Here is a 56,323-nt window from a genome sequence, read left to right on the forward strand (position 1 = left end):
TGCGAACGCCATGCGCCGCGCAGTCTTGCCGACATAGGAGTGCACCGCATCGCCGTGCACCGCGGCCCACGCTGCCTCCGCTACCGCCTCCGCCGGGGTCAGCTCCATCCCCGCGGCCGTCACCGTTTCGCGAATGGTGCGGTTGCTGCCGCTCGCCACGCCGTCCAGCAACGGCGTTTCGATGAAGCTCGGTACGATGCTGCGCACGCGGATGCCGTCCCTCGCCCATTCGCCGTCGAGCGCCTCGGTCAGCGCGCGCACCCCGAACTTGGTCGCGGAATAGGTCGCCAGACCCGCGGAACCGTAGATCGCGGACGCCGAGGCGGTGTTCAGCAGGCACGATCCCGGCGTCCGCGCGAGATAGGCATGGCCGATCTTCGCGCCGTTCAGCACACCGACGAGGTTGATCGCCACCACCCGGTCGAGATCGTCGAAGCTGGTCGTGGCGATCGGGCCACCGGTACCGATCCCGGCATTGTTGTGCAGCACGTCGAGCCCGCCGCCGGCCGTGAAATCATCCAGCGTGGCGACCCACGCCTCGCGGTCACGCACGTCCATGACATAGCTTGCGCTTTCCGCCGGCAGCGTCGCGGCCGCCGCCGCGAGGGCCACCTCGTTCACGTCGGCGATGCCGACCCGCCAGCCCCGGCTCGCGAACAGTTGCGCGGTCGCCAGGCCGATGCCCGACGCCCCGCCGGTGATGAAGATCGCGGGCATGGCCCCTCCTGTACGCACACCGGTTCGCAGGGTGTTTGACGCTGGCGGCATCCTCCCCCATCGTCCGGTGCGATGCCAGCCCCCTCGGTCACTTTCGACGGCGTGTCCAAGCGTTACGGGTCCACCGCAGCGGTCGACGCGGTGTCGCTGACGATCGAGGCGGGTAGCTTCGTGGCGTTGGTCGGACGGTCCGGGTCGGGCAAGTCGACGCTGCTGAAGACGATCAACCGACTGGTCGAACCCAGCGCGGGCCGCGTCCTGATCGACGGTGCGGATGTCGCCGCCGGCCCCGCCGCCGCGTTGCGCCGCCGCATCGGTTACGTGTTCCAGCATATCGGCCTGTTCCCGCACATGAGCGTCGCGGAGAACATCGCGATCGGTCCGCGCATCGCCGGCGACGCTGCGCCCGACGTGGCGCGCCTGCTCGATCTGGTCGAACTGCCACGTGAGGTCGCCTCGCGCGATCCGGCGGCGCTGTCGGGCGGGCAGCGCCAGCGCGTCGGCATCGCCCGCGCACTCGCCCCGGGCGCGAAGCTGTTGCTGATGGACGAGGCGTTCGGAGCGCTCGACCCGCTGACCCGCGATGCGCTGGGGCGGCGGTTGCGCGACTTGCACGACGAACTCGGTTTGACGACGATCCTCGTCACGCACGATATGGCGGAGGCGCTGCTGCTCGCGACGCGCGTCGTGGTGATGGATTCCGGCCGCGTCGTCGCCGACGAAACGCCGCACGCGTTGCTGGCGGGGTCCGGGGGCGAACAGGCGCAGGCGCTGGTCGCGGTGCCGCGCGAACAGGCGCAGCGGATCGCCGCCCTGTGAACGCCTTTCTCGATGCGCTGGGCCGAGTGCCGCCGCTGCTCGCCAGCCACGTGCTGCTGTCCGCCGCCGCATTGCTGCTGGCGCTGGTCATCGCCGCGCCGCTCGCCGTCGTCGCCAGCCGCCGCCCCAATGTGGCGCGGGTGGCGCTAGGGTTCGCCAGCCTGATCCAGACGATCCCGTCGCTGGCGTTGCTGGCGCTGTTCTTTCCCCTGCTGCTCAGCCTGTCGGCGCTGGTTGGGGGCGGCATTCCGGCGCTGGGCTTCCTGCCGTCGCTGCTCGCGCTGACGCTGTACGCGCTGCTGCCGCTGCTGCGGAACGGCGTCGCCGGGCTGGCCGGGATCGATCCCGCGGTGACCGAGGCGGCGGATGCGGTGGGGATGACGCCGGCGCAGAAGCTGCGGCTGGTGGAGGCGCCGCTCGCCGCGCCGGTGGCGATTGCGGGGCTCCGGACCGCCGCCGTATGGACGATCGGTGCGGCGACGCTGTCGACCACGGTCGGGCAACCGAGCCTGGGCGACCTGATCTTCGCCGGGTTGCAGACGCAAAGCTGGGCGCTGGTGCTGGCCGGCTGCTTCGCGTCCGCTGGGCTGGCGCTGGCGGTTGACGCCGCGATCGGGTTGGTCGAGCGCGGCATCGCTCGCCGGCGGCGCGGGCTGTGGATCGCCGGGCTGGCGCTGCTCGCGGTCGGCACGGCGGCGGCGACCGCGCCGTTGTGGCCGCGGGGCGAGGGCAAGGTCGTCACCGTCGGCGCGAAGAACTTCGCCGAGCAATATATCCTCGCCCGATTGATCGGATTGCGACTAGAAAAGGCGGGATACACGGTCCGGTACCGCGACGGGCTGGGGTCGGCGGTGATCTTCGGTGCGGTCGCGAGCGGGGATGTCGATGTCTATGTCGATTATGCCGGCACGATCTGGACCAATGCAATGAAACGCACCGACGTGCCCGCGCGCGGGCCGATGCTGGCGGCGATGACGCAGTGGACGAAGGGGCGCGACGTGACGCTGCTGGGCGCGCTGGGGTTCGAGAACGCCTATGCCTTCGCGATGAAGGCGCCGGGCGCGATCCGCACGCTCGACGATCTCGCCGCCGCCTCGCCCCGGCTGCGGCTGGGCAGCGATCTGGAGTTTCTGGAGCGTCCGGAATGGGCGGCAGTGAAGGCGGCCTATCCGATGCGCTTCGCCGGCGCGACGCCGTACAGCCCGACCTTCATGTATCAGGCGCTGGCGAGCGGGCGGGTCGACGTGATCTCCGCCTTTTCGTCGGACGGGCGCATCGCTGCGGACGGGCTGACGGTGCTGACCGATCCACGCCGCGCCATTCCCGGTTACGACGCGATCCTGCTGTTGTCGCCGAAACGCGCCGGGGACGCGCGGTTCGCGGCGGCGCTCAAGCCGCTGGTCGGCCGGATCGATGTGGAGGCGATGCGCGCCGCAAACTATCAGGTCGATCGCGAGACGGACAAGCGCACGCCGGAACAGGCGGCGAAATGGCTGTCGGCGAAGGTCGGGCTGTAGGGGCGGCCGATCAGAAGAACAGCTTCCGGATCGACACGCGCACCGACCGACCGAGCGGATCGAGATAGTCCGGCTGGTACGTGATCGGCGTCGCCCCCGTCGCGTCCGACACCCGCTGGCGCGTGTTGAACAGGTTGCTGATCCCCGCCGTCACGCGCACGCCGCGCAGCCACGGATGCGCCCGCACCCAGTCCAGCCGCCCGCCGAAGTCGGCGAACACCCGCAGATCGGCGGTCGCGAGCCCTCCGAAGTTCAGGTCCTGTGCGGAGGTCAGGCCGTTGACGGTCGTGCCGGTGCGGTAATTCACCGACAGCCGTGCGCCCAGCCCGTTGTTGCTATATCCCGCCTGCCCCTCCAGCTGGTGCCGCGACTGGCCTCCGCTGGAGCCGATCGCGTCGCCGTTCAGCAGGTCGAGCGACGGTCCGCCCTCCGCCACCAGTACGCGATCGGTGAAGCGCCACGTGTGATAGACGGCGAAGTTCAGACGACCGCCGCCCCCACCACGTCCGCCGAAGCGGCCCCCGCCAGGCCCACCGCCGAAGCCACCCGGCCCGCGCTGACCACCCGCGCCCGGTCCACCCGCACCCGGTCCACCCGCGCCGGGTCCTTCCCCACCGGGGGTCCTGCCGCCGCCGGGCGGACGCAGCCCTTCGAACGGGTTGGGGCCGGTGCCGGCGCGGAACGCCTCCAACTGTTTCTGGATCTTCGACTTCAGCGGCATCGAGAAATTGACGCCCCAGCGGAGCTGCGACTGTTCCGTCCGCGCGAAGTTCACCGGCCGCGTGTCGATGCCGATCAGTTCCCCGTCCGCATCGCGCACGAAGCGATCGGGGAACGCCGCCTCGATCGCCGCCGTCGCCGCCGGGAAGCTGGCGACCGGGTTGTCGACACGCGTGTCGACGTAGTTGGCGGTCAGCGACAGGTCGCGCGCACTCCACGGCTTCAGCGTCAGCCCAACCTTCTTCACGTGCCGCTCGAACCCGTCGAGCAGCGGGTTGCCGCCGCTGATCGTCGTCACCGTCGCCGTCGTGCCGCGCACATAGTCGAACACGCGCACATTGGGCGTAGTGATCGTCGGGTTGCCCAGTTGCTGAGCGGACGGCGCGGACTCCTCGTCGGTCGCCGACGCGATCAGTCGCACGCCGTCGATCGGCGACCAGTTCGCGCCGTAACCGGTCGTCAGCAGCGTGCCGAAATCCGACAGGTGATCGACGCCGACGTTCAAATTCGCGGACAATTGCCCCAGCGGCGACAGGATGTCGCGCGATCGGCTGGCGATCGGCAGGTCGATGTTGACCTGCCCGTTGACGATATCGCGCGACACGTCGCCGAGCGAGTTGGTGGCATTGCGGAACGACCGCGACGAGAAGTCGCTGGTGCTCGCGCCGACGCGCACGCTGGTCGTCACCTCGCCCGCCGGCAGATCGAACAGGCTGCCGGTCAGCAACAGGTCGCCACCGCCGGTCGAACTGGTCGAGCGCGCGCGGTTCGCCGGCAGCACGCCGAACTGGCTGGCCACCAGCGTCCCGTTCGGATCGCCCGCGAAGCCGCTGGCATCGACGCCCGTCTCGGTACGCGTATCGCTTTCGACCCGGTCGTAATTGCCCGTGAACGACCATTGCCACTGGCCGAGAGCACCGTTCATCGTCGTGCCGAGATGCCCGGTCAACGTGCTGCCCCGCTGCGTCAGCGGCGAGAACCCGTCCTCCAGCCGGCGGACGACATCGCCCGGCAACGTCACCACCGGCAGGCCGAACTGCCCGGTCGTGTCCGCCAGTTCCAGCGTCCCGTTAAACGTCGCCGACGTACCCAGCAGCGGCGTCGCATAGACGGCGTTCGCCTCGAAATTGCGGGTCTGCGGCAACAGCGTGCGATAGGCGCGCTGGTCGAAATTGGCCGTGCCCTCGTCGTTGCTGGCGGCGGAGATATTACGCTGCGATTCGAGCAGTGCGCTCGCCTCGCTATATTCCAGATGCAGGTTGGCGCGGCCGTCGCGCTGAATCGACAGCAGGTCCAGTTCGCCCTCCGGCGCGGTACGGCCACCCTCGGTGGAGAGGCGTGCGTCCGCTTCGACCGTGGCGGCGCGGAAACGGCGGCGCAGGACGATGTTCACGACGCGGCTGTCGGCACGGTAACCGTATTTCAGCGCGACCTCCTCGGGCAGGATCTCGACGCGCTCGATCGCCTCGGTCGGGATGTCGCGGATTTCCTGGAAACCGGAAATGCGCTTGCCGTTCAACAACGTGACCGGTGCGCCGCCACGCCCGCTGGTCGTCTGCGGCGCGAGTTCCGTCAGCAGGTCGGAGATCGAGCTGACCCCGTAGGAGCGGACATCCGCCGCACCCAGCGTCTGGTCGGGCGGGATATCACCGACCACCGATCCGCGCGGGCGGGACCCGGTGACGACGATGTCCTCCCCCGCGCCCTCTTCTTCCGCCGCACCGCCGGCCCCGCCAGACGGCTCGCGTTCACGCTCCGGCTGCGTGCCCGGTTGCTGGGCACCCGATTGCTGAGGCGTCGTTTGCGGTTGCTGCCCGGTCTGCAACCCGGTCGGGACCGTCGTCGCTTGCGCGGCGGCGGCAACCGGAGCGGTCTGGGGCGTGGGCAGCGCGGCCGCCATCATCAGGATCATGGTCATCGGGATCAGCGCCTAGAGGGCAATTGTCGCACAAATGTGCCGGTCAGCGCGATGTTCGTCGCAACCATGCGACCGCGCCCGCCGCCGCCAGCAGGCCCGCACCCCAGCCGCGCCCCCGCTTCAGCGCCGCCAGCCCGCCCGTCGCCATCAGCGTCGGCAGCATTCCCGCCCCCACCGGCGGCACCGTCACCGGCTGCTTCGGCTCGGCATCATCCTTGGGCAGGGTCGTCGCCAACCCCACGGCCGGCTGGTCGGCGACCGATGCACCGCGGTGCCCCATCGGCCGCACCGGGCCGTCGGTCGTGTCGCGATCCGTCTGCCGCTCCAGTTCCGAATTCAGTTCCGCGCCGAGCAGGAACACATAGGCCGACAGCGACAGCCATGTCAGCATCACGACGATCGCGCCCAGCGACCCGTAGGTGGCATCGTAGCTGCCGAAATTGGCGACGTAGAAGCCGAACCCGGTGGTCATCGCCAGCCAGATCACCGTCGCCGCCACCGATCCCGGCGTCAGCCATGTCCATTGCGCATGCCGCCGGTCCGGTCCGTAGCGATAGAGCGTCGCCGCCCCCGCCGCCGCCAGCCCGGCGAGCAGTACATAGGACGACAGGCGGATGCCCACGACCAGCCAGGTCGGCGACCACGGCATCAGGTCGCCGAGCAGCGCGACCGCCGCGACCGTGCCCATCGCCCCCAACACCAGCACGACCGCGCCCGCGGTGACGCCCAGCGCCAGCAGCTTCTGCTTAACGAAGCTGCGATCCTCATGCTCCTCATACGCCACGTTCAGCGCCGTCACGATCGCCCCCGCACCGCTCATCGCCCCGTACAGCGCCAGCGCCAGGGCGATGATGAGGCCGAAGCCCTTTTTCCCCTCCGACGTGGTCACGACCTGCAACAACTGGTCGCCGATCAGCTTCGCGACATCGCGTGGCATCACCGACGTCAGCGACGCGACATGCTCGCCCACCGTGTGCGGATCGGCGGCAAGGCCGTAGACCAGCACCGTCGCCCCCAGCAGCGGCACGATCGACAGGAACGCATAGAACGCGACGCCCGCCGCGATCAGGCCGATATTGTCCTCCCCCGCCTCGTTCCAGGCGCGCAGCAGCACCGCTTTCCACCCACGCGCGGGGATCGCCCACGGGCTCGCCGCGTGCGCCCCGGCTATCTCGTTGATCCTGCTATCCATTACCGCCCTGCTCTGATCCTTCGGACACAAACGCGGCGACGGCACGTTGGCCGCATATAACAGGGGGAAAAAGCCGGGTGGCCATCGATCGCAAGCTCGTCGACAGCGGCCGCCGCCCGCTGCCGGCCCAGACCGTCGGTGCGGCCGCAGGCAACCCGGCGCAGGTGGTCGCGGCCAACGTGCCGGGGATCAGCGGCCTTTTGGGATTGGCGGTCGGCGTCGTGGTCATCGCCGGGCTGTTCTTCGCCAAGGACGTGCTGATCCCGATCACGCTGGCGATCCTGTTGTCGTTCGTGCTGTCGCCGATCGTCGGGTTCCTGCGCCGGCTGAAACTGCCGCGCGGGCTGGCGGTGATGGTCGCGGTGCTGGTCGCTCTCGGGCTCGTCGGCGGGATCGGGACGCTGGTCGGGATGCAGGCGGCGTCGCTGTCAGACGACGCGCCCGGCTATGTCCGGCAGATCGAAAGCAAGATGGACGGCGCTAAGCGGTTCGCCGCCGACCGCGTCGCCTTCTTCGCGCAGGACAGGGCGCGCCCCGCCCCGACGGTATCGGGCTCGCCGCGCAACAACACCGAACGCGTGCTGGCCGGCCGCGATCGCCAGCCGGTGCCGGTGCGCGTGACCGAGACCGAACCCGACGCGCTGTCGGTGGCGGGACAGGTGCTCGGCCCCGTCGTCGGCCCGTTCGAGACGTTCGTGATCGTGCTGGTCGTCGCGATCTTCATCCTCATGCAGAAAGAGGATCTGCGCGACCGCCTGATCCGCGTGTTCGGATCGTCCGACCTGCACCGCACCACGCTGGCGATGGACGACGCGGGCGGGCGGCTGTCGCGATATTTCCTGTCGCAGCTGGCGGTGAACGCCAGCTTCGGCACCGTCATCGGCGTCGGCCTGTGGGCGATCGGGCTGCCCGTGCCCGCCTTATGGGGCATTCTGGCGGGCATCCTGCGCTTCGTTCCCTACATCGGCGCGCTGCTCGGTGCGGCCCTGCCGCTGGTGCTGGCGGCGGGCGTCGATCCCGGCTGGGGCATGGTGATCGGCGTCGCGATCCTGTTCGCGGTGGTGGAGCCGCTGGTCGGCTATGTCGTGGAGCCGTTGCTGTATGGCCATTCGACCGGCCTGTCGCCGCTGTCGGTGGTGGTCGCGGCGGTGTTCTGGACGTGGATCTGGGGGCCGGTGGGCCTCGTCCTGTCGATGCCGCTGACGCTGTGCCTCGTCGTGCTGGGACGGCACGTCCCCAGCCTGGAGTTCGTCGACATCCTGCTCGGCGACCAGCCCGCACTGACCCCGGTCGAGAGCTTCTACCAGAGGATGCTCGCCGCCGATCCGGAGGAGGCCCTGGAACAGGCGGAGGCGCTGCTGACCGAACGTTCGCTCACCGCCTATTATGACGAGGTCGCACTGGGTGGGCTGAAGCTGGCGGCGGAGGACACACGGCGCGGTGCGATCGACCGCGACGGTGCGGGCCGGATCGTCCGGTCGATGCTGACCGTGATCGGCGAACTCGACGAGCATGACGATACTGCGGCGCTGTCATCGTCCGCGCCCGACAAGCGGCTGAACCCGATGCCGGCCAGCGGCGATGTCGCGATCGACGAAACCGCGCCGCGCGACCTGCCGCGTGCGCCGGACGCGTGGGCCGTGGCCGACACCGTGACCTGCGTCGCGGGGCGCGGCGTGCTGGACGATGCGGTGACGGCGATGCTGGAACAGTTGCTGGCGAAGCGCGGCTTCGGCGTCCGCCGCGTCACCCACGCCGCGGTCGGGCGCGATGCGCTGGAACGGATCGACTATACGGCCACGCGATTGATCTGTCTCTCGTATCTGGAGATCGGCGGCACCCCCAGCCACCTGCGGTATCTCGTCCGCCGCCTGCACCGTGAAGCTCCGCATGCGCGGATCATGGTCGGGTTGTGGCCGGAAGGGGAGGCGGCACTGAGCGACGAGCAGATTCAGCGGACGCTCGGCGCGGACCTGTATGTCGGCAGTCTGGGCGCCGCGGTCGAGGACGCGCTGGCGCTGGCCGGGGAACCGGTGGCCGCGATCGGCTAGGCCGGTCGCCCCAGCATCAGCGCCGCTCTCGTCGCCCTGCAAACGACTTCGTCGCGCTGGTTCAGGCCGGAGTGCACGAAGGTGACGATCCCCTGCCCCGGCCGCGACCGGGAGGCGCGGATCGCCGTCACCTCCGTCTCGGCGCGGATCGTATCGCCGGCGAACACCGGCCTGGGGAACAGCGTCTCCTGAAAGCCCAGATTGCCGACCGTCGTGCCCATCGTGGTGTCCTGAACCGTCAGTCCGACGACCAGACCCAGCGTGAACAGCGAGTTCACGAGCGGCCGCCCGAACTCCGTCCGCGAACAGTAATCGTGATCGATGTGGATCGGCGCAGGATTGTACGTCAGCGAGCTGAACAGCATATTGTCCATCTCCGTCACCGTGCGGCGGATTTCATGGACGAAACGCTGCCCCACCACGAACTCATCGAACCACAGACCCGCCATATCATCCACTCCGCACCGGCGCTCGAACCGCCATTCCCGTCCTCCTATCCTGCCGCGAAGAACGGAACCAGATGCGCCACGGACCGCTGAAACTGAAGGCGCAGATCCTGTGCGGCGACGCCATCGCGTTCGGGCCGGGCAAGGCCGATTTGCTGGAGGCGATCGGCGCGCACGGCTCGATCTCCGCCGCCGGCCGCGCGCTCGGGATGAGTTATCGCCGGATATGGTTGCTGGTCGACGAGATGAACCGCTGCTGGGCACAGCGACTGGTGGCGACCGACGGGCGGCGCGGGGCGGGTCTGACCGATTACGGCCGCACGATCCTGTCGGCCTATCGCGCGCTGGAGGCGACGATCGACGCGGCGACGGCGTCGTCGGAGGCTTTCGCGCTTCTGGGGCGATCGGTGCGGCCGGCACCGCTGGACCGCGCCCCGGAGTAGCGGCCCCGCAAGTTCGGTGACGTCAGACGAACGCCGGCGCCTGCCGCAATTGCTGGTACGCCGCGATGACCTTATGCAACTCGCCCTCATGGCTGCGGTCGCCGCCGTTGCGGTCGGGGTGGAACTTGCGCACTAGTTCCGAATAGCGTCGCCGCAGTCCGGCCCGATCGGCATCGGGGGCCAGTCCCAGCACCTTCAGGCTGGCGCGGTCCTGCCCGGACAGGGGCTTGCCGTCGTTGCGCTCGGGGGCGGTTTCGCGGCGATAGCGCGCGGCGATGGCATCCAGCGGGTCGTGGAAATCGGCCCAGTGCGGGGCCTGATCGCCGGCCCCCGCGCGGGCGAAGGCGCGCGTCTCGCGTTCCCAGCCGGCGGTCGGGCGCTGCGCCTCGTGGATCTCGTCCGCGGTCATGCCCTCGAAGAAATTATACTTCGCGTTGAACGCCCTGACGTGATCCAGGCACATCCAGCGAAAGCGCGGCGGGCCGCCATCGCTCGCCCCCTCCAGCGGCGGCGCGCGGAATTCGCCGGGCTCCTCGCAGCCCGGCTGCGCGCAGGCTCGTCCGTTCGCGTCGACCCGTCCGTGGAACCGGGTGCCGGGTCGTTCCTTCCGTTCCATGACCTTACGTATTCGATCCCTGTCGCCAAAGCGGCTATGTAGGAGCCGATGGACATCACCGCTACCGACCCGCTCGACCGGATCATCGCCGATCGCCTGACCCAGGCGCTCGCCCCGTCGCATCTCTCTGTCAGCAACGACAGCGCGCAGCACCGCGGCCATATGGGCGACGACGGCACGGGGGAGACGCATTTCAGCGTCGACATCGTCGCCGACGCCTTTGCCGGCCAGTCGCGCGTCGCCCGTCAGCGACTCGTCAACCACGCGCTCGCCGACCTGCTCGCCACGCGCATCCACGCGCTCGCGATCCGCGCCCGCGCACCCGGAGACGCCTGATGGCCTACGACCTCTGGTACTGGCCGTCGATTCAGGGCCGCGGCGAGTTCGTGCGGCTCGCGCTGGAGGGCGGCGGCATCCCCTATCGCGACCGGGCGCGCGACGATGGGGCGGAGGCGCTGCTGGACAATATGGAGGCGCGGCAGGGCCGCACACCGTTCGCGCCGCCCTATCTCGACTGCGACGGGCTCGTCATCGCACAGGTCGCCAACATCCTGATGTATCTGGGTGAACGCCACGGCCTCGCGCCGTCGTCGATCGCCGACCGGCTGTGGCTGAACCAGATCCAGCTCACGATCACCGATCTCGTCGCGGAGGTGCACGACGTCCACCACCCGGTCGCGACCGGCGATTATTACGAGGACCAGAAACCCGAAGCCGCACGCACCGCCGCGCAGTTCCGCGAGGAGCGCCTACCCAAATTCCTGACCTATTTCGAGGGTGCGTTGAACGGCGCGGACTGGCTGGTCGATCATCGCTGGACCTATGCCGACACGTCGCTGTTCCAGGTGATCGCGGGGCTGCGCTATATGTTCCCGCAGCGGATGGCGACGCTGGAGCCGGATTATCCCGGTCTGGTGGCGCTCCACGACCGCGTCGCCGCACTGCCCGGCATCCGCGCCTATCTGAAGAGCGACCGCCGATTGGCGTTCAACGAGGACGGCATCTTCCGCCACTATCCCGAACTGGACGCGGCCTGACATGCGCCGCCAGCGTCCCGCCGCGCGCATCCTGCTGGTCGACGGCCGTGGTCGGACTTTGCTGTTTCGCTTCGTGCCCGAAGATGGTCGCCCACCCTTCTGGGTGACGCCCGGCGGCGCGGTCGATCCGGGAGAGAGCTACCCCGAAGCCGCCCGCCGCGAATTGCGCGAGGAAGTCGGTCTCGACCGCGATTGCGGGCCGGAGGTTGCGCGGCGGCTGGTCGAGTTCCTGACGCTGGAGGGCGTCGAGGTGGAGGCGGATGAGCGCTATTTCCGCGTCGACATAGACAGCTGCGACGTCGACCCCGCCGGCCATACGCCGCTGGAGCGTCGCGTCATGACGCAGTGGCGCTGGTTCGAACGCGCCGAGCTGGCGGCGCATGCCGAACCGATCTTTCCCGTCGACCTCGCCGCCATGCTGGCCGCGACCGACCCCGTGGAGGCTGCATGACCCAAATACCCGCGGCGCTGACACGCTACCCGCTCTCGACCGGCGTCGAGCTCGATGTCCAGACCGCGGGCGACCGCAACGCGCCGCCGGTCATCCTGCTCCACGGCTTTCCCGAATCGCACCGGACATGGCGGCACATCGTCCCCGATCTGGCACGCGATCATTTCGTCGTCGCACCCGACCAGCGCGGCTATGCCCGCTCGTCCAAGCCGGCTGCGGTCGAGGATTACGCCCCCGACCGGATCGTCGGCGACCTGATCGCGCTGGCCGACGAACTCGGCATCGGCCGCTTCACGCTGGTCGGGCACGACTGGGGCGGCGCGGTGGCGTGGATGGCGGCGCTGACCCGGCGCGACCGCGTCGAGCGGCTGGTGATCGTCAACGCGCCGCACCCCTATGTCTTCCAGCGCTCGCTGTTCGAGGACGCGGAGCAGCGTGCCGCCAGCCAGTACATCACCCGCTTCCGCGACACGAACCTCGACCGCAGCATTCTGGCGAAGGGGCTGGAGCATTTCCTCTCGACCAGCTTCGCCGGCCATGTCGCGACGGCGATCATGGGCGAGGACAAGGCGGCGTATCTCGACGAATGGTCGCAACCCGGCGCGCTGACCGCGATGCTCAACTGGTACCGCGCGTCGAGCATCGTCGTGCCCGCGCCGGGCGAGGATGCGCCGCGGCCAGCGTTCCTCGACCGCCCCTTCCCGCCGGTGACGCAAAGAACACTGGTGGTATGGGGCACGCAGGACAAGGCGTTGCTGCCCGTGCAGGTGGATGGCCTTGATGAACTGGTGCCGGACCTGACGGTCGCGAAGGTCGACGCCGGTCACTTCGTACCGTGGCAGAACCCCGACGCGGTGATCCGCGCGATGCGGGATTGGGGGATCTGACAATCTCATTCCTCCCCTCCCCTTCAGGGGAGGGACTGGGGGCGGCGCCGCGAGCCGTACGCTGGTGGAAAGGCCCCACGCCAACCCCTCCCCTGAAGGGGATCGTTGCAAGCCCTCTTCTGCCACCCCAGCGAAGGCCGGGGTGGCGGCTTGGTGGCAGGCAGCAAAGCTTTTTCGCAGTGATTCCCCCAAGGGGAGGGGCTTCTCGGGCCGTTCAGAAATACCGCGCCAGCGTCACCTCGAACCGGCTGCGCTCGATCCCGTACAGCTTCAGGGACGAATCGATGTCGTTGTAGGTCCAGTTCACCTGCGGCGAGAAGCCGAACAGCCGGATCTTGCGGTTGCCGAGCGTCGTCCGCACCACCAGCCGCGTATCGCGACGCGACTTGAGGTCGAAGATCGGCAACGGCGCATCGAACATCGCGCGCGACAGGCCGAGGCTGCCGCCGACGTTGAACCCATAGGGCAGTTCGCCGCCCACACCGACATTGCCGCCGATCTCGGTGTTGGAGAATGGCTTCTCGCGTAGCCAGTCGCGGCGCACGAACGGCCCCGCCGACATCACGATCGTCCGGGTCAGCGCATGTTCCAGCGTGCCGTACACGCCCCCCTGCCAGCCGTCATAGCCGCGATCGAAGAACGCGCGGACGTGCCGCACGTCGATCTGGTAGCCGAAGCGGTCGCGCGTCCCGAGCACCATCTGCCCGCCGGTGCGGACCCCGACCTGCTCCGTGGTGGCGTTGCCGCCGTACCAGCGGCGCGCATACACCCCCTCCAGCGACACGCTGCTCGTCGGGGTCAGCCGGTACTCGGCCCCGCCCGCCAGCTGCACGGCGTAATCGTCGAAGTGCCGGCCACCGTAATTGGTGCCGTTCGCATCCAGTTCTGCCAATGCCGACACGTTCGGCGCCACCGGCAGGCGCAGCCCGGCTGATAATTGCGCGGTCTGGCCCAGACCGGACTTCGCCTTCGCGTCCTCGTTCAGGTCGGCCTGATACGCCTGATCGCCGAGCAGGACCGTGATCGACTGCGCGGTGGTGGCGTTGTTGATGTTGGTGTCGGGCGCGATGCCCATGTTGAAGTCCAGCCGCCACGCCCGCCCGCTGCGGATCGTGTCGCGCACGGTCCGGATCGTGCGGGCGATCTGTTGCGGCAGATCGGCATCCTGTTGCGCGATCCGCAGCTGCCGGTCGGCGCTGGCGGTCCTCTTCAGGGCGATCAGCGCCTGCGCCAGCTCCAAACGTACGCGCGTCTGGCGCGGATCGTCGGCCAGAATCGCCATGAACGCGTCGGCCGCACTGGCGTAATCGCCCGTCCGCGCCGCGATCAGGCCACCGAGAAAGCGCGTCTGCAGCTTGAAGCCGGGCGCGAGGCGCAGCGCCTCGACCAGCGGCTTCGCTTCGGCGAAATGCCGCTCGCCGATCAGCCGCTCCGCCGCCGCCAGTAATTGCGGCGGCGTCAGGGTGATCCGGCAAGTGCCGTCCGCGCAGGTCCGCTCGGGCGCGGCCAGCGCGGGAGCCGCCGTGGCCCACAGCGCTACCACGACCGGTACCACGACCGGTGCCGCGATCCGCATTGCCACTACCTTCCGGCGCCGGCGCTTACTTCTTGCCGCCGACGAAGCCGCCCATGATGTCGACGCGCTGGTTCGGAATGCCGCCGACGATGCGGAAATTGCCGCCGATGTTCTTGGCGTCGGGGCCATAGAAGGTGCCGTCGATCGAGCTCGCGCCGGCGCTGGTCGTGCCCGCACTGACTGCGGTGAAATCGATCGGCACCGCCGCGCCGTTGTTCGAGAAGCCGGCCGAGGTGAAGGTGCCGGCGAAGGCGGTCGATGCCGCCGTCCAGCTCGCCGATCCGTTGGCGGTGAAGGTCGACCCCGACGGGATCGACAGCGCGGCATCGGCGATCGGCAAATTCTTGAAGAATCCCGGCCCGACCGTACCTGCCAGCGATAGCGCCAGGCTACGCTTGCCGAAATCGACATCGACGCCGCTGGTGCCGTTCATCCACTGTTGAACCGAGGGGCTTCCGCCCTGCTGCACGACCATCGTCGCCAGGAACTGGCCGTCGAAGTGCGCGGCGCCCTTGGTGGGCGTCTGCAATGCCGTACTCCGCGCGCCGAACACGAGCACGCCCTGTTGGGACAGGGTGCTGTCATCCAGCGCCTTTTCGTTCCGCTCGAACCCGGCCAGCGACACGAACGCGCCTTCGCTGTTGGGGCGCTGGTAGAAGAAGGTCAGGGTTACGTTATCGCCATCGGCAACGTTGAGATAGTTGAACCCGGCCAGCAGAGGCACCTGCTTCTCGACGCGGGTCGCGTCCGTGGTGGTCCGATGCGCAGGGTCCTGAAACGTGATGTTACGGGTGACGTCTGCCTTGCTGTCGCTCACCGCCATGACGAAGATGCCGTCGCGCGGATCGTAGCTGATCGTGCCGGACGGCGTCGCGACGGTGCTCGCGTTGCCAGAGTACAGCTCGCGGCCATCCTTATCGATGGACATCGAATGCATCGCGCCGACCGCGTCGAACGTCGTCGCGGTCTTTACGTCGAACAGGTTGGCCTGCGAACTGGTCGGCGCCGTCGGGGTGGGGGTCGCGGTGGGGGCCGGCGTGGCGGTCGGCGTCGGGGTCGCGGTCGGTGTCGGCGTACCGCCGGTCGAGCCGGCCGAGGAACCGATCGATGCGACACCGCCGCCGCCGGAGCCGCCACAGGCAACCAGCGGGAGTGCAGCAAGGGCAATGATCGTCGCGCGCATCGGTGAGTCCTGTCCCGGGAAATTGTCCCGGCCGGATTACCGCGTGGTGGTTAACAAGCTCTCAACCCTGTCCCTCCCCCGCCGACCCTGCGGTGGGGGTGACGCCGCGCGCGCATCGGCTTACAGCGCGCGGATGTCCCGTACCTCCGCCCGAACCAAGGCGCGCGCCGCCGCTCGCCTTGCCGCCGTCCAGGCGCTCTACCAGCATGACATGGAGTCGACGGCGATCCCCGCGCTGCTCCACGAATTCCATCACCACCGTCTCGGCGCGACGATCGAGGACGTCGAATACGCCGAAGCCGACATCCTGTTCTTCGACGATCTGGTGAAGGGCGCGGCGGCGCGGCTGGGCGAAGTCGATCGCCTGATCGAGGAGAAGCTGACCACCAGCTGGACGCTCGCGCGACTCGACAAGCCGATGAAGGCGATCCTGCGCGCGGGCACCTACGAACTGCTCGCGCGCCGCGACGTGCCGGTCGGCGCGGTCATCAGCGAATATGTCGATGTCGCCCATGCCTTTTACGAAAAGCGCGAGACGGGCTTCGTCAACGGCCTGCTCGACGCGATCGCCAAGGACGCGCGGGCGCAGGGCTGAACGAGGGTTTCCGGTGGCCGACATCGTCAACCTCAACCGTGCCCGCAAGGCGAAAGCGCGCGCGACGGCGAAGACCACCGCCGCTGCGAACAGCATCGCCTTCGGCCGCAACAAGGCGCAGAAAGCCGCGGATACTGCGGATGCCGAACGCCGCAAGGCGCTGCTCGACGGCGCGAAGCTGGACCGCGAGTAGGCTCCAGCCTCCCGCCCCCACCCCGTTCGTCGCGAGTAGGGATCGAGCGCAGTCGAGAGCCTGCATCGAGAGACCTGCCCAAGATTTCGATACGCAGTCTCTACTGCGCTCGACTTCCAACGGAGACTAACGGTGGTTCGCAATCGTCTTGCATGTCCACCCCCACTGAACAAAGTCGAAGCCCTCAACAGCAGGCCTGATCTCCGAACCTGTCGTCGACGAACCCCAAATCTCCGGCTCTCCGCCCAAAGAATTGCCAGCGCCCCAATCGCGGCGTAAACTGCCGCATCACTCTGGGGGGAGTCACATCGATGCGTCTTGTTCATGCCACCTACGCGGTCCTGCTCGCGGGAACCGCGTCCGTTGCGGTCGCGCAGACCGCCGCCACACCGGCCGTGCCGACGTCCGCCGCGGCACCGTCGCCCGCCGCCGGCGACCGGCCGGAAAAGACGCCGGGCGGCGTCACGCTCACCGCCCCCACCGGCTGGACCTCGAAAACCGGGCCCACCTTCATCGAGCTGACTGCACCGGAGTCCGACCTGCGCCTCGCGGTGGTCGATGTCGGCACCGCCGCGGATGCCAGGGCCGCCGCACTCGCCGCATGGCAGGCATGGCATCCCGCCCAGACGCGTGCGCCCAAGCTGGTCACCGCGCGTCCGCCCCGTAACGGCTGGGAGGACCGGCAACTGCTCGATTACGAAGTGTCGCCCAACGAGCGGCGCGTGCTGGTGGCGATGGCGCTGCGCAAGGGTACGGGCTGGACGGTGATGCTGGCCGACGGATCGGAAGCGACCGCGGAAAAGCGCGGCGCGGCGCTCGGGCTGATGCAGCAGAGCATCCGCCCCGCCGGCTATTCGCGCGAGAGTTTCGCCGGCCGGACCGCGCATCCGATGGACGCCGCACGAATCGCGGAACTGCGCAGCTTCGTCGAACAGGGGATGAAGGAACTCGGCGTGCCCGGCGCGGCGTTCGCGCTGACGACGCGCGCGAAGACGATCTACGCGACCGGGCTGGGCGTGCGCCTGCTCGGCGATCCGACGCCGATCGACGCCGACAGCGAGTTCGCCGTCGCGTCGAATACCAAGGGCATGGCGACGCTGATGCTCGCCAAGCTGGTCGACGAGGGCAAGCTGGCCTGGGACCAGCCGGTGACTCAGGTCTATGCGCCATTCCGGCTCGGCAGCGCGCAGACGACCAGCAAGGTGCTCGTCCGCCACCTCGTCTGCGCGTGCACCGGGCTGCCGCGCAAGGACATGCAGGTGATCCTGAACTCCGACCCGAAAAGCGGCGCGGCGGATACGTTCCGGCAGCTGGCGGCGACGGAGCCGACCAGCGGCTTTGGCGAGGTGTTCCAGTACAACAACCTGATGGCGTCTGCCGCCGGCTATATCGGTGGGCACCTTTACTATCCGTCGATGAACCTCGACACGGCGCTGTCGAAGGCGATGACCGACAAGGTCTGGGCACCGCTCGGCATGACGCGCACCACGCTCGACTTCGACAAGGCGACCAAGGGCGACTGGGCGCGCCCGCACGGCGATTCGATCGACGGCGTACCCCAGCCGATCCTCGAACAGGGCATGCGCCTGAACTACGCCTTCACGCGCTACGGCGCGGCGGGCGGAGCGTGGTCGACCGCCAACGACATGATCCGCTACGTCCGGTTCGAGCTGAACGAGGGCAAGCTGGACGACGGTCGCCAATATGTCTCCGCGAAGAACCTGCTCCAGCGCCGGGTCGCCAACGTGCCCGTCGGCGAGGACCGCGTCTATGGCATGGGCCTGCAGGTGGACCGCGACTACGGGATCGACGTGGTGCATCACGGCGGCAGCCTGGCCGGGTACAAGACCGACATCGTCATCATCCCCGGCGCGGATATCGGCGCGGTGATCCTGACCAATTCCGAAAACGGCCAGGGCATGCTGCGCCCATTCATCCGCCGGCTGCTGGAACTGCTGTACGACGGCAAGCCGGAGGCAGCGGGCGACATGGCCGCGACCGCCAAGCGCATCCGCGCGGAGATCGCGGAAGAGCGCAAGCGCGTCGCCCCGACACCCGACGCAACCGCGGTCGCCGCGCTGGCGCCGGCCTACAGGAACGCCGATCTCGGCCCCGTGACGGTGACGCGCAAGGGCGGAGGCGTCACCTTCGACTTCCGCTCCATCGCCTCGCCGATGGGCACGCGCCGCAACGACGACGGCACGACCAGCTTCGTCGCGCTCGATCCGACTTTGCTGTTCTTCCCGCTGGTGGTCGGCACGCAGGACGGCAAGCGCACCCTGACCGCGCGCGACGGCCAGCACGAATTCGTGTTCGTGGAGGGATGATCGAACCGGCGGGGCGGTGGCGCGACGCCCCGCCCCGCCCTACACCCGCGTGGGTGACCGAAGCCAACTTCATCGCCGCTCTGCGCACGCTGCCGCTCCACCCCGGCGCGCGCGGACTGATGGACGACACCGCCGTCGTCGGCGGGCTGGTGATGACGACCGACACGCTGGTCGAGGGCGTGCATGTCCTGTCGACCGACCCCGCCGCCGACGTGGCGTGGAAGCTGGTCGCGACGAACCTGTCCGACCTCGCCGCCAAGGGTGCGCAGGTCGAGGGCATCCTGCTGAACCTGCCGCTGTCCGACCCCGTCTGGGATCGCGATCTGCTGTCCGGTCTGGCGGAGGTCATGACCGCCCATGACGTGCGACTGATCGGCGGCGACACGGTATCGCTGCCGCCCGGCGCGCCGCGCGTGCTGACTTGCACCGCGATCGGCCGCGATGCCGCCGCGCCGCCACGATCCGGCGCGCGGGCGGGCGATTCGCTCTGGGTCACCGGCACGATCGGCGATGCCGGCGCGGGGCTCGCGATCGCGCAGGGACAAGCGGGGCCATCGTCGCTTCTCGCCGCATACCGCCGCCCGCAGCCGCGACTCGCCGATGGCCGCACGCTCGGCCCGGTCGTGCACGCGATGATGGACGTGTCCGACGGCCTGTTGATCGACGCCGCGCGCATGGCCGACGCGAGCGGCCTCGCGGTCGCGATCGACCTCGCCGCCGTCCCGCTGTCCGCCGACTATATCGCCTTCGCCGGGGACGACCGGCTTGGCGCGGCGACGGCCGGTGACGATTACCAACTGCTGTTCGCCACCGATCGCCCACCGCCCGTCGCCGCCACCCGCATCGGCGCGTTCGCCGCGGGCGCCGGCCTGTCCCTGCACGCCGACGGTGTCGCGATCCCGCTCCCCGATCGGCTCGGCTGGTTGCACGACGTGCCAAGCCGCTTGCGTTAGCGTCCTTCGCTGATACCTTCCCGTAATCTCGGCGAACGATCCGCGCGGCACAGACCGCGGGGACGGCGCCCAGCAGGGGAAGGATAGGCATGACGACGGTGTATATCGCCATGATCTGCGGCCTGATCGCCGTACTCTACGGTTTCGTGACCAGCGGCCAGGTGCTGCGCCAACCCGCCGGCGACGCGAAGATGCAGGACATCGCCGCCGCCATCCAGGAAGGGGCGAAAGCCTATCTGGGCCGGCAATACACCACCATCGCCATCGTCGGCGCGATCGTCGCCGTCATCCTCGCCTTCACCCTCGGCCTGCTGTCGACGGTCGGCTTCCTGATCGGCGCGATCCTGTCAGGCGTCGCCGGCTATGTCGGCATGCACATCTCGGTCCGCGCCAACGTCCGCACGGCGGAGGCGGCACGTACCTCGCTGCAGGGGGGACTCACCACCGCCTTCCGCTCGGGTGCGGTGACGGGCCTGCTCGTCGCCGGTCTCGGCCTGCTCTCGATCTGCATGTTCTTCTGGTATCTGGTCGGCCCCGCCGGCCACGCGCCCAACGACCGCATCATCGTCGAGGCGCTGACCGCGCTGGCGTTCGGCGCATCGCTGATCTCCATCTTCGCGCGACTGGGCGGCGGCATCTTCACCAAGGCGGCAGACGTCGGTGCGGACCTCGTCGGCAAGGTCGAGGCGGGCATTCCCGAGGACGACCCCCGCAACCCCGCCGTCATCGCCGATAACGTCGGCGACAATGTCGGCGATTGCGCGGGCATGGCCGCCGATCTGTTCGAGACGTACGTCGTCACGCTCGGCGTCACGATGATCTCGATCGCGCTGCTGATCCAGGCGAGCGCGACCGAGCTGCTGCGCCTGATGAGCCTGCCGCTGATCGTCGGCGGCGTTTGCATCATCACCTCGATCATCGGCACCTACATGGTCCGGCTCGGGGCCAAGGGGTCGATCATGGGCGCGCTGTACAAGGGGTTCTGGACCTCCGCGCTGCTGTCGATCCCGGCGATCTACGTCGCCTGCGTCTACACGCTGGGCGACCTCAACGCCGTGATCGGCGGCGCGGGCTTCCTCGACGCCGCGACCGACGACCTGACCACCAGCGTCGCACCGTCCACCGCCGCGTCGTTCACCGGCATGGACCTGTTCTGGTCGATGCTCGTCGGGCTGGCCGTCACCGGCCTGATCGTGTGGATCACCGAATACTACACCGGCACCGCCTATCGTCCGGTGAAATCGATCGCAAAGGCGTCCGAAACCGGCCACGGCACCAACGTCATCCAGGGGCTGGCGATCAGCCTCGAATCGACCGCGCTGCCGACGCTGGTGATCGTCGTCGCCGTCGTGGTGGCCTATCAACTTGCCGGCATCATCGGCATCGCCTTCGCCGCCACCGCGATGCTGTCGCAGGCGGGCATGGTCGTCGCGCTCGACGCCTATGGCCCGGTCACCGACAATGCGGGCGGCATTGCCGAGATGGCGGGTCTGCCCGACGACGTCCGCCACCGCACCGATGCGCTCGATGCGGTCGGCAACACGACCAAGGCGGTGACGAAGGGCTATGCGATCGGTTCGGCCGGACTCGCGGCGCTGGTGCTGTTCGGTGCTTACACGACCGATCTCGCGACCTACTTCCCGAACCTGACGGTCGATTTCAGCCTGTCCAACCCGTACGTCATCGTCGGCCTGCTGCTCGGCGCGCTGTTGCCGTACCTGTTCGGCGCGTTCGGCATGACCGCCGTGGGCCGTGCGGCGGGCGCCGTGGTCGAGGAAGTTCGCGGCCAGTTCCGCGACAATCCCGGCATCATGGAAGGCACCGTGCGCCCTAATTACGGCCGTACCGTCGACCTCGTCACCCGCGCGGCGATCAAGGAAATGATCATCCCGTCGCTGCTCCCGGTCGTCAGCCCGATCGCGCTGTACTTCATCATCACCGCCGTCGCCGGACAGGCGCAGGGCTTCGCCGCGCTCGGTGCGATGCTGCTGGGCGTCATCGTGTCCGGGCTGTTCGTCGCGATCTCGATGACCAGCGGCGGCGGCGCCTGGGACAATGCCAAGAAGTATATCGAGGACGGCAACCACGGCGGCAAGGGATCGGAAGCGCACAAGGCCGCGGTCACCGGCGACACCGTCGGCGATCCGTACAAGGACACGGCCGGTCCCGCCGTGAACCCGATGATCAAGATCACCAACATCGTCGCCCTGCTGCTGCTCGCGGCGCTGTCGGGCGGTGGTGCGGGGTGAAGCGCATGCGCGGGTGGCGGGGCAACGCTCCGCCGCCTGCGCGATTTGCCTCCGAAATGGCGGCGTTTGCGGCATCGAATGCTCCGGAACCGAGCCGGTTGCCCGTGACCTGAGCCCGTCGCCGCGATTGTCTGGGGCGCATGACGCCTCCGCGCTCGACCTGGCGGCGCGCGACAAATACCAGTTCCAGTGGTGGGCGGTGTCGCTGGTCGACGCCCAGCCCTATGGCGGCCGCAGGAAGGGTGCGGACGGCGGCATCGACGGCGTGATCTGGCTGCAACTGTCCGCCACCGGCAAGGCGGACCGCGCGCTGATGTCGGTCAAGGCCGGCGCGAACGTCAACGTCGCGATGATCCGCGACCTGAAGGGCACGATGGAGCGCGAAAAGGCGCCGTTCGGCCTGTTCCTGACCGTGACGCCCCCGACCCGGCCGATGCGCGAGGAGGCGGCGTCCGCCGGCACCTGGCGCGATCCGCTGACCGATCAGGCGTTCTCGCGGCTGCAGATCATCACCTTGCAGGAGCTGATGGACGGCAAGCGCCCCCGCCTGCCGATCGTCAACCGCGCCGCCGCCTTTCGTCGGGCGGGGCACGAAGATACGACACGACAGGAACGGTTGTTGTGAGCGCGGCGCGCGCGTCATTGTAGCGGCGCGGGCGCGCACTATATCGCTGTCGCGTCGTAGAAACGGCGTCATCGCCTGATCTTCGTCAGACTTCCCGCCCCCGGATCGCACGCGTCCCGCGCTCGCCTTTCCTTTGTGGCGCGATCGGCGTAAGGGCGGCGCGATATATTCCATTTTGACGAGGTTTGTTTGGCCAAGGAAGAACTGCTCGAGATGCGCGGCCGCGTGGTGGAATTGCTCCCCAACGCGATGTTCCGCGTGCAGCTCGAGAACGATCACGAGATTCTGGGGCATACCGCCGGCAAGATGCGCAAGAACCGCATTCGTGTGCTTGTCGGTGACGAGGTGCTGGTCGAACTGACCCCGTACGACCTGACCAAGGGTCGCATCACCTATCGCTTCATGCCCGGCCGCGGCGGTCCCGGACCGTCGTAGAATACGGGCGGGCGACGATGCCCGAACTGGTTCTCGCCTCCACCTCGCCGCGCCGTCTGGAACTGCTCGGCCGGCTGGGTCTCACCCCCGATCGCATCGCCGCACCGGATGTCGACGAGACGCCGTTGCGTGACGAGGACCCGCGCGCCTATGCCGCGCGCATCGCGCTCACCAAGGCGCACGCCGTCGAGCGCCACGACCATGAGGTCGTGCTGGCGGGCGACACGACGATCGCCGCCGGCCGACGCATCCTCGGCAAACCTTCGGACGACGTCGAACTGGCGGCGATGCTGCGCCTGTTGTCGGGCCGCCGCCATCACTGCCTGTCCGCGGTGAGCGTGATCGACGCGGAGGGTCGCGTCCGCAGCCGCCTGTCCGACACGGTCGTCGCGTTCCGTCCACTGACGCCCGCCGAGATCGACGCCTATGTCGCGTGCGGCGAGGGGCAGGGGAAGGCCGGCGGCTATGCGATCCAGGGCCGCGCCGAGGCGTTCGTGCGCTTCCTCCACGGCAGCCATTCGGGCGTGGTCGGCCTGCCGCTGACGGAGACGCGCGCGCTGCTCAAGGCGGCCGGACTGCCGCTTGCCTGAATGCCCGTACCCTGAATGGCTGTACGAAAGCGGGATCGCCGAGGCGCGCGCCGCGCTGGTCGATGACGACCGCATCATCGTCGCCGCGATCGAGGCCGACGACACCGGCCCGCTGGTCGGCGGCATCCACGCCGCCCGCCTGACCGAGATCCTGCCCGGCCGCAGCGGTCGCGCGACGCTGGCGACCGGCGAGGAGGTCTGGCTGCCGAAACTGCCCGCCAGCATCACGCAGGGCAAGGCGCTGACGGTCGAGATCGTCCGCGAATCGATTCCGGAGCCCGGTCGCACCAAGCCGCCCCGCGCCTACGCCACCGATCTGCCCCCCGCCCCCGCCCCGACGCTGCGCGACCGCATCGCCGCGACCGGCCACCCGGTCCGCGAATGCCGCGCGCACGAGGCGGACCGGCTGGAACAGGCGGGCTGGTCGGAGGTGCTGGAGGAAGCACGCACTGGTGACATCGTCTTCGCTGGCGGCATGCTGCTGATGTACGCGACGCCGGCGATGACATTGTTCGACATCGACGGGCCGCCGCCCGCCGACGCGCTCGCGCTTACTGCCGCGCCGCAAATCGCCGCCGCGATCGTGCGCCACGGCATCGGCGGATCGATCGGCGTCGACTTCCCGACGATCGAGGGCAAGACGCTGCGCAACGCCGTCGCCGCCGCGATCGACGAGGCGCTGCCGCAACCCTTCGAACGGACCGCCGTCAACGGCTTCGGCTTCCTCCAGATCGTCCGGCCGCGTCCGCGTGCCTCGCTGCCCGAACGCCTCCGCGCCGATCCGGCAGGAGCGGCAGCCCGCGCGTTGCTGCGCCGACTGGAGCGGGAGCCGCCCGGCGCACCCCGCGGGCAGCGCGTCAGCCCCGCCGTCCACGCGAAGCTGCGCGCACGTCCGGACTGGCTCGCCGAACTCGCGCGGCGTACCGGCATCACTCACGAATGGGAGAGCGGCTGATGGCCGAGATCACCTGCCCGATCTGCGGCGAACCCGCGGACCCCGCCGTCCGCCCCTTCTGCTCCGCGCGCCACCGCGACCGCGACCTGCTGCAATGGCTGGGCGAAGGCTATCGCATCCCCGCCGGTCCCGCCGACGAGGATGGCGAAGACGGGCTGGACAAGCCTCGCGAGCCCGACTAAGGCCGCGCTTCGCCGTGATCCACGGCGTGGCCCGGGTAGCTCAGTTGGTAGAGCATGCGACTGAAAATCGCAGTGTCGGCGGTTCGACCCCGTCCCCGGGCACCACTTCCCCATACAAAGCTGATCGGCCCGACTTATCCTCGGTTAACCGCGTAACCGCTTCTTAGGGGGCGCCGCCGCATAGGCATCGGACTTCTCCTGTCCGGATGTCGCCGATGAACCCGCTCCCGCTGATCGCTCCCAATCCGCCGCGCGCCAGCCTGCTCGGCGCGGCGTTCGCGCGGGTGGAGGCGTCGGGTATCTACAGCAATCACGGGCCGGAGGCGCGCGCGTTCGAGGCGGAGGCGACCACGCACCTGTTCGCCGGTCGCGGCGCAAGCCTCGCGGTCGCCAACGCCACGCTCGGCCTGATGATCGCGATTCGCGAGGCGGCGGGCCTGCGCCATCGTGCCGGTGCGCAGGCGTTGATGCCCGCTTTGACCTTTGCCGCGACGGCGCAGGCGGCGGAATGGGCCGGGCTTCAGCCGCTGATCGTCGATGTCGATCCGGACGACTGGGCGATGGCCGCGGCCGAAGAGGAGCGCATGTTGCGCGAGCGGCCCGGCCGCATTGCGGTAATCGTGCCCTATGCGACGTTCGGCAACGCCATCGACCTCGATCGCTATGCGTGGCTGCGGCAGCGTTACGGCGTGGGCGTGGTGATCGACGCCGCCGCCTCGCTCGGCACGCTGGACGATTGCGGCGTCGGCTTCGGCGCGGACGCACCGTTCGCGGTCGTCTATTCGATGCACGCCACGAAGACCTTCGCGGTGGCGGAGGGTGGCCTGATCCACAGCGGCGACGCCGACCTGATCGAGCGCCTTCGCGCGATGACGAAATTCGGCTTCACCGGCGCGCGCTCGGCGACGATGCCCGGCATCAACGCCAAACTGCCCGAAGTGCTGGCCGTCATGGCGCGCGAGAAGCTGAGCGGGTTCGACGCGGTCTGCGACAATCGCGCCGTGGTGGAGCAGGCGTATCGCGACGCGCTCCAGGGATCGGCGCTCCAGTCGGTCGCCGGACGCCGCCGTGCGATGCAGTTCATGCCCGTCCTGCTGCCGGAGTCGCTCGCGCCGCAGCGCGATGCAGTCGTCGGCGCGCTTGCCGCGGACGGGATCGGTTGCGGCACCTATTTCAGCCCGCATCTGGGCCAGCAGCCCTGGCTGCGCGAGGTCGGCGATTGTCAGCCGACCCCGTCCGCCGACGCGATCGCCGCGCGCATGCTGTCGCTGCCGATCACCGACGCGATGACGCCCGCCGACGCCCGCCGCGCCGCCGCCGCGCTCGATTCGGTCTGTGCAGCGCTGAACGACATCGCGCGCATTCCCGCCCGCGTTCAGGCCACGCCTGCGGTCGCGCCGCTGATGATCGTCGGCGGTGGCCCCGCCGGCACCGCATTGCTGACCGCCGCCACCAAGCGTGGCCTGCTGCCCGAGTTCGCACGCGGCCTAATTGTGGTGGAGCGCGACCCGCATGTCGGCGGCGGACGGCTGGGTCGTTACGCCATCACCTCCGACTCGACCGCGCAGACCTTCCTGTCGGCGGTGAAGGACAACGCCCATCCATCGATCGCCGCGTTGCACGATGCGCCGGAGGGCCGCGCCGTCGCGGCGCACGCCGACGCGCTCGGCGTGCCGCTGGTCGAAGTGGGGCCGTTGCTGCGCGCCACCGGCGAGCGGCTGGCCGACGTCGTGCGCGATCACGGCGGTACCGTCCTGACCGGGCACGAGGCACTGGGGGCGGAGCGCACCGCGGACGGACTGTGGCGCGTGACGCTCCGCCGTCTGCGCGACGGCGCGACCGTACAGCGCCTGACCCGCGCGCTGGTGATCGCGACCGGCGGCCACCAGCCGCTCGACCGCCTGACGGCGCAACGCATCGCCGGCGCACCGCTGGTCGAGCTCGCCGGCGAACGGCTGATGCAGTCCGACGCGGTGCTGACGCTGGGCGGCTTTGCGCAGATCGCCGACATCCTCTCGCGCAAGCGCGCCCCGAAGATCGCCGTCATCGGCGGCTCGACCAGCGCGCTGACCAGCGTCGCCCTGCTGCTGAAGGGCCAGCCGGCGCTGCCGCTCGGCGCGGGTGCGATCACGCTGCTGCACCGCCGGCCTTTGCGCCCCTTCTACCACAGCGTGGAGGCGGCGCAGGCGGAAGGGTTCACCGATTTCGGCCCCGAAGACATCTGCCCGGTGTCGGGCTTCGTCTATCGCCTCGCCGGTTTCCGGTTGGAGGCGCGCGACCTCGTGCTGCGCATGCTCGGCGTCGACGGTCGCGCGCCCGATCCGCGCGTCGCGCTCCACCGGATCACGGGCGACGAGGATGCCGAGGCGCGCGCGATCGTCCGCGACGCCGACCTCGTCGTCGCCGCGCTCGGCTACCGCCCGATCGGCCTGCCGCTTTCCGGCATCGAGGGTCGCCCGCTGGCGCTGGCGGCGGACGAGGGCGCGCCGATGGTCGACCGCCACTGCCGGATCGTCGGTGCGGACGGCCAGCCGGTGCCCGACGCCTACGGCATCGGCCTCGCCGCCGGCTTCGTGCCCTGGGGCGCGCTCGGCGGCGAGGCGAGCTTCGTGGGGCAGGCCAACGGCCTGTGGCTGTGGCAGAACGACGTCGGGTTGATGATCGTCGATCAGGTCCTCGCGCAGGCTGCGCGCGCCGCGGCATGACCGAACCGGGGACCGGCAATCCGCCGACCGTCAGCGTGGTCATGGCCGCCTATAACGGTGCCGGCCTGATCGGGGAGACGCTGGCCAGCCTGCGCGACCAGACGCTCCCAGATTGGGAAGCGATCGTCGTCGACGATGGATCGAGTGACGCGACGCGGGACATCGTATCGTCATGGCCCGACACACGCGTGCGCCTGATCGCACTGCCGCAAAATGGTGGCCCCGTCCGCGCGCGCAACGAAGCGCTGCGCCACGCCACGGGACGCTACATCGCGGGACTCGATCAGGACGACCTCTGCCGCCCGGAGCGGTTCGCGGCGCAGGTCGCGTTCCTCGACGCCCATCCCCACGTCGCGCTCGCGGGTACTGCAGTAGAGTTCCTGCGCGACGGCCGCGTCCTGCCCTCGACCTATCCGGCCGTCACCTCACCGGTGCTGACCGGCTGGCTGGCATGGATCGAGAACCCGCTGGCATGGTCTTCGGTGATGGTCCGCGCCGATGTCGCCCGCGCGCTCGACCCGTTCACACGTCCCGACATCCTCTATGCGGAGGATTTCGATCTCTACCACCGCGTCGCGCCCTTTGGCGGCATCGCCCGCCTCGACACGCCGTTGGTGCTGTATCGCCAGCATGCCGGCGGCATCTCCCGCCGGTATCGCGACCAAATGGAGGCGAGCGCCACTGCGGTTCTGACTGCCCGCCATGCGTCCCTGTTGGGCAAGCGCGCGGAGGCGGCCGCGAGGGCGCTCGTCGTGCACAATATGGGGGGACGTCCGGTGCAGGACCGCGCGACGCTGGCGCTGCTCGGCAGCGTGCTGGCGCAGTTGCGCGATGCCTATCTGGCGGAAACGCGCCCGGGCGAGGCGGACTGCCGCCTGATCCACTGGCATACCGCCGATCGCTGGACACGGATCGGCCGAATCGCGTTGCGGGAGGGGACGCTGACGCTCGCGGATATGGCGGCGATGCGCCACGGTCCGCTCGGCAGCCCCGCGCCGCCCGCCCCAGCCTGGTCGCGGCTGGTCGGCGCGGCGCGCAATCTGGGGGTTCAGACCTTGGCGGCGAAGATCATCCGGCCCGGCCCCAGCCGCGCGAACACCTGATCCAGGTCGCGCTCGCCGACCGCGAAGCAACCCTGGCTGCGACCGAGCATGCCGTGCGTCTTGATCATGTCCGGATTGGCGTACCACGCCGAGTGAACCACGATCGCCCGGCCCAGCGCATTGTTGTTGGTCGGGTCCAGTCCGATCAGCCGCTGAGACCGGCCATGCTTGCCGACATAGTAATCGGCGGTCGCGAATGCGCCCTCCGACGAAGCGTTGGAGCCGAAATCGTTGGAGAAGCGCTTCAGATAGCCGGTGTGCGACGGGTCCGACCCACTGCCATGCGAGACGAGCAACGTCGTGGTCTTGCCGCTGACGAGATCGACGAAATGGAAGCGCGGCTGCGACGATCCTGCGGTGAAATCGGCGATCGCCATACGGTCGCGCTGCGCCACGCGGCTGCCATGCTGCTGAAGCGAGGCCAAGGCCCGCCGGAACAATTCGGGACGCACCACGCGGGGGGATACCAGCGTCGTCGCCTCCGCCGGCATGGGCGGCTGACCGACGGGCTTCAGGTCGCGGGAGGTCAGCTTGCGCGTCGCGGACGACACTGTCCCTGGGATCGCCAGAGCTCCCGCCATAACCAGACCGTTGCGGATCAGCATGCGCCGACCCAGACCCGATCCGTCGTTTACCTGTTGCTCGTGCATTGACGCTCCGACTTGTCGTTCGAACCCCACAAGGTTCGATATAGCGGATTATGTATGACTTTTCTGTAGTAGTTCCCGCCATTTGCGGGTGTTTTGCGCCAACCCGCCGCACCTGCCCCACGTTTCGTCGCGAAGACCGCCCGGCGATGTCCCGACCGGCCCGTCCAGAATCAGTACGAACAGCGCTCGGCACCAACCGCAAGGTCGCGCGTTTGATCTGGAGCAAGCGGTCCGAAGTGAAAGGGACGACGATGAAGACGTGGATCATGGCCACAGCCCTCGTGGCGGCGATCGCCACGACCGGTCCGGCCTATGCGGCCAATGGCAGCGCGGTCGAGGTGGACGAAGCGGCCGCGACGCTGATGCCCAACCGCTATATCTGGAACGACGCCGCGCCGGAAGCGATTTCTGCGGAACCCGTTACCGTGGTGGTCAGCATCCCGCAGCAGCGCGCCTTCGTCTATCGCGGCGACGCGCTGGTCGCCGCGTCCAGCGTGTCGACCGGCAAGGATGGCAAGGAAACGCCGGTGGGCGTCTACCCGATCCTCCAGAAGAACGAGGATCATAAGTCCAACCTCTACAACGCCGCACCGATGCCGTTCATGCAGCGTCTGACCTGGGACGGCATCGCGCTCCACGCCGGTCGTAATCCCGGCTTTCCCGACTCGCATGGTTGCGTCCGCCTGCCCGCCGCCTTCGCCAAGAAGCTGTTCGGGATCACGCAACTCGGGACGACGGTGGTCGTGACGGACATGGACGTCGTCGGCAACCAGCTCGACCGCAGCCTGCTCGAAACCGAAGCCTCGCGCGCCAACGCCGAACAACTCGCGATGCTGGGCCAGTAAACGCTTCTACTCCCTCCCCTGCACGGGGAGGGCCGGGGTGGGGCAGAACGACTGCCTCATACCTCCCTGAACGAAGCCGCTGTCCTACACCCTCCGAATCCCGTAAACCGCTCGAACTGGACGAAACCGCGGCCCATCGAACACCGTGTTGGACTAACCTTAGCCTAACCTTAGACCGGCAACCCCATCGCTCGCAGTGACACGCGCAACGACCCGGCATCGGTGAACAGGATCGCCGGCAACCCGATCGCCTCCGCCCCCGCGACGTTCGCGGCATTGTCGTCGATGAAGACCGCCTCGTCGGCGTTCAGCCCGAATCGCGACAGCGCCAGCCGGTAGATCGCCGCATCGGGCTTCACCAGCTTCTCCTCCCCGGACACGACCACGTCGCGGAACCGGTCGAACAGCCGGGCTTCCCGCGCACGGAACGGCGGCCAGAACTCGTGGCTGAAATTGGTGATTGCAAACAACGGGATACCCGCCGCATCCAGTTCCTCGACCAGCGCGTGCATGCCCGCGATCGGGCCGGGGATGCTGTCGAGGAAGCGCGGCTGCCACGCTGCGATCAGCTCGGCATGCTGCGGATGCAGCGCGATCAGCTCCGCCGAGGTTTCGGCGAAGTCGCGTCCCGCATCATGCTGAAAATGCCACTCATGCGTCAGAACATCGCGCAGGAACGCATCGAGCGCCTCGCCCCTGGGGACGAGACGCTCGTACAGGAACCTGGGGTCCCAATCGTATAGAACGCGGCCGATATCAAAGATAACGGCGCTGGGCGTGATGCTCAGCCCTGGCGCGCCTTGAAACGACGGTTGGTCTTGTTGATGACGTAGGTACGGCCGCGACGACGGATCACGCGATTGTCGCGGTGGCGATCCTTGAGCGACTTCAGGCTGTTGCGAATCTTCATGGCGCGCTTCTGTCTGGATGGTGCTGGAAAGCGCTGGCGGGTAGAGATGGGGGCCGCCTAAGTCAAGCAACGCGGGCGCCCGTCGGGCGTTTCGACTCCGCAACGTCCATCCAGTGAGGCTTTCATGTCCTATCGCTCCGCCGCTCTTCTCGCCACCGTCGCGCTGGCATTGGCGGGGTGCGCCACTGGCTACACGCTGCCGCCCGCCGAAGTCGTCCGCTACCATCTCGGCGAGCCGATCGACCGCGGCACGATCTCCGTCGAGCCGCAATCGACGCCGGGCGCGCCCGCCAGCCTCGAATTCAAGACCTATGCCGCCGCGGTCGAGACGCAGTTGCTGCGCAACGGCTATTCCGTCGCCACCGCCGGCTCGCCGCCCCAACTGATCGCGTCGGTCGCGTTCACCCGCCAGAACCGCGTCGGCCCGCCCAAGCGCTCGCCGATCTCCATCGGCCTCGGCGGGGGTGGGTTCAGCGGCGGACGCAGGGGCGGCGGTGTCGGGCTCGGCGGCGGCATCGGCTTCCCGATCGGCGGCGGCGGCAACCGTGCGCTGATTGAAAGCGAACTGGCCGTGACGATCAAGCGCCGCGTCGACCAGTCGCCGGTCTGGGAGGGCCGCGCGCACATGATCTCGCAGGCGCAGGGACCCGACGGCACCGCCGACGCGATGGCCGCCCGCCTGGCTGCCGCGCTGTTCACGGGGTTTCCCGGAGAGTCGGGCCGCACTATCGAGGTGAAATGACCATCAGCATCAACGCCGCCTTCGACGGCGGCAACATCCGTGTCGTCGCGATCGACGGCGATCGCATCGATCTGGAGATCGCGCGCGATCACCTGTCGGACTTCTTCCAGTGGTTCTCGTTCCGCGTCGCCGGCGCGGCGGGCCGGACGCTGACCTTTCGCATCGTGAACGCGGGCCAGTCGGCCTACCCCTTCGGCTGGCCGGGCTACAAGGTGCGCGCCTCCACCGATCGCGTCGCGTGGCGGATGACGGAGACGCGCTACCTCGACGGCGTGCTGGAATGGAACTGGACGGCCGACACGCAGCTGGCGTGGTTCGCCTATTTCGCGCCGTACACGATGGAAATGCACGACGCGCTGGTGGCGCACACTGCTGCGCAGCCGGGCGTCACCCACCGCGAACTCGGCGTCAGCCTCGACGGGCAGGCGATCGACGCCTTCACGATCGGCACCGGCGTCAAGCAGGTCTGGCTCTACGGCCGTCAGCACCCCGGCGAATCGATGACGGAATGGTGGATGGAGGGCGCGCTGGAGCGGCTGACGGACGCGACCGACCCGATCACCGCCGCGCTGCTCGACAAGGCCACGTTCCACGTCGTGCCGAACATGAACCCGGACGGCACGCGCCGCGGCCACCTGCGCACCAACGCCGCCGGTGTGAACCTCAACCGCGAATGGCACGCGCCGTCGGCGGAGCGCAGCCCGGAGGTGCTCTGCGTCCGCAATGCGATGGACGCGACCGGCGTCCACGTCGCGATGGACATCCACGGCGACGAGGCGATCCCGGCGAACTTCATCGCCGGTTACGAAGGCATTCCGTCCTGGACGGAGGATCACGGCGCGAAATTCTATGAATTCGGCCGTCGCCTCGCCGCGCATACGCCCGATTTTCAGACCGAGAAGGGCTATGAGAAGTCGTCGGCCGGCAATGCCAATCTGTCGATGTCGACCAATCAGGTGGCGGAGCGGTTCGGCGCGCTGTCGATGACACTGGAGATGCCGTTCAAGGACCACGACCCGAACCCGGACCCGGAGTTCGGCTGGTCGCCCGAACGCTCCAAGCAACTGGCGCATGCGATGCTGGAAACGCTGGCGGACATGATCGACGAGGTTTGATCGCACAGTCGAGGATCCCGTGCTCCCGCGAAAGCGGGAGCACGGGTCGGCTACCGACGCGTACGCATCACCCGAGCACTTCCGCGAACAGGTCCTTCATCGCCTGCCAGCTACGCCGGTCCGCATCGGCGTTGAAGCCGAAGCCGCTGCCCGTATCCTCCATCTCGCGATCGGTGAAGGCGTGCCCTGCACCGCCGTAAGCGTGGATTTGCCAGTCCGCGTTCGCGTCCGTCAGTTCCTCGCCCAGCGCCGTCACGGCATCGGGCGGCCCAAGCGGATCGTTCCATCCGTGGCAGACCAGCACCTTGGCCGCGATCGGGGAGACGCTGTCATAGTCCGGCCGGTCATAGACGCCGTGGAACGACACCACCGCGAGCACGTCGCCTCCGAACCGCGCGATATCCAGCGCCGCCTTGCCGCCGAAACAGAAGCCGATCGCGGCGCAGCGATCGCCGTCGACCCCGGGCAACGCCTTCAACGCCGCCAAAGACGCCTCCAGCCGCCCCCGCAGCAGCGGCCGGTCCGCGTTCAGTTCGTCCATATATTTCGACGTTTCCGGCGTGTTCCGCTCGGTTCGCTTGCCCTGCCCGAACACGTCGCAAGCCAAGGCCACATAGCCGAGTTCCGCCAGCCGCTCGGCGACGACGTTGTCGCTTTCCTTCTGGCCGAGGATGTTGGGGATGACGAGCACGCCGGGTCGCCGATCGTCGGTGGCGTCGTCCCATGCAGCAACGCCCTCGAACGGGCCGCCGGGCCCTTCGTACACGATCGTTTCCCGTCGAATTCCCATATTGCTGTTCCTGTCTTAAGGCCGTCGCGACACAACCACCGAAGGGGCGACGCGGTCCATGAACATACGGCGGGACGATCCGAACGCGCCTCATGTCGCGCCGTTGCTGGCGTTCCACCTGTCGGAACTGCGCGCCGTGATGTCGGGCGAGTTCGCCTTTGCGCTGGATGCGCGCGGCCTGTCGGAATCGGGCGTAACGTTCTGGACGGCGTGGATCGACGGCGCACTGGCCGGGTTCGGGGCGCTGAAGAGGCTCGACGCCGACCATGCAGAGGTGAAATCGATGCGCGCCGATCCCGTGTTCGTCGGTCGCGGCGTCGGCCGCGCCCTGATGGATCACATCGTCGCGGCGGCACGCGCGGACGGTTACGCCCGGCTCAGCCTGGAGACGGGCACCGCCGCCAGCCATGATGCCGCGGTCGCCCTGTATCGCAACACCGGTTTCGTGGACTGTCCACCCTTCGCCGACTATCGTGCCAGCCCGCACAATCGCTTCATGACCCTTGCGCTCTAAGGAATCCCGATGCCGCAACTCGTCCTCATCCGTCACGGCCAGTCCTCGTGGAACCTCGAGAATCGTTTCACCGGCTGGTGGGATGTCGACGTCACCGAGCAGGGCGCGGCGGAGGCGAAGGCGGCGGGCGAGTTGATGGCGGCGAAGGGCCTCGACTTCGACCTGACCTTCACCAGCCTGCAACTGCGCGCGATCAAGACGTTGAACCTCGCGCTGGAGGCGATGGGTCGCCTCTGGCTGCCGACCGAGAAGAGCTGGCGGCTGAACGAGCGGCATTACGGCGGCCTCACCGGCCTCGACAAGGCGGAGACGGCGGCAAAGCACGGCGAGGATCAGGTGAAGATCTGGCGCCGTAGCTTCGACATTCCGCCGCCCGCGCAGGAGGCCGGCAGCGAGTTCGACCTGTCGAACGACATCCGGTACCGCGGCATTGCGATCCCGAACACCGAAAGCCTGAAGGACACGATCGCGCGCGTCCTGCCCTATTGGGACGACCGCATCGCACCCGCGCTGAAGGCCGGCAACCGCGTGCTCATCTCCGCACACGGCAATTCGCTGCGCGCGCTCGTCAAGCACTTGTCACACATCTCCGACGAGGAAATCACCGGGCTGGAGATCCCCACCGGCCAGCCGATCGTCTACGACCTGGACGACGCGCTGAACGCCACCGACCGCTATTATCTGCGCGATCGGTGACGTGCGGTCAGAGCATGGCGATGGCAGCCTTCAGCGCTTCCTTCGCCAGCTCGCGCGCGCGGGCCTCGACCTGATCCATCGTCATCATCGCCGTCTCGCCCAGCTTTATCTGGTGAATGAACACTGCACTGCCGTCCCCCGTCGTAAGGGAAACGCTAGCCATATCTTTCGTCGTGTCGATCTGAACCGAAGGTGGTGTCATCATCATGCGTCTCCTTATGACTGCCATCGCAGCTCGGCCGGCGCGATGCAGCCGCAACCCGATCCGTTTCGGACGTGAAAGCAGCCGTTGCCGGATGCCCCCGGCATCGCTAGGCAGCGCGCTTCGATGGAGGGCGACGTGACCGCGCTGGTCGGCATCATCATGGGTTCGACGTCCGATTGGGAGACGATGCGCCACGCCGCCGAGACGCTGGCGGCGCTGGGTGTCGCGCACGAGACGCGGGTCGTGTCCGCCCACCGCACGCCGCAGCGGCTGTACGATTACGCCACCGGTGCCGCCGACCGCGGGCTGAAGGTCGTGATCGCGGGTGCGGGCGGTGCGGCGCATCTGCCAGGCATGGCCGCGGCGATGACGCATCTGCCGGTGCTGGGCGTACCCGTCGAATCCAAGGCGCTGTCGGGCATGGATAGCCTGTTGTCGATCGTGCAGATGCCCGGCGGTATCCCGGTCGGCACGCTGGCGATCGGCAAGGCCGGGGCGATCAATGCGGGGCTGCTCGCCGCCGCGATCCTCGCGACGCACGACGACGCGCTGGCCGAGCGGCTGAAGGCGTGGCGCGCACGGCAGACGGAGTCCGTCTCGACCGATCCCGTCCCCGTCGGCTGATGCTGCAACCCGGCGCGACGATCGGCATTCTCGGCGGCGGCCAGCTCGGCCGCATGCTGGCGGTGGCCGCCGCCCAGCTCGGCTATCGCACCCACGTCCTCGCTCCCGACCGCCAGAGCGTCGCCGCGCAGACCGCGTCCAGCCTGACGCGCGCCGATTACCACAACCGCATCGTCCTCGCCGATTTCGCCGCGTCCTGCGACGTCGTCACGTACGAATTCGAGAACATCGCGATCGGCCCCGTCGAATGGCTGGCCGAGCGCGTGCCCGTGCATCCGCACCCCCGCGCCCTCGCCGCCGCGCAGGAGCGGATCGCCGAGAAGCGCTTCGTCGAGGAGGTCGGCGGTCGCCCCGCACGCTGGGCCGCCGTGGCGAGCCGCGAGGAGCTGGAGGCCGCCGTCGCCAGCGTCGGCACCCCCGCCGTCCTGAAGACCGCGCGCTTCGGCTATGACGGCAAGGGTCAGGTCCGGCTGCACACGCCCGCCGACGCGGATGCCGCCTGGGAGGCGATCGGCGGTCCCGCGGTGCTGGAGGCGTTCGTGCCGTTCGAGCATGAATTCTCGGTCCTGATCGTTCGTGGACAGGACGGCACGACCGCGCGCTACGACGCGCCGCTCAACGTCCACCACGACGCGATCCTGCGGCAGTCGACGTTGCCCGCACCCGCCGCCGTGCTGGCGCAGGTCGGGGAGGCGACCGATCTTGCCTGCCGCATTGCCGCGCGGCTCGACTATGTCGGCGTGCTGGCGTGCGAGTTCTTCGTCGGCGCGGACGGGCCGGTGTTCAACGAGATGGCGCCCCGCGTGCACAATTCCGGGCACTGGACGATCGAGGGTGCGGAATGCTCCCAGTTCGAAAACCACATCCGCGCGATCTGCGGCCTGCCGCTTGGCAGCACCGGGCTGACGGGTGCGCGCGTGGAAATGCAGAACCTGATCGGCGACGATGCCTGGCAGCCCGTGCTGGCCGAACCTGGCGCGCACCTTCACCTCTACGGCAAGGGCACACCCCGCCCCGGCCGCAAGATGGGCCACATCACGCGCGTCCGGCGCTGAGGCGGGCGGGGCACCGCGGAAGCGCAGACCTCCGCGTCGGGACTACCGCTGCTCGACGATCAGACGCCATGCCGGGCTCGTCCGGCTCGACGGTTCCGCTTAATTATCGAGTCGTAGGTGCGTGCGAGGCTGGCTGGATGGCGCGACACCACCGGTATGACGAAGGATAAGCCGGGAGTCGCGCTACGATCAGGCGGCTCGTCCGCCGTTGATCATGCCCGTCGCGCATTTGTGACGGGATCCCGAAACCGCTCGTGCTGAGCGCAGTCTGAGCACCTCGCTCGGGGCATGGCCTTCGACTGCGCTCAGGCCGAACGGGGAGAGGGAAAGACGGATGGAACGCTCGTGCGTGGCAACGCACCTAAGGCAACCGCTCCACCGCACCTACCCCAAAGCCACTGTCGTTGCGAGCATAGCGACGCAATCCAGGGTTCCGAACGACGCACCGGATGGCTTCGCTACACTCGCAATGTCGGACCTAATGCGGCATTCCCCTCACCGCACCACCGGCAAGGTCACGAAACTCTCGTCCGGCCCACCGACGGTGACCGTCTGCGTCGCCTTCACGTAGTCCCCCGGTTTGGCAAACATGATGTTCGGCACGAAGGTCTGCGGGTTGCGGTCGTAGAGCGGGAACCAGCTTGACTGGACCTGCACCATGATGCGGTGGCCCGGCCGGAACACGTGGTTCGTCGTCGGCAATGCGAAGCGGTACGTCAGCGGCATGTTGGCGGCGATCGGCTTCGCCTCCGACAGGCTTTCGCGATAGCGGCCGCGAAAGATGTCCATCGCCACGCCGAACTGATAGCCCGCCATCTCCGCATCCCCGGTGCGGCCATCCGGGTACACGTCGATCAGCTTCACCACCCAGTCGCTGTCGCTGCCGGTGGTGGCGGCGTTGAGGTTCACCTCAGGAACGCCCGCCACGGTGACCGCCTGCGTCAGCGGCTCGGTCTGGAAAACGAGCACATCGGGTCGCCCCGACACCATTCGCTGGTCGCCGCCCAGCCAGTTGCGCCAGCCGTTACCCGAATCGGACTTGGGCAAGGGGCGCGCGCGGTATCCGACCGGCGCGGCGGGGTCGGAGATATACTCCGCTGTCGCCGTCCCGCCGGTGGCCGCATCGAAGCCGAGCCCACCCGCCGGCTTCAGGTACAGCTTCGCCGGTGCCGCCGCACCTGCTGCGGGCCACCCCTGCAACCGCTGCCACTCGTTCGCGCCCGACTGGAACGCCGTCACCGGCGCGACGTCCATCGCCGGCTGGTCGCTCTTCAGATAGTGCGCAAGGAACGGCGCGAGCACGTTGCGCCGCCACCACAGGGCCGTGTCGGCGCTCCACTTCACGCCGCCCAGCGCGCTGCCGTCGCCGGCGCCCTGCCCGTGGAACCACGGGCCCATCGTCAGGAACACCATGTCGTTGTTCGCGTCCTTGGCCTCCAGCGCCTTGTAGACCGCCGGCCCGCCATAGATATCCTCCTGATCCCACAGGCTGTGAACGACCATCACTGGCACCTTCAACGGCTGCTTGGCCAGCACCTGATCCATCGCCTGCGACTGCCAATAGGTGTCGTAGGCGGGGTGTGCCGCGACCTTGCGCCAGAAACCGACCTGCTCCAGCCCCTGCTTCTTCGCGATGTCGCCGGCGGAGCCGCCCTTCAGATACCAGTCGTAATCGTCGCTGACGTCCTGGATCCATTCGGCGGAGGCGTCGCGCGTCGCCTCCTGCCCCAGCATGTATCCCATCATCGTCTGGCGAAACGCGCCGTTGTGGAACCAGTCGTCGCCGCGCCAGCCGTCGACCATCGGGTTCATCGGCACCGCGACCTTCAGCGCGGGATGCGGATTGATCAGCGGCATCAGCGACAGGAACCCGTCATAGCTGATGCCGATGATGCCGACCCGCTTGTTCGATTCGGGGACGTTCTTCACCAGCCAGTCGATCGTGTCGTACGTGTCGGTGGAGTCGTCGGTCCTGGTGGGGTTGAACGGCGTCCCGACCGGGGCCGGGTTCATCGAATACTGCCCCTCCGACCCGTGCATGCCGCGCACGTCCTGGAACACGCGAATATAGCCCGAGGCGGTGATCGCATCTTCGCCCGTCGCCGCCGCGCCGGGCAGGGACGCGTAGATGCCCGGCCGGTCGCTGGCGGAGCTTTCCGCGTCGTACGGCGTGCGCGTCATCAACATGCCCACGTCCTTCACCCCGCGCGGGATCGCGATGATCGTGTGCAGCTTGACGCCGTCGCGCATCGGGATGTCGACGACGCGCCGGATGTATCCGTATTTCTCGACCGCCGGCACGTACTTGGCCGGACGCTCGTCGAACTCCTTCAGCGCCTTCGCCTGCGCGGCCTTGGATTGCGGCACGGGCTTGGTCTGCGCGGGCAGCGACGTGGCGATCGCCGCGATCGCGGTCGCGGCCAGCAGGGTACGGATCATCCGGTCATTCCTCCAACGGAAACGGCCCGCCGATCCTGACAGGATGGGCGGGCCGCGAAACAGTGCATCAGGCGGTGGCGATCACGCGGTGCGCGTGCCCGACATCGGAAAGCTGCCGAACGCGCCGGCTCCAACCGACCCGACCAGCGTGTCGCCGTCGACCGTGCCCTCGCAGTCCAGCGTCATCGGCATCGGCACGCTGACGCTCTGCTTCCACGCGACGGTATCGCCGTCGACCGTCCCGTTCACGGCCATGCTGCCCATCGCGCCGGACACGTCGCCGGTGAAGGTCGCGCCGTCGCTCTTCACGGTCAGCGTCATCTTCTGGTCGCCCAGCGGCGACTTCACAACGCAATCATAGGTGCCGTCCACCCCAGCCATCACTTCGTCTCCTGTGTTGCGCCCGTTACGGACGCTGCCGTCACGGACTCGACCGGCAAGCCCAGCGTGTCAAGCTGCGGCCGCACGACCTTGGCATCGCCGATCACGACCCAGATCGCGCGGGAAGGGTCGAGTGCCGCCTTCATCGCGGTATTCAGCTGAGGCAATGTCATGCCGCGGTACCGCTGTGCAATCGTGGCATAATAATCATCGGGCCGGCGATACAGGTCGTTGTTCTGCATCGCGCCCAGCACCGCGCCGCCGGTTTCGAAATTGCCGCTGAGCGAGCGCACCGCGCCACTGATCGCACGATCGAACTCCACCTGCGTCATCGGCTCCGCACCCACGAAGCCGCTCAGGTCGCCGCGCAGCGCGGCGATCGACGGTCCGGTCTTGTCCGCCTGCACGGGTGCCTGCACGTAAAAGGGCGCGGCATGCTCCAGCTGACGGAAGATGCCGTACACGCCGTACGACCAGTGTTTGCCCTCGCGCAGGTCCATGTTCAACCGGCCCAGGAAACCTCCGCCCAGCGCGTCGTTGGCGGTCTGGATCGGCAGCAGATCCTCCGTTCCCGTCAGCGCGTTGGTGATACCCGCGACGATCAACGACTGCGGACTGTCGGGCCGATCGATCAGCACGATCTTGGGAGCAGCCGGCGTCCCCGCCCCCTCGAACCGCTTCACGCCCGCCGGCCCGCTCGCCTTCCAGTCGCCGAAGACCGGCTCCAGCGCCGCCTGCACCTCGGCCAGCGGCCGGTCGCTGACGACGAACAGCTTCGCCTTGTCGGGCCGCAGCCACGCCTGCTGGAACGCGATCAGATCGGCGCGGGTCAGGCCGGCGACCGCACGCGCATCGCCGCTGCCGGCGGTCCGCGCATAGGGGGAGTCCTTGCCGTACAGCAACGGCGGCAACGCGCGTTGCGACAGGCCGCCGGGATTGGTCAGTTCCTGCGCGATCTGCGCGATCTGCTGGTCGCGGACTCGCGCGACTTCGGCATCGGCAAAGGCGGGACGACGCACGATGTCGGCGAACAGCGCCGTCGCCGGGGACAGGTTCGCACTCGGCACGCCCAGCGTCACATAGGTGCGATCCGCGCCGAAACTGGTGTTGATGCTCGCGCCCAGCCGCTCCTTGGCGATCGCGAGCTGCGCCGCCGATAGCGTCGCCGTGCCCTCGTCCATCGACGACAGCGTCAGTTGCTGCGTCCCCGACTTGCCGGGCACGTCCGCGGCCGCACCCGCGTCGAAGCTCAGCGACATCTGCGTCATCGGCACCGCCGCCTGCTGCGCATAGATCAGCTCGATCCCGTTCGACAGCTTCGCGCGTTGCACCGCCGGAAACTTCAATTCGCCGATCGTGCCGAGCGCGGGCAAGCCGCCGCGTGTTCCCTTCACCGGCGTCTCCGGCGCAGCGGTCACGGTGGCGGGGGGCGGTACCTTCGCCTCCTCATACGCGTCGCGCGGTCCCGGCACGACGGTCAGCGTGTAGGACGGCTTGGTCAGCCACTGGTCCGCCGCCGCCTTCACCGACGCGGGCGTCGCGCCCGCCAGCCGCTCCAGCTCCTTCTTCGCGAAACCGGGATCGTTCGCCAATAGCGCACCGCTCGCCAGCACCCGCGCCTGACCGTTGACCGATTCCAGCGAGGCGATGCGCCCCGTCGCCTCGTTCGTGACGACGCGGCTCACCTCGTCCGCGGTCGGGCCGTTCTTCAGGAAATCGGCGGTGATCGCATCCAGCCGCTGCATCACCTTCGCCGGATCGACGCCCTCCTTCACGACCACCTGGATCGTGAACTGGCCGATCTGATTATAGCCGTAATTGTACGCCGATACGCTGGTCGCCAGCTTCTCCTGTCGGACCAGCGCCTCCTGCAACCGTGAGCTGGCGAGGCCGCCGAGCACGTTCGCCGCAATGTCGAGGTTCACCGATTGCGGATCGTTCGACCCCGGCACCGTCCAGCTGCGCGAGATCATGACCGCCGCGACACGGTCCTTCATCGTCTCGACCTTGGGGGCGGTCAGCGTCGTCACCGGCACCACCCGCGCCGCCGTCTTCGGCCCGCTCGGAATCGCACCGAAATACTTCGTCACCAGCCGCCGCGCGGTTGCAACGTCGATATCGCCCGCCAGCGCGAGCACCGCATTGTTCGGCCCATAATGGCTGCGGAACCAGTCGCGCACCGTCGTCAGCGTCGCCGCGTCCAGGTCCGCCATCGACCCGATCGTGTCGTGACCATAGGGGTGCGTGACCGGCAACAACCCGGCGGTGATCTTGTAGTCGACCAGACCATAGGGCTGGTTGTCGCCCTGCCGCTTCTCGTTCTGGACGACGCCGCGCTGCTCGTCGAGCTTGGCCTGCGTCACCGCGCCGAGCAGATAGCCCATCCGGTCGCTCTCTAGGAACAGCGCCCGCTCCAGCGCCGCGGTCGGCACCGTCTCGTAATAATTGGTCCGGTCGAGATTGGTCGTGCCGTTGAAGTCGGTCGCGCCGACCTGCTTCAGCGGTTCAAAAAAATCGTCCGGCGCGTTCTCCGAACCATTGAACATCAGATGCTCGAACAGATGCGCGAAGCCCGTCTTACCCGCCGGTTCGTGCTTCGCGCCGACATCGTACCACACCGACAGCGCCACCACCGGCGCCTTGCGATCGGTATGAACCACCACCCGCAATCCGTTGGGCAGCGTGAATTCCTCATATGGCAGGTTCACCGCCTTCACGAGCGTCGCCGCCGGCACCGGCTGCGCCGTTTGCGCGACCGCAGGACTCACGAGCGCGATCGCTGCCACGCCGGCCAGCGCGACGGATGTGATGGTCATGTCGGAAAGGGTCTCCAATGCAGAAGACCGGAGCCTATAACGCAGTTTAGGACGACGCAATGGAGCGTCCAATTTCGTATATCCGCCCTCTTGTGTTGCCCGAATACAACACCATGTGATCGCCAACAGACAGGGATCATCCATGAACCTCGAACGATTCACCGACCGCGCAAAAGGCTTTCTCCAGTCCGCGCAAACCGTTGCGATCCGCATGAGCCATCAGCGCATCGCCCCCGAACATCTGCTGAAGGCGCTGCTGGAGGACGAGCAGGGCATGGCCGCCGGCCTGATCCAGACCGCCGGCGGCGATGCGAAGCGCGCCGTGGCCGACACCGACGCCGCACTCGCGAAGATTCCGGCGGTCAGCGGCTCCGGCGCGCAACAGAGTCCCGGCCTCGACAACGACACCGTCCGTGTCCTCGATTCGGCGGAACAGATCGCGCAAAAGGCCGGCGACAGCTTCGTCACCGTCGAACGCCTGCTCGTCGCGCTGGCGCTGTCGCTCACCACCGCGGCCGGCAAGGCGCTGAAGGCCGCTGGCGTCACGCCGGAGGGGCTGAACACCGCGATCAACGAGCTGCGTCAGGGCCGCACCGCCGACACCGCCGGGGCGGAGGACCGCTACGACGCGCTGAAGAAGTTCGCGCGCGACCTGACCCAGGCGGCACGCGACGGCAAGCTCGATCCCGTGATCGGCCGCGACGAGGAAATCCGCCGCACGATCCAGGTGCTCGCCCGCCGCACGAAGAACAATCCCGTCCTGATCGGCGAACCCGGCGTCGGCAAGACCGCGATCGTCGAGGGCCTCGCGCTGCGCATGGCCAATGGCGATGTACCCGACGGCCTGAAGGACAAGACGCTGATGGCGCTCGACATGGGCGCGCTGATCGCCGGCGCGAAATATCGCGGCGAGTTCGAAGAGCGGCTGAAGGGCGTCATCGATGAGGTGAAGGCCGCCGAGGGCGACATTGTCCTGTTCATCGACGAGATGCACCAGCTGATCGGTGCGGGCAAATCCGAAGGCGCGATGGACGCGGGCAACCTGCTCAAGCCCGCGCTCGCGCGCGGCGAGCTGCATTGCGTGGGCGCGACCACGCTCGACGAATATCGAAAATATGTCGAGAAGGACCCTGCGCTCCAGCGGCGGTTCCAGCCGGTCTTCGTCGGCGAACCCACGGTCGAGGACACGATCTCGATCCTGCGTGGCCTGAAGGAGAAATACGAACTCCACCACGGCGTCCGCATCACCGACGGCGCGCTCGTGTCGGCGGCGACGCTGTCGAACCGCTACATCACCGACCGCTTCCTGCCCGACAAGGCGATCGACCTGATGGACGAGGCCGCCAGCCGCATCCGCATGGAAGTGGAGTCGAAGCCGGAGGAGATCGAGACGCTCGACCGCCGTATCCTGCGCCTGAAGATCGAGCGCGAGGGCCTGCGCCGCGAAACCGACGCCGCGTCGCTCGACCGGCTGGAGACGATCGAGCACGATCTCGCCAATCTCGAGCAGCAATCCGCCGAACTCACCGCCCGCTGGCAGGCGGAAAAGGAGAAGATCGGCGCCGAGTCCAAGCTCAAGGAACAGCTCGACGCCGCTCGCGTATCGCTCGATCAGGCACAGCGTCAGGGCGACCTCGCCCGCGCCGGCGAGCTGTCCTACGGCACGATCCCGCAACTCGAGAAGCAACTGACCGAAGCCGCCGGCGCGACCAAGGGCGCGATGCTGCGCGAGGAGGTGACCGCAGACGACATCGCCGGCGTCGTCAGCCGCTGGACCGGCATCCCCGTCGACCGCATGCTGGAGGGGGAGCGCGACAAGCTGCTGAAGATGGAGGAGGTCATTGGCCAGCGCGTCATCGGTCAGGCCGATGCGGTGCGCGCCGTCTCCACCGCCGTCCGCCGTGCGCGCGCCGGGCTACAGGACCCGAACCGTCCGCTCGGCTCGTTCCTGTTCCTCGGGCCGACCGGCGTCGGCAAGACCGAACTGACCAAGGCGCTCGCCGAATTCCTGTTCGACGATCCCGCCGCGATGGTCCGCATCGACATGAGCGAATTCATGGAGAAGCACGCCGTCGCCCGCCTGATCGGTGCCCCTCCCGGCTATGTCGGCTATGAGGAAGGCGGCGTCCTGACGGAGGCCGTTCGCCGCCGCCCCTATCAGGTGGTGCTCTTCGACGAGGTCGAAAAGGCGCATGGCGACGTATTCAACGTGCTGTTGCAGGTGCTCGATGACGGCCGCCTGACCGACGGGCAGGGTCGCACCGTCGACTTCTCCAACACGCTCATCATCCTGACCAGCAATCTCGGGAGCCAGTATCTCGCGAACCTCGACGAGGGGCAGGATGTCGAGGCGGTCGAGCCGCAGGTGATGGAGATCGTGCGCGGGCATTTCCGCCCCGAATTCCTCAACCGGCTGGACGAGATCATCCTCTTCCACCGTCTGGGGCAGGCGCATATGGGCCCGATCGTCGACATCCAGGTCGGTCGCGTCGGCAAGCTGCTCGCGGATCGCAAGGTCGCGCTCGACCTGACCGATGCCGCCCGCGCATGGCTCGGCCGCGTCGGCTACGACCCCGTCTACGGCGCCCGCCCGCTGAAGCGCGCCGTCCAGCGCCACCTTCAGGACCCGCTCGCCGACCTGATCCTGCGCGGCGACGTCAGGGACGGATCGACCGTCCATGTCGACGAAGGCGACGGGAAGCTGGCGCTCGTCGTCAGCTGACGGTCCTCGATCTCCCTTCGGGGAGGTCGAACTGCTGACTCCCCTCCCCTTCGGGGGAGGGTTGGGGGGTGGAACCTTGGCGGGCCGCACGCGGCGGTGTCACGCCCGGACCTTCCAATCACAGGATCGTTGCACAACCTCATCTACCACCGCCGGCGGAGGCCGGGATCCAGCCAGGATGTCGGCGGTCGTCGACGGAGAACGTCACCCAACTGGACCCCGGCCATCGCCGGGGTGGTGGCTCAGGGAAAGGCAGCGTCGCTATCCCGCAACGATCACCTGAAACGACGGAAGTAGAAAAACGGAGCCTCCCGACACCGTCGCCCCGTCGCGGCCTCATCGCCACAGCGATCGCACGCGACATCGCCAGCGCATGATGGCACAGCCGCGGCGATGACCCGGCTGATCCTGTTCAACAAACCCTATGACGTGCTCAGCCAGTTCACCGACCGCGGCACTGACACGCCGCGCCGGACGCTGTCGGACTTCATCGACCTGCCCGGCATCTATCCCGCCGGCCGGCTCGATCGCGACAGCGAGGGCCTGCTGCTGCTGACCGACGACGGCCGGCTTCAGGCGCGTATCGCCGACCCTCGCTTCAAGCTGGCCAAGACCTACCTGGTGCAGGTCGAGGGCGAACCCCCGCCCGATGCACTCGACCGCCTGCGCCGCGGCGTCGCGCTGAAGGATGGCATGACACGCCCGGCCGAGGTCGAGCGCATCGATCCGCCCGCCCTATGGCCGCGCGATCCCCCGATCCGCGTCCGCGCCGCGATCCCGGATTGCTGGCTGCGACTGACGATCCGCGAGGGCCGCAACCGTCAGGTCCGCCGCATGACCGCCGCCGTCGGCCACCCGACGCTTCGCCTGATCCGCTGGAGCATCGGCGACTGGACGCTGGCCGATCTCCCTCCGGGGCAGTTCCGACCGGCCTGACGGTACGCCGCAGCGTTCGTGGCAGCGGATCGTAAGCGCGCAGGGCCGAGTGACCCGACTGACAGACGCGCTTTGAAAGACGAGCCGACGCGTCGAAACGCCCTTCCTTCAGGGTGCCGTCGGGAGGAGCTTTCCTGGCCGTCACCAAACTACCACCCCGGCGAAGGCCGGGGTCCAGTTCGGTAACGCTCTCCGTCGATGACTGAAGACACCACAACTGGGCTCCGCCCTTCGACCGGGGTGGCAGAGGTTGCACGGAATTTCCTTCAGGAGAACAGCTAAGGGTTCATCGCTGTCGAGCGCCCTCCGTCGGCGCGCAACGGAGCATCAGGTCGGTCCGACCCCTGTCACCAGACGCTCCGCGCTACCGCCGTCCGGCCAGGCGCATGGAAGGCGCCCCGACACCGTCACCCCGGACCCGTTCCGGGGTCCCCCGGGCCGCAGGTCGATCGGCAAAGGGCTCATATCCCATGCCCCCCGGGCCATGGACCTTTGGAATAAGCCGATGCTCACCCCTTCGGATCAGGACACGACCCAACTATCCTAGCATGTACTCCCGCGAAGGCGGGAGCCCAGTACGGGATCCCCGCCTTTGCGGGGACACATGCCCGGTCCATTTCCGACGGGAAGAGTGCCGAACGAGTTCGGGAAGACGAGGCCAGCCTACAAATCGACGCGCAGCCAGCCGTCTCCCGCCGCCCCCGGCATGCCAGCGACAATCCACAAACCCGGCACAAAAGAAAAGGGAGGCCGGCTTGCGCCGACCTCCCCGATCTTGCTCCGAGAGGAGAGACTTACTGGCCCGAACCCGGACCGTAAGTGATCTCCACGCGACGGTTCTGCACTTCGCGGACGCCATCGGCAGTCTGCACGCGCAGGTTGGTCTCGCCGAACGCGCTCGTCGTGATGACGCCGTCCGGGATCGAACGCGAGGACATGTACGCCTTCACCGCGTCTGCACGGCGCTGCGACAGGCCCTGGTTGTACTGCGACGAACCCGAGGTGTCGGTGTAACCGGCCAGCTGGACCTGTGCGTTGCCGCAGGTCTGGTACTGGGTCACGGCGTTGTCGAGGATCGACGCTGCTTCCGGCGTGATGTCCGACTTGTCCCACTCGAAGAACACGATGAACGGTCCCGGCGAGCATGCGATCGGCTCCGGCGGAGGAGGCGTCGGCGAACCGAAGTTGTACGTCACGCCGCCCAGGATGCTGTGCGAACGGAAACGGCCATCAAGATTGCGGTTCGCAACGTCCACCAGCCCAACGCTCTCGGCGTTGAAGAAGCGGTACTTCAGGCTGACGTCGATGTGATCGGTCAGCGGCGCGCGGATACCCGCGAGGCCCTGATACGCGAACACCGTATCCGAATCGGACACCGAGTCGAGGTTCTGGTTCAGCGCGAGGCTCTGCTTCACGCGAGCGACACCGACACCACCGCCGACGAAGCCCTGGATGCCGTCGTCTTCACCGAAGTCGAGCAGCGCGTTGACCATGAAGCTGAGCGCCGAGGTGCGGCCGCCAGCCGAGTCATACACGCCGGCCGGCGCGTTCAGGCGGGTGCCTGCACGGTTGGCGATCGGCGTCGTGGTCGTCGACGAATAGCTGTCGACGTTGGCAACGCGGTAACCGACTTCCGTCTCCAGACGGAAACCGCCGAAGTCGTAACCGATCACGCCGTCGACGTCATAGCCATACTTGTGATCGACGGTGCCAGCATTGCTGAGCGTCCCGATGTCGTAGTCGATGTCCTCGACCACCATCGCGCCGCCCTCGATGCCGATGTACCACGAGTTATCGCGGGCCATGGCAGGTGCGGCGAGTGCGGTGGATGCAAGTGCCAGTACGATGGCAAGCTTCCGCATCATATTCCCCTTTCTTGAAGTGTCACTACGGACAGGGCAAACTCACTATCCCGCGGATGGTTTCCAGACAAGGCGACATTGTTCCGCGACTGTTGCCGCAGCGCAACACCAATTTTCGCTCAGGGCGCGATCAGCCCATGCGCGCGGAGCGCCAGCAGCATTGCGGCCATCGTTCGACGTGCCTCGATATCGATTACATTTCCGCCACTTGGCGCCGGAACAGCGGGCTGCTGCGCGCCCAGCACCGGCGTTCCGCCGATGAAGATGCGACGTGCCGAAATAATACCGATTTCCCAGGAACCCGCGATGAAGCGAAGGACCTGCTGCGCGCTGGCAACGCCATCACGCGCCGCATCAGCATCGTCGGGCGCGGCGTCGTCGTCACCAGCGCCCGCGGCCGGTCACCGATGCGCAGCCCCAGCATCAGATTATCCCAAGCCGCGTCGCCGTATCGCCATTTCGCCAGTTCGTCGCACCACGCGATATGATGCTCCGGCCCGCGCAACGCCTCCGGTGCGTTCGCCGAATAGACATACGCCTTTGCCCCCGATCCGAACGTCACTTCCCCGGCAGAGGCGCGCCACTCGATCTTGTCGGTCGCGCCCGCCACCGCGATCAGGCCGCTCGCCCCCTCGATCATGATCTTGCGCACCTCGCCCGCGGTGTCGCCGACCAGCGCGATCCGCGCCTTCGCATTCTCCCGCGCATAGGCCGCCACCCACTCCGCCCCCGCCCGCGTCTTGCCGAAACCGCGCCCGGCGCGGATCAGCCACACCCGCCAGTCGCCCAATGGCGCGACCTGCCCCGCATGCGCCCAGCTTCCCCAATCCTGCATCAGCCGCATCCGCAGTCCCGGCGGCAGGATGAACAAAGCCTCCTCGCGGTGCTCCGGCGCGACCGCCGCCAGCCGCGCCAGCACCTCGCCCTCCTCGGTCATCCGCGCCCCCGCTTCACCAGTTCGTCCAGCCGCGCGAGCAGCGCCGCATCCACCTGTCCCTGCGTCGGCGCCGCCGCCCGGCGATGCGCGCCGTTTGCCGGGCGGGTATCGACGAAGGTCAGAACCTTGATCGCCAGATGCGGATCGAACGGCTCCCGCCGCGGCGCGTCGAAGTCGAGATCATCCGGATTGTCCCCGCTCGACCGATGCCCCAGCGCATGCGCCAGCAAATCCTCGCGCAGCCGCTCCTTGCCCCGCTCCAGCGCCTTGTCCCAAAGGGCAGAGAACTCCGCATCCCGCTCCCGCAACTGGCGCGCGCTTCGCGAACTCGGCCCTGCGATCCGGGCCGACAGCGTGACGTTGCAAGTCGCCGCCAGCGTTTCGAGAAACACCTGACGGCGCGGTACGGTCCAGCCGTCGCGACGGGCCTGCCGAACCAGTCCACCCCGGCGTCCCAGCCTCACCTCCGCCTTGCCGACACCCGCGGCCGCGTGGCCCGCGATGACGAGTGCCCGTGTGCCGCTTGCGTCATCCGCCCGAACCTCGCTGTCGGAGCCAGTCTGCCCCGCCACGTCATTCCGCCCCATATCCGCTCCCCCGCTACCGGTGGTGACCCCATCCACGTCGCCACCCGCGCCCGCCGCCCCCGCAGGCGGTCGCGTCCCCCATCGCAGGACCGGCCGGCTCAACCCGTAGGGCCGAACCGACCGTTCCGAACGCCAGAAGGGCCAGTCGCAAATCCGGAGGCCCCCGCCCCCGAACCGCGCCGGCCCGACTTGCTAATTCTCGATGTTCCTGTTTTGTACACAAACAGCGTGACGCTGTCAAGCACCGTCTCGGCGCAAGCATCGATTGCTGCCCAAAACACCCGCTTGCCGGCCCCCGACCCGCATGCAAGCCTATGGTTAACGACACGTATACAGAGGGTTGCGCGCGAACTCCCAACAGGGAGCCGCGTCGGCCCCGATCGACGGGGGGGATGCGCCCAGGCGCCACCAAACGGGGAGTACGATCATGAAGCTCGCACATCTGTTGATTCCCGCCGCCCTTTGGACGGCATCCGCGGCCACCGCGGAGACGACGGACTTCTCGAACGGCGCGGAAGGGTGGATCGGCAACGCCGTCGTCGACACCGGTCTCGGCAACACCGCCCCGTCCTTCCATACGCAGGCCGAGAGCTTCGGCATCTCGTGGCGCAACGACAGCAATGCCGGCTTTCTCGGCGATTACACGCGCAGCGCCGGCGTGACGATCAGCCTCGACGTGCTGACCAACTCGATCACCTATCTCGGTACCGAGGTGACCCGCGACCTGTTCGTGAAGCTGACCGACCTCGATCCCGCCAACAGCGCCGACAACGCCACCGTCTATTACCGGCTCGGCACGCTCTCCGCCGCGATCGACGGCTGGCAGACGCTGTCGGTGACGATCGACGACACCAGCGCCGCCGCCTTGCCGTCCGGCTGGGGCGGTGTCGACGGCGACGGATTCCTGAACCTGCCCGCCGGCCGCACGTTCGCCAGCGTCCTCGCGAACGTCGACCAGATCGAATTCACCACCTACGAACCCGATTATTTCTACGGCTTCACGGTCTTCGACGTCGCGGGCGACAATTTCTCCGTTACCCCGCTCGCCGGCGCCGTCCCCGAACCCGCGAGCTGGGCGATGATGATCGCCGGCATCGGCCTCGCCGGCGGCGCGCTACGCCGACGCCGGACACCGTTGCTGCGCGTGGCCGGGGCGTAAAATTCGACGCTGATCCTTGTTGGAGAGGAACCGGTCCTGTGTCCCCGCGAAGGCGGGGACCCAGTGCTGGACCGCTCGCGCACCCTGTCCGAAGGGCGCAAACGTCGAATATTCGCGCCTTCACCCGTATCGATACGGAGAAGGAGCCTCGCCGCCAGCCCATCGCTGGTGAAGAAAGTCATCCCGTCCCTCAAGAAGGTCGTTGCGAAACTCCTCTGCCACCCCCGGCGAAGACCGGAGTCCAGTTGAAATGTCGGCGGTAATCGACTGAGACCGCTACCCGACTGGGCCCGCGCCTACGCCGGGATAGTGCTTATGTGACAGGCAGCAGAACTGTGTCGCAACACTCCCCGAGAAAAGGAGAGCAGGATAGATTCAACCCGTCCTGCGCCTTGGCCCTGCCGCAGGTTGCCACCTCCCGCACGCCGAACCGCGACGCGACACGAAAAAGCCGCCGGTTGCTGGGCAACCGGCGGCTTTGACCGACCCGAACGGATCGGCAGGATCAGGCGAAGGAAACCGTCGTGCTGACCTTGCGGCGGCGCATCGCGCCACCGACCATGCCGATGCCACCGATCATCATTGCCCACGTCGCCGGCTCCGGCACCGCGCCCGCGACGGTGTACTCGAACGTCGCATTGACGATGCGCGGCTGAAAGCTCGATGCGAACCGGTACGCCGCGCCATAGCCCTCGAATACCGTCAGGTCGCCGTTCGTGGCGGCGACGTTACCGACGCCGGTGCCGTTGGTGTAGCTCAACGAATCCGAAGTCAGCGTGAAATACAGGCCATAGCGCGTGTTGGCGTCGAGCATCAGGTTGGTGATGTCGATCGTGGTCGCGGCGCCCGATCCGGCCGAACCCGCCGTATTGGTCGAAAACAACGTCCAGCCGGCCGCATCGCTCTGGAAACCGGTCGAGGTGCCCTGACGGAAGTAGAACTCGAACGTACCGGTCGTGCCCGCGTTCGTGTTCACGTTCAGCCCCAGCGAATTCAGGCTGATGGCCTGGTTCCCCACCAGCACGTCGAAAATGTTACCGTTGTGCGAATTACCGCCCGCGAACGTGGTCGTCAGCGACTGCGCCGTGGCCGGAGCGGCCATCATCAATGCTGCCGTGAAACCGGCTGCGATCATCGTCTTCATCATGTCTCTCGTCCCCGATGCATCGCCGTCGGGGCAGATGCTGCGCCCGTTTAGCTGAGGTTCAGGCTTCCGTGACGACCGGAAACCAACTTTTAAGCATGCCACGTTTCGCATTGGGACGCGCGTCGGCTAACCCCTTGAAGAACCACGCCCGCCGTTTCGAAAATTAGCGATCAGACACCGTCCCACGTGCTCGTCGGCCCTCATAGTCAGCACCTCAATCCCGAACTGCGCGCTCGCCGGCCCGCAGCGTCAGCACCTCGACCCCGTCCTTGGTCACCGCCACCGTATGCTCGAACTGCGCCGACAGCTTCCCGTCCGCCGTCGTCACCGTCCATTCGTCGTCCCCGGTCACGACCTTGCGGCTGCCCTGATTCACCATCGGTTCGATCGTAAAGGTCATGCCCTCGCGCAGCATCGCGCCCGTGCCCGGCTTGCCGAAATTCATCACCTCCGGTGCTTCGTGCATGTCGCGGCCGATCCCGTGGCCGCAAAACTCGCGCACCACCGCATAGCCGGCCTTCTTCGCATGCCGGTCGATCGCCGCGCCGATGTCGCCCAGCCGCGCGCCCGGCCGCACCTGCGCGATCCCCTTCCACATCGCCTCCTGCGCCACTCTCACCAGTCGGCGCGCGGCGGGAGCGACCTCGCCGACCATATAGGTCTTGCTCGAATCGGTGATGAAGCCGTCCTTCTCCAGCGTGATGTCCAGATTGACGATGTCGCCGTTGCGGATGATCTCGTCCGCGCTCGGCACGCCGTGACAGACCACGCTGTTGATCGATGAATTCAGGACGTACGCGAAACCATACTGCCCCTTGCTGGCCGGCCGCGCGCCGAGATCGTCGGTGATGAACCGCTCGACCCGGTCGTTCACCGCCAGCGTCGACAGCCCCGCCAGTTCCAGCCCGTCGAGCATCGCGAATACCGACGCCAGCAACCGCCCGGATGCCCGCATCAGCGCCAGTTCGTCCGCGTTCTTCACCATGCCCCGTTCTTCACCAAGCCACCGTACCGAAACCCGAACCGGACCGCTACTGCCGCACGTTAATGGTCGAAATCGCTCCGCCCCGGTTCGGTCCCGTGCAGCTGCGACCACAGCGCGCCCGTCCCGTGTTCCTGCGCACGGTTGACGTATTGCGATGCGACCAGCCACCCCTTGATCGGGCGCAGCGGCAACAGCGTGCCGATCAGCATCACCGGCACCGACGTGAACAGATGCACCCACCATGCCGGATCGAACGCGACCTGGATCCACACGATGAAGAACGCGAGCGGAAACGCGACGATGCACAGCGAGAAGAAGGCGGGTCCGTCGTCGGGCGCGGCGAACCGGTAATCCAGCCCGCACGCGTCGCACCGGTCGGTCACCTTCAGCCACGACGCGAACATCCTGCCCTCGCCGCAGCGCGGACACAGCCCCTTCCATCCGCACCGCAGGATCCAGCGGAACTTGTCGCCGTCGGACGCGGCGGGAGTCGCAGCCGGCGGCGGCGACATGTCGGGATGCTCTGTCATCCCGCCCACATGGGCCCGCCGCCGCCCGGCGTCGATTGGACGGATTGTCCCAACCCCTATAGCGACCAGCCGCCATCGACGGCGATCGCCGCCCCGGTGACGAAGGCGCCCAGATCGGCACTCATCCACAACACCGCGTCGGCGATCTCCTCCGGCTTGCCCAGCCGCCCGACCGGTTCCAGATCGATCGCCTTCTGGATATCGCCGCCGGTGAAGCGATCCATCACCGGCGTCTCGATATTGCCCGGCAGCACCGCATTCACGCGGATGTTCGCCTTTGCGTAATCCAGCGCGGCGGACTTCGTCAGCCCGATGATCGCATGTTTCGACGCGGCATAGGACGCGCCGCCCGCGACGCCGCGCACGCCCGCGCCGGACGAGGTGTTGACGACCACGCCGCTACCCTGCCGCACCATCTGCGCCAGTTCGTATTTCATGCACACGAAGGTCCCGCGCAGGTTGATGTTCAGGATGCGATCCCATTCCTCCAGCGCGATCTCCGCCACCGGCGCGGCCTTGTTCTCGACGCCGGCATTATTGAACGCGACGTCGAGCCGCCCGAACGTCGCGACCACTTCAGCGATCGCAGCCTCCACCTGCTCCGGCTTCGCGACGTCGCAGGCGAGGACCAGCACCTCCGCACCGGTCGCCCGCACCGCCTCGGCGGTCGTGGCGAGTGCCTCTTCGGTAAGGTCGAGGATCGCGACGCGCGCGCCCTCTTGCGCGAAGGCGACGGCGGTGGCGCGGCCGATGCCGCTCGCGGCCCCGGTGACGAATGCCACCTTGCCGGTGAATCGTTGCCCTACGGACATGGCAATACCTTTAGATAATAGAGAAATCAGCCTTTGGGCTCGGCGAGGTAGTCGGCGTCGCTGACATGCTCCATCCAGGTGACGGGGGAGCCGTCGAGCGACTCCTGGATCGCCACGTGCGTCATCGCCGTCGTCGCCGTCGCCCCGTGCCAGTGGCGGCGGTTCGCCGGACACCAGAGCTGCTCGCCGGCGTGGAACTCGAACTTCGGTCCGCCCTCGATCTGGGTCCAGCCGACCCCCTCCGTCACGATCAGCGTCTGGCCCAGCGGATGACTATGCCACGCAGTCCGCGCGCCCGGTTCGAAGCGCACGATCGCGCCACTGACACGCGAGGGTTCGGGCCGCTGGAACTGCCCGGTGATAGTAACGCGGCCGGTAAAATACTCGGCCGGCCCCGCGACCGTCGCCATCTCGACCTTCGGTGGAATGTCCATCTGTCCAACTCCTCGTTTCCGTAGAGTGGGATATGGCGCGTGCACCAGCATGGAGTACCCGCCGCGCCGTCCACGCAACGATGAGCAACGCTCATCGTCGGGGCCAGGAATCGCAGTGGAACGGTCGCACGATCGGTCAGGCACGAACGCGCTCCCCCCGCGAGCGCCCCCCCTGTGGAGAGATCGCCCCGCAACCCGGCGCCTGACGCTATCTCGCGTCCGCCTCCGCCAGTTCGGCCAGCTGATCCGCCACCGTGCGCCAACCCTGTTCGAACCCCATCGCGCGGTGCTGCTCGCACGCCTCCGCGGTCCAGTGGCGCGCCGTCGCGGTGTAGCGCGTGCCGCCATCCTCCGCGGCCAGCTCGACGATCCCGACGATGAACGGCCCTTGCGGTCGCCACCCTGCCGCGAACGCATCCGTGAACACGAAGCGGACGCCCGGCGTCACCTCCAGGAACACACCCTCCTGCGGCATCGTCTCACCGTTCGGGCCATGCATCACCATCGCCGACCGCCCGCCCGCGCGCCATTCCTGCTCGACGATCTCGACCCGCCACGGTCGCGGGCACCAGTAATCGACCATCCGCTCCGTCGCGATCCGCCACACCGTGTCGACCGGCGCGGCGATGTGACGCGTCACGGACAGTTCCAGCGGCTCCGGCGTCATCCCATGCTCCTCCCTCAGACGATCTCGAACAGCCCGGCCGCGCCCATCCCACCCGCCGTACACATCGACACCACGACGTATCGCACACCGCGCTTGCGACCCTCGATCAGCACATGGCCCAGCAGCCGGCTGCCGGTCATGCCGAACGGATGCCCGATCGCGATCGCGCCGCCATTGACGTTATACAGCTCGGGATCGATGCCCAGCGTGTCGCGACAATACAGGCATTGCGACGCGAACGCCTCGTTCAGCTCCCACAGCCCGATGTCCGCAACCGACAATCCGGCCCGCTCCAGCAGCTTCGGGATCGCGAAGACCGGCCCGATGCCCATCTCCTCGGGCGCGCAGCCTGCCGCCTGAAAGCCGCGATACACGCCCAGGATCGGCAGCCCCTCCGCCTCCGCCGTCGCCCGGTCCATCACGATCTGCGCCGCCGCGCCGTCCGACAACTGGCTGGCGTTGCCCGCCGTGACGTGGCTGCCCGGCCCACTGAAATCGCCGCCCGGCCACACCGTTTTCAGGCCCGCCAGCGCCTCCGCAGTCGTGCCGGGCCGGATGCCCTCATCCTGCGTTACGGTGACCGTCTCGCTGCCGATCCGCGCGCCGCTCTTGTCGAACAGCGCCTTCTCGACCGTGATCGGCACGATCTCCTCCGCAAAGGCCCCGTTCGCCAGCCCCGCCGCCGCGCGCTGCTGGCTCTGCGCGGCGTAGGCGTCCTGCGCCTCCCGCGGGATGCCGTACCGTTCGGCGACGATCTCCGCCGTTTCGATCATCGGCACGTACGCGCCCGGCACGCGTTCGACGACGCTCTGGTTGACGTATCGCGGCGCGTCCTTTGTCACGGTCAGGCTGATCGACTCCATCCCGCCCGACAGCGCCACGTCGATGTCGCCCGCGATGATCGACCGCGCCGCCAGCGCCGCCGCCGTCAGCCCCGACCCGCATTTCCGGTCGAGCGTGAAGGCGGGCACGGTGATCGGCAGGCCGGCCGCGAACACCGCCATCCGCCCCGCATTCCCCCCTTGCGTCCCCCACTGATTCCCGACGCCCCAGAACACATCGTCGATCCGCGCCGGATCGATCCCGGCGCGTTCCACGGCGGCGGCCATGACATGCCCCGCCAGCACCGGTGCTTCGGTCGCGTTGAAGGCGCCGCGATAGGCTTTGCCGATCCCGGTCCGGGCGGTCGATACGATGACGGCTTCGCGCATGATGATCCTCTCGCCATCATGCTGCCGCGCCCGTCAGGCCGACGCAAGCCGATGGCGCGTTTTCGCC

55 protein-coding genes and 1 tRNA gene (1 of these 56 running past the window's edge) are annotated in these 56,323 nt (G+C 68.2%); 31 read left to right on the plus strand and 25 right to left on the minus strand.

The features are described from left to right. On the minus strand, positions 1–717 hold the 5' portion of the coding sequence (locus tag AC0CH8_RS15545) for an SDR family oxidoreductase (RefSeq protein WP_465240682.1). It extends 45 nt beyond the left edge of the window; only the first 717 of its 762 coding nucleotides appear in the window; the start codon lies at positions 715–717; the stop codon falls past the left edge of the window. 72 nt (positions 718–789) lie between these two features. Here AC0CH8_RS15545 and AC0CH8_RS15550 point away from each other — a divergent pair, with 72 nt between their 5' ends. After that, positions 790–1,536, plus strand: coding sequence for an ATP-binding cassette domain-containing protein (locus tag AC0CH8_RS15550; RefSeq protein WP_465240683.1), 747 nt, complete (start codon positions 790–792; stop codon positions 1,534–1,536). Beyond that, positions 1,533–3,053, plus strand: a complete 1,521-nt coding sequence (locus tag AC0CH8_RS15555) for an ABC transporter permease/substrate-binding protein (protein ID WP_465240684.1) — start codon at positions 1,533–1,535, stop codon at positions 3,051–3,053. Before AC0CH8_RS15550 ends, AC0CH8_RS15555 begins: the two co-directional genes overlap by 4 nt. A 10-nt stretch (positions 3,054–3,063) precedes the next feature. On the opposite strand, the gene AC0CH8_RS15560 is transcribed toward AC0CH8_RS15555, so the two are convergent. Next, a complete protein-coding gene (locus AC0CH8_RS15560) occupies positions 3,064–5,691 on the minus strand; it encodes a TonB-dependent receptor (RefSeq protein WP_465240685.1) in 2,628 nt (875 codons plus the stop codon). A 43-nt stretch (positions 5,692–5,734) separates the two neighbouring features. Continuing rightward, positions 5,735–6,883, minus strand: a complete 1,149-nt coding sequence (locus AC0CH8_RS15565) for a YihY/virulence factor BrkB family protein (protein ID WP_465240686.1) — start codon at positions 6,881–6,883, stop codon at positions 5,735–5,737. Positions 6,884–6,960: 77 nt separating this feature from the next. Here AC0CH8_RS15565 and AC0CH8_RS15570 point away from each other — a divergent pair, with 77 nt between their 5' ends. Beyond that, complete coding sequence (locus tag AC0CH8_RS15570) at positions 6,961–8,934, plus strand: AI-2E family transporter (protein WP_465240687.1); 1,974 nt, start codon at positions 6,961–6,963, stop codon at positions 8,932–8,934. Here the strand turns inward: AC0CH8_RS15570 and AC0CH8_RS15575 are convergent. Then, on the minus strand, positions 8,931–9,383 hold the full coding sequence (locus tag AC0CH8_RS15575; protein ID WP_204198846.1) for a MaoC family dehydratase: 453 nt from the start codon (positions 9,381–9,383) through the stop codon (positions 8,931–8,933). The two genes, AC0CH8_RS15570 and AC0CH8_RS15575, sit on opposite strands and share 4 nt — an antisense overlap. A 71-nt stretch (positions 9,384–9,454) precedes the next feature. On the opposite strand from AC0CH8_RS15575, the gene AC0CH8_RS15580 reads away from it, so the two are divergent. Beyond that, positions 9,455–9,823, plus strand: coding sequence for a winged helix-turn-helix domain-containing protein (locus tag AC0CH8_RS15580; protein ID WP_465240688.1), 369 nt, complete (start codon positions 9,455–9,457; stop codon positions 9,821–9,823). Positions 9,824–9,845: 22 nt separating this feature from the next. Here the strand turns inward: AC0CH8_RS15580 and AC0CH8_RS15585 are convergent, their stop codons facing one another. Next, positions 9,846–10,439: a J domain-containing protein gene (locus AC0CH8_RS15585; RefSeq protein ID WP_465240689.1), complete on the minus strand. Its 594-nt coding sequence runs from the start codon at positions 10,437–10,439 to the stop codon at positions 9,846–9,848. Between the two features lie 48 nt (positions 10,440–10,487). On the opposite strand from AC0CH8_RS15585, the gene AC0CH8_RS15590 reads away from it, so the two are divergent. From AC0CH8_RS15590 to AC0CH8_RS15605, 4 genes are read left to right on the plus strand one after another with little or no spacing between them, the layout of a single operon-like run. Then, entirely contained in the window at positions 10,488–10,775 is a 288-nt protein-coding gene (locus AC0CH8_RS15590) for a BolA family protein (protein ID WP_204198849.1), read from the plus strand. After that, on the plus strand, positions 10,775–11,476 hold the full coding sequence (locus AC0CH8_RS15595; RefSeq protein ID WP_465240690.1) for a glutathione S-transferase: 702 nt from the start codon (positions 10,775–10,777) through the stop codon (positions 11,474–11,476). The genes AC0CH8_RS15590 and AC0CH8_RS15595 overlap by 1 nt, the downstream gene beginning before the upstream one ends. Before the next feature lies 1 nt (position 11,477). Beyond that, positions 11,478–11,927: an NUDIX hydrolase gene (locus AC0CH8_RS15600; protein WP_465240691.1), complete on the plus strand. Its 450-nt coding sequence runs from the start codon at positions 11,478–11,480 to the stop codon at positions 11,925–11,927. Next, on the plus strand, positions 11,924–12,814 hold the full coding sequence (locus AC0CH8_RS15605; protein WP_465240692.1) for an alpha/beta fold hydrolase: 891 nt from the start codon (positions 11,924–11,926) through the stop codon (positions 12,812–12,814). Before AC0CH8_RS15600 ends, AC0CH8_RS15605 begins: the two co-directional genes overlap by 4 nt. 214 nt (positions 12,815–13,028) lie before the next feature. On the opposite strand, the gene AC0CH8_RS15610 is transcribed toward AC0CH8_RS15605, so the two are convergent. Further along, complete coding sequence (locus tag AC0CH8_RS15610; protein ID WP_465240693.1) at positions 13,029–14,390, minus strand: surface lipoprotein assembly modifier; 1,362 nt, start codon at positions 14,388–14,390, stop codon at positions 13,029–13,031. A gap of 25 nt (positions 14,391–14,415) precedes the next feature. Then, positions 14,416–15,573 (minus strand): transferrin-binding protein-like solute binding protein, encoded by a 1,158-nt coding sequence (locus AC0CH8_RS15615; RefSeq protein ID WP_465240694.1) that lies wholly within the window; start codon positions 15,571–15,573, stop codon positions 14,416–14,418. A gap of 133 nt (positions 15,574–15,706) precedes the next feature. Between AC0CH8_RS15615 and nusB the strand changes: the two genes are divergently transcribed. The 13 genes from nusB (at position 15,707) to AC0CH8_RS15680 (ending at position 28,485) form a co-directional block, all read left to right on the plus strand. Continuing rightward, positions 15,707–16,168 carry a transcription antitermination factor NusB gene (nusB, locus tag AC0CH8_RS15620; protein WP_204198855.1) on the plus strand — a complete coding sequence of 154 codons (462 nt, stop codon included), beginning with the start codon at positions 15,707–15,709 and terminating at the stop codon, positions 16,166–16,168. A gap of 13 nt (positions 16,169–16,181) precedes the next feature. Next, entirely contained in the window at positions 16,182–16,361 is a 180-nt protein-coding gene (locus AC0CH8_RS15625) for a DUF4169 family protein (protein WP_465240695.1), read from the plus strand. A gap of 311 nt (positions 16,362–16,672) precedes the next feature. Continuing rightward, positions 16,673–18,688, plus strand: coding sequence for a serine hydrolase domain-containing protein (locus AC0CH8_RS15630; protein WP_465240696.1), 2,016 nt, complete (start codon positions 16,673–16,675; stop codon positions 18,686–18,688). A gap of 53 nt (positions 18,689–18,741) precedes the next feature. Then, on the plus strand, positions 18,742–19,641 hold the full coding sequence (gene thiL / locus AC0CH8_RS15635) for a thiamine-phosphate kinase (protein ID WP_465240697.1): 900 nt from the start codon (positions 18,742–18,744) through the stop codon (positions 19,639–19,641). 89 nt (positions 19,642–19,730) lie between these two features. Next, complete coding sequence (locus AC0CH8_RS15640) at positions 19,731–21,890, plus strand: sodium-translocating pyrophosphatase (protein WP_465240698.1); 2,160 nt, start codon at positions 19,731–19,733, stop codon at positions 21,888–21,890. Between the two features lie 127 nt (positions 21,891–22,017). Then, positions 22,018–22,515: a restriction endonuclease gene (locus AC0CH8_RS15645; protein ID WP_465240699.1), complete on the plus strand. Its 498-nt coding sequence runs from the start codon at positions 22,018–22,020 to the stop codon at positions 22,513–22,515. Positions 22,516–22,704: 189 nt separating this feature from the next. Beyond that, positions 22,705–22,950, plus strand: a complete 246-nt coding sequence (infA, locus tag AC0CH8_RS15650; RefSeq protein ID WP_055844981.1) for a translation initiation factor IF-1 — start codon at positions 22,705–22,707, stop codon at positions 22,948–22,950. Positions 22,951–22,967: 17 nt separating this feature from the next. Beyond that, a complete protein-coding gene (locus AC0CH8_RS15655; RefSeq protein WP_465240700.1) occupies positions 22,968–23,540 on the plus strand; it encodes a Maf family protein in 573 nt (190 codons plus the stop codon). Continuing rightward, positions 23,533–24,495 carry a ribonuclease gene (locus tag AC0CH8_RS15660; RefSeq protein WP_465240701.1) on the plus strand — a complete coding sequence of 321 codons (963 nt, stop codon included), beginning with the start codon at positions 23,533–23,535 and terminating at the stop codon, positions 24,493–24,495. Before AC0CH8_RS15655 ends, AC0CH8_RS15660 begins: the two co-directional genes overlap by 8 nt. Then, complete coding sequence (locus AC0CH8_RS15665; RefSeq protein WP_204198863.1) at positions 24,495–24,677, plus strand: DNA gyrase inhibitor YacG; 183 nt, start codon at positions 24,495–24,497, stop codon at positions 24,675–24,677. The genes AC0CH8_RS15660 and AC0CH8_RS15665 overlap by 1 nt, the downstream gene beginning before the upstream one ends. A 29-nt stretch (positions 24,678–24,706) precedes the next feature. Further along, positions 24,707–24,782, plus strand: a tRNA-Phe gene (locus tag AC0CH8_RS15670). A 110-nt stretch (positions 24,783–24,892) separates the two neighbouring features. Next, positions 24,893–27,382: a DegT/DnrJ/EryC1/StrS family aminotransferase gene (locus AC0CH8_RS15675; RefSeq protein ID WP_465240702.1), complete on the plus strand. Its 2,490-nt coding sequence runs from the start codon at positions 24,893–24,895 to the stop codon at positions 27,380–27,382. After that, on the plus strand, positions 27,379–28,485 hold the full coding sequence (locus tag AC0CH8_RS15680) for a glycosyltransferase family 2 protein (RefSeq protein ID WP_465240703.1): 1,107 nt from the start codon (positions 27,379–27,381) through the stop codon (positions 28,483–28,485). The genes AC0CH8_RS15675 and AC0CH8_RS15680 overlap by 4 nt, the downstream gene beginning before the upstream one ends. Here AC0CH8_RS15680 and AC0CH8_RS15685 read toward each other — a convergent pair. Then, positions 28,431–29,135 (minus strand): murein L,D-transpeptidase catalytic domain family protein, encoded by a 705-nt coding sequence (locus tag AC0CH8_RS15685; RefSeq protein WP_204198866.1) that lies wholly within the window; start codon positions 29,133–29,135, stop codon positions 28,431–28,433. The genes AC0CH8_RS15680 and AC0CH8_RS15685 overlap by 55 nt on opposite strands. Before the next feature lie 251 nt (positions 29,136–29,386). Here AC0CH8_RS15685 and AC0CH8_RS15690 point away from each other — a divergent pair, with 251 nt between their 5' ends. Then, entirely contained in the window at positions 29,387–29,980 is a 594-nt protein-coding gene (locus AC0CH8_RS15690) for a L,D-transpeptidase family protein (protein ID WP_465240704.1), read from the plus strand. Between the two features lie 170 nt (positions 29,981–30,150). Here the strand turns inward: AC0CH8_RS15690 and AC0CH8_RS15695 are convergent, their stop codons facing one another. Continuing rightward, positions 30,151–30,762, minus strand: a complete 612-nt coding sequence (locus AC0CH8_RS15695) for an HAD family hydrolase (protein ID WP_465240763.1) — start codon at positions 30,760–30,762, stop codon at positions 30,151–30,153. Between the two features lie 2 nt (positions 30,763–30,764). Further along, complete coding sequence (gene ykgO, locus AC0CH8_RS15700; protein WP_003046794.1) at positions 30,765–30,890, minus strand: type B 50S ribosomal protein L36; 126 nt, start codon at positions 30,888–30,890, stop codon at positions 30,765–30,767. A gap of 124 nt (positions 30,891–31,014) precedes the next feature. On the opposite strand from ykgO, the gene AC0CH8_RS15705 reads away from it, so the two are divergent. Further along, positions 31,015–31,632 (plus strand): DUF4136 domain-containing protein, encoded by a 618-nt coding sequence (locus AC0CH8_RS15705; RefSeq protein WP_465240705.1) that lies wholly within the window; start codon positions 31,015–31,017, stop codon positions 31,630–31,632. After that, positions 31,629–32,747 carry a M14 family metallopeptidase gene (locus tag AC0CH8_RS15710; protein ID WP_465240706.1) on the plus strand — a complete coding sequence of 373 codons (1,119 nt, stop codon included), beginning with the start codon at positions 31,629–31,631 and terminating at the stop codon, positions 32,745–32,747. Before AC0CH8_RS15705 ends, AC0CH8_RS15710 begins: the two co-directional genes overlap by 4 nt. 67 nt (positions 32,748–32,814) lie before the next feature. Here AC0CH8_RS15710 and AC0CH8_RS15715 read toward each other — a convergent pair whose 3' ends face one another. Then, on the minus strand, positions 32,815–33,537 hold the full coding sequence (locus AC0CH8_RS15715; RefSeq protein ID WP_465240707.1) for a dienelactone hydrolase family protein: 723 nt from the start codon (positions 33,535–33,537) through the stop codon (positions 32,815–32,817). A gap of 58 nt (positions 33,538–33,595) precedes the next feature. Here AC0CH8_RS15715 and AC0CH8_RS15720 point away from each other — a divergent pair, with 58 nt between their 5' ends. Next, positions 33,596–34,051 (plus strand): GNAT family N-acetyltransferase, encoded by a 456-nt coding sequence (locus tag AC0CH8_RS15720; protein WP_465240708.1) that lies wholly within the window; start codon positions 33,596–33,598, stop codon positions 34,049–34,051. Positions 34,052–34,060: 9 nt separating this feature from the next. Beyond that, on the plus strand, positions 34,061–34,747 hold the full coding sequence (gpmA, locus tag AC0CH8_RS15725; RefSeq protein WP_465240709.1) for a 2,3-diphosphoglycerate-dependent phosphoglycerate mutase: 687 nt from the start codon (positions 34,061–34,063) through the stop codon (positions 34,745–34,747). Positions 34,748–34,754: 7 nt separating this feature from the next. Here the strand turns inward: gpmA and AC0CH8_RS15730 are convergent, their stop codons facing one another. After that, the gene (locus AC0CH8_RS15730) at positions 34,755–34,955 is read right to left on the minus strand and encodes a hypothetical protein (RefSeq protein WP_465240710.1); all 201 of its coding nucleotides are present in this window, start codon (positions 34,953–34,955) and stop codon (positions 34,755–34,757) included. A gap of 120 nt (positions 34,956–35,075) precedes the next feature. On the opposite strand from AC0CH8_RS15730, the gene purE reads away from it, so the two are divergent. Then, on the plus strand, positions 35,076–35,576 hold the full coding sequence (gene purE, locus AC0CH8_RS15735) for a 5-(carboxyamino)imidazole ribonucleotide mutase (protein ID WP_465240711.1): 501 nt from the start codon (positions 35,076–35,078) through the stop codon (positions 35,574–35,576). After that, positions 35,576–36,631, plus strand: coding sequence for a 5-(carboxyamino)imidazole ribonucleotide synthase (locus AC0CH8_RS15740; protein ID WP_465240712.1), 1,056 nt, complete (start codon positions 35,576–35,578; stop codon positions 36,629–36,631). Before purE ends, AC0CH8_RS15740 begins: the two co-directional genes overlap by 1 nt. A 495-nt stretch (positions 36,632–37,126) precedes the next feature. Here AC0CH8_RS15740 and AC0CH8_RS15745 read toward each other — a convergent pair whose 3' ends face one another. The 3 genes from AC0CH8_RS15745 to AC0CH8_RS15755 form a co-directional block, all read right to left on the minus strand. Beyond that, positions 37,127–39,070 carry a CocE/NonD family hydrolase gene (locus AC0CH8_RS15745; RefSeq protein ID WP_465240713.1) on the minus strand — a complete coding sequence of 648 codons (1,944 nt, stop codon included), beginning with the start codon at positions 39,068–39,070 and terminating at the stop codon, positions 37,127–37,129. A gap of 81 nt (positions 39,071–39,151) precedes the next feature. Further along, positions 39,152–39,451, minus strand: coding sequence for a hypothetical protein (locus AC0CH8_RS15750; protein ID WP_465240714.1), 300 nt, complete (start codon positions 39,449–39,451; stop codon positions 39,152–39,154). Beyond that, positions 39,451–42,267 carry a M16 family metallopeptidase gene (locus tag AC0CH8_RS15755; RefSeq protein WP_465240715.1) on the minus strand — a complete coding sequence of 939 codons (2,817 nt, stop codon included), beginning with the start codon at positions 42,265–42,267 and terminating at the stop codon, positions 39,451–39,453. The genes AC0CH8_RS15750 and AC0CH8_RS15755 overlap by 1 nt, the downstream gene beginning before the upstream one ends. Before the next feature lie 142 nt (positions 42,268–42,409). Here AC0CH8_RS15755 and clpB point away from each other — a divergent pair, with 142 nt between their 5' ends. Further along, positions 42,410–44,989, plus strand: coding sequence for an ATP-dependent chaperone ClpB (gene clpB, locus AC0CH8_RS15760; RefSeq protein ID WP_465240716.1), 2,580 nt, complete (start codon positions 42,410–42,412; stop codon positions 44,987–44,989). Between the two features lie 393 nt (positions 44,990–45,382). Further along, positions 45,383–45,925, plus strand: coding sequence for a pseudouridine synthase (locus tag AC0CH8_RS15765; protein ID WP_465240717.1), 543 nt, complete (start codon positions 45,383–45,385; stop codon positions 45,923–45,925). Positions 45,926–46,719: 794 nt separating this feature from the next. On the opposite strand, the gene AC0CH8_RS15770 is transcribed toward AC0CH8_RS15765, so the two are convergent. The 3 genes from AC0CH8_RS15770 to AC0CH8_RS15780 form a co-directional block, all read right to left on the minus strand. Further along, positions 46,720–47,787, minus strand: coding sequence for an OmpA family protein (locus AC0CH8_RS15770; protein WP_465240718.1), 1,068 nt, complete (start codon positions 47,785–47,787; stop codon positions 46,720–46,722). 193 nt (positions 47,788–47,980) lie between these two features. Beyond that, positions 47,981–48,724 carry a terminase large subunit domain-containing protein gene (locus AC0CH8_RS15775; RefSeq protein WP_465240719.1) on the minus strand — a complete coding sequence of 248 codons (744 nt, stop codon included), beginning with the start codon at positions 48,722–48,724 and terminating at the stop codon, positions 47,981–47,983. Then, a complete protein-coding gene (locus AC0CH8_RS15780) occupies positions 48,721–49,311 on the minus strand; it encodes a hypothetical protein (protein ID WP_465240720.1) in 591 nt (196 codons plus the stop codon). The genes AC0CH8_RS15775 and AC0CH8_RS15780 overlap by 4 nt, the downstream gene beginning before the upstream one ends. Positions 49,312–49,738: 427 nt before the next feature. Between AC0CH8_RS15780 and AC0CH8_RS15785 the strand changes: the two genes are divergently transcribed. Then, positions 49,739–50,470, plus strand: a complete 732-nt coding sequence (locus tag AC0CH8_RS15785; RefSeq protein ID WP_465240721.1) for a PEPxxWA-CTERM sorting domain-containing protein — start codon at positions 49,739–49,741, stop codon at positions 50,468–50,470. A 505-nt stretch (positions 50,471–50,975) separates the two neighbouring features. Here AC0CH8_RS15785 and AC0CH8_RS15790 read toward each other — a convergent pair. The 7 genes from AC0CH8_RS15790 to AC0CH8_RS15820 all read right to left on the minus strand — a co-directional run bounded on the left by AC0CH8_RS15790 (position 50,976) and on the right by AC0CH8_RS15820 (position 56,256). Beyond that, positions 50,976–51,617, minus strand: coding sequence for a PEPxxWA-CTERM sorting domain-containing protein (locus AC0CH8_RS15790; protein ID WP_465240722.1), 642 nt, complete (start codon positions 51,615–51,617; stop codon positions 50,976–50,978). Between the two features lie 214 nt (positions 51,618–51,831). After that, positions 51,832–52,602, minus strand: coding sequence for a type I methionyl aminopeptidase (gene map, locus AC0CH8_RS15795; RefSeq protein ID WP_465240723.1), 771 nt, complete (start codon positions 52,600–52,602; stop codon positions 51,832–51,834). Between the two features lie 59 nt (positions 52,603–52,661). Further along, positions 52,662–53,132 carry a DUF983 domain-containing protein gene (locus AC0CH8_RS15800; RefSeq protein WP_465240724.1) on the minus strand — a complete coding sequence of 157 codons (471 nt, stop codon included), beginning with the start codon at positions 53,130–53,132 and terminating at the stop codon, positions 52,662–52,664. 56 nt (positions 53,133–53,188) lie between these two features. After that, positions 53,189–53,944 carry an SDR family NAD(P)-dependent oxidoreductase gene (locus AC0CH8_RS15805; protein ID WP_465240725.1) on the minus strand — a complete coding sequence of 252 codons (756 nt, stop codon included), beginning with the start codon at positions 53,942–53,944 and terminating at the stop codon, positions 53,189–53,191. A gap of 26 nt (positions 53,945–53,970) precedes the next feature. Further along, a complete protein-coding gene (locus AC0CH8_RS15810) occupies positions 53,971–54,378 on the minus strand; it encodes a (R)-mandelonitrile lyase (RefSeq protein ID WP_204198904.1) in 408 nt (135 codons plus the stop codon). A 208-nt stretch (positions 54,379–54,586) separates the two neighbouring features. Further along, positions 54,587–55,045, minus strand: a complete 459-nt coding sequence (locus tag AC0CH8_RS15815; protein ID WP_465240726.1) for an SRPBCC family protein — start codon at positions 55,043–55,045, stop codon at positions 54,587–54,589. A 14-nt stretch (positions 55,046–55,059) separates the two neighbouring features. Beyond that, the gene (locus AC0CH8_RS15820; RefSeq protein ID WP_465240727.1) at positions 55,060–56,256 is read right to left on the minus strand and encodes an acetyl-CoA C-acyltransferase; all 1,197 of its coding nucleotides are present in this window, start codon (positions 56,254–56,256) and stop codon (positions 55,060–55,062) included. Between the last annotated feature and the right edge of the window lie 67 nt (positions 56,257–56,323).

This window comes from Sphingomonas sp. AC435, from assembly GCF_979253005.1.

Coding starts and splice junctions, on each gene's coding strand:
- AC0CH8_RS15550 (WP_465240683.1), top strand. CDS start 790: ATGCCAGCCCCCTCGGTCACTTTCGACGGCGTGTCCAAGCGTTACGGG.
- AC0CH8_RS15560 (WP_465240685.1), bottom strand. CDS start 5,691: ATGACCATGATCCTGATGATGGCGGCCGCGCTGCCCACGCCCCAGACC.
- AC0CH8_RS15565 (WP_465240686.1), bottom strand. CDS start 6,883: ATGGATAGCAGGATCAACGAGATAGCCGGGGCGCACGCGGCGAGCCCG.
- AC0CH8_RS15575 (WP_204198846.1), bottom strand. CDS start 9,383: ATGGCGGGTCTGTGGTTCGATGAGTTCGTGGTGGGGCAGCGTTTCGTC.
- AC0CH8_RS15580 (WP_465240688.1), top strand. CDS start 9,455: ATGCGCCACGGACCGCTGAAACTGAAGGCGCAGATCCTGTGCGGCGAC.
- AC0CH8_RS15585 (WP_465240689.1), bottom strand. CDS start 10,439: ATGGAACGGAAGGAACGACCCGGCACCCGGTTCCACGGACGGGTCGAC.
- AC0CH8_RS15590 (WP_204198849.1), top strand. CDS start 10,488: ATGGACATCACCGCTACCGACCCGCTCGACCGGATCATCGCCGATCGC.
- AC0CH8_RS15595 (WP_465240690.1), top strand. CDS start 10,775: ATGGCCTACGACCTCTGGTACTGGCCGTCGATTCAGGGCCGCGGCGAG.
- AC0CH8_RS15600 (WP_465240691.1), top strand. CDS start 11,478: ATGCGCCGCCAGCGTCCCGCCGCGCGCATCCTGCTGGTCGACGGCCGT.
- AC0CH8_RS15605 (WP_465240692.1), top strand. CDS start 11,924: ATGACCCAAATACCCGCGGCGCTGACACGCTACCCGCTCTCGACCGGC.
- AC0CH8_RS15610 (WP_465240693.1), bottom strand. CDS start 14,390: ATGCGGATCGCGGCACCGGTCGTGGTACCGGTCGTGGTAGCGCTGTGG.
- AC0CH8_RS15615 (WP_465240694.1), bottom strand. CDS start 15,573: ATGCGCGCGACGATCATTGCCCTTGCTGCACTCCCGCTGGTTGCCTGT.
- nusB (WP_204198855.1), top strand. CDS start 15,707: ATGTCCCGTACCTCCGCCCGAACCAAGGCGCGCGCCGCCGCTCGCCTT.
- AC0CH8_RS15630 (WP_465240696.1), top strand. CDS start 16,673: ATGCGTCTTGTTCATGCCACCTACGCGGTCCTGCTCGCGGGAACCGCG.
- AC0CH8_RS15640 (WP_465240698.1), top strand. CDS start 19,731: ATGACGACGGTGTATATCGCCATGATCTGCGGCCTGATCGCCGTACTC.
- AC0CH8_RS15655 (WP_465240700.1), top strand. CDS start 22,968: ATGCCCGAACTGGTTCTCGCCTCCACCTCGCCGCGCCGTCTGGAACTG.
- AC0CH8_RS15665 (WP_204198863.1), top strand. CDS start 24,495: ATGGCCGAGATCACCTGCCCGATCTGCGGCGAACCCGCGGACCCCGCC.
- AC0CH8_RS15675 (WP_465240702.1), top strand. CDS start 24,893: ATGAACCCGCTCCCGCTGATCGCTCCCAATCCGCCGCGCGCCAGCCTG.
- AC0CH8_RS15680 (WP_465240703.1), top strand. CDS start 27,379: ATGACCGAACCGGGGACCGGCAATCCGCCGACCGTCAGCGTGGTCATG.
- AC0CH8_RS15685 (WP_204198866.1), bottom strand. CDS start 29,135: ATGCACGAGCAACAGGTAAACGACGGATCGGGTCTGGGTCGGCGCATG.
- AC0CH8_RS15690 (WP_465240704.1), top strand. CDS start 29,387: ATGAAGACGTGGATCATGGCCACAGCCCTCGTGGCGGCGATCGCCACG.
- ykgO (WP_003046794.1), bottom strand. CDS start 30,890: ATGAAGATTCGCAACAGCCTGAAGTCGCTCAAGGATCGCCACCGCGAC.
- AC0CH8_RS15705 (WP_465240705.1), top strand. CDS start 31,015: ATGTCCTATCGCTCCGCCGCTCTTCTCGCCACCGTCGCGCTGGCATTG.
- AC0CH8_RS15710 (WP_465240706.1), top strand. CDS start 31,629: ATGACCATCAGCATCAACGCCGCCTTCGACGGCGGCAACATCCGTGTC.
- AC0CH8_RS15715 (WP_465240707.1), bottom strand. CDS start 33,537: ATGGGAATTCGACGGGAAACGATCGTGTACGAAGGGCCCGGCGGCCCG.
- AC0CH8_RS15720 (WP_465240708.1), top strand. CDS start 33,596: ATGAACATACGGCGGGACGATCCGAACGCGCCTCATGTCGCGCCGTTG.
- gpmA (WP_465240709.1), top strand. CDS start 34,061: ATGCCGCAACTCGTCCTCATCCGTCACGGCCAGTCCTCGTGGAACCTC.
- AC0CH8_RS15730 (WP_465240710.1), bottom strand. CDS start 34,955: ATGATGATGACACCACCTTCGGTTCAGATCGACACGACGAAAGATATG.
- purE (WP_465240711.1), top strand. CDS start 35,076: ATGGAGGGCGACGTGACCGCGCTGGTCGGCATCATCATGGGTTCGACG.
- AC0CH8_RS15740 (WP_465240712.1), top strand. CDS start 35,576: ATGCTGCAACCCGGCGCGACGATCGGCATTCTCGGCGGCGGCCAGCTC.
- AC0CH8_RS15745 (WP_465240713.1), bottom strand. CDS start 39,070: ATGATCCGTACCCTGCTGGCCGCGACCGCGATCGCGGCGATCGCCACG.
- AC0CH8_RS15750 (WP_465240714.1), bottom strand. CDS start 39,451: ATGGCTGGGGTGGACGGCACCTATGATTGCGTTGTGAAGTCGCCGCTG.
- AC0CH8_RS15755 (WP_465240715.1), bottom strand. CDS start 42,267: ATGACCATCACATCCGTCGCGCTGGCCGGCGTGGCAGCGATCGCGCTC.
- clpB (WP_465240716.1), top strand. CDS start 42,410: ATGAACCTCGAACGATTCACCGACCGCGCAAAAGGCTTTCTCCAGTCC.
- AC0CH8_RS15765 (WP_465240717.1), top strand. CDS start 45,383: ATGACCCGGCTGATCCTGTTCAACAAACCCTATGACGTGCTCAGCCAG.
- AC0CH8_RS15770 (WP_465240718.1), bottom strand. CDS start 47,787: ATGCGGAAGCTTGCCATCGTACTGGCACTTGCATCCACCGCACTCGCC.
- AC0CH8_RS15775 (WP_465240719.1), bottom strand. CDS start 48,724: ATGACCGAGGAGGGCGAGGTGCTGGCGCGGCTGGCGGCGGTCGCGCCG.
- AC0CH8_RS15780 (WP_465240720.1), bottom strand. CDS start 49,311: ATGGGGCGGAATGACGTGGCGGGGCAGACTGGCTCCGACAGCGAGGTT.
- AC0CH8_RS15785 (WP_465240721.1), top strand. CDS start 49,739: ATGAAGCTCGCACATCTGTTGATTCCCGCCGCCCTTTGGACGGCATCC.
- AC0CH8_RS15790 (WP_465240722.1), bottom strand. CDS start 51,617: ATGATGAAGACGATGATCGCAGCCGGTTTCACGGCAGCATTGATGATG.
- map (WP_465240723.1), bottom strand. CDS start 52,602: ATGGTGAAGAACGCGGACGAACTGGCGCTGATGCGGGCATCCGGGCGG.
- AC0CH8_RS15800 (WP_465240724.1), bottom strand. CDS start 53,132: ATGACAGAGCATCCCGACATGTCGCCGCCGCCGGCTGCGACTCCCGCC.
- AC0CH8_RS15805 (WP_465240725.1), bottom strand. CDS start 53,944: ATGTCCGTAGGGCAACGATTCACCGGCAAGGTGGCATTCGTCACCGGG.
- AC0CH8_RS15810 (WP_204198904.1), bottom strand. CDS start 54,378: ATGGACATTCCACCGAAGGTCGAGATGGCGACGGTCGCGGGGCCGGCC.
- AC0CH8_RS15815 (WP_465240726.1), bottom strand. CDS start 55,045: ATGACGCCGGAGCCGCTGGAACTGTCCGTGACGCGTCACATCGCCGCG.
- AC0CH8_RS15820 (WP_465240727.1), bottom strand. CDS start 56,256: ATGCGCGAAGCCGTCATCGTATCGACCGCCCGGACCGGGATCGGCAAA.